The sequence below is a fragment of the Enterobacter cloacae complex sp. P27C genome, assembly GCF_014895705.1.
GTDB lineage: Bacteria > Pseudomonadota > Gammaproteobacteria > Enterobacterales > Enterobacteriaceae > Enterobacter > Enterobacter bugandensis.
In genome coordinates this window covers 230687-287061 of sequence record NZ_JADBQB010000002.1, presented here as the reverse complement: position 1 = coordinate 287061, position 56375 = coordinate 230687, and the positions used below count along the sequence as shown (strand labels likewise).

At 60.4% G+C, this 56375-nt stretch carries 54 protein-coding genes (1 of these 54 cut by a window edge); 26 read left to right on the top strand and 28 right to left on the bottom strand.

Annotated features, from left to right (window positions below; translation table 11 throughout):
• From IM291_RS04825 to IM291_RS04810, 4 genes are all read right to left on the bottom strand, one after another.
• Positions 1-130, bottom strand: the start of a protein-coding gene (locus tag IM291_RS04825) for an ABC transporter ATP-binding protein (protein ID WP_192971438.1). It extends 707 nt beyond the left edge of the window; the window shows 130 of its 837 coding nt (coding positions 1-130); it begins with the start codon at positions 128-130; its stop codon lies beyond the left edge, outside the window.
• Positions 123-956, bottom strand: a complete 834-nt coding sequence (locus IM291_RS04820) for an ABC transporter permease (protein WP_048998938.1) — start codon at positions 954-956, stop codon at positions 123-125. Before IM291_RS04820 ends, IM291_RS04825 begins: the two co-directional genes overlap by 8 nt.
• Positions 956-1969: an ABC transporter permease gene (locus IM291_RS04815; protein WP_048998937.1), complete on the bottom strand. Its 1014-nt coding sequence runs from the start codon at positions 1967-1969 to the stop codon at positions 956-958. Before IM291_RS04815 ends, IM291_RS04820 begins: the two co-directional genes overlap by 1 nt.
• A gap of 97 nt (positions 1970-2066) precedes the next feature.
• Positions 2067-3635: an ABC transporter substrate-binding protein gene (locus IM291_RS04810; protein ID WP_048961394.1), complete on the bottom strand. Its 1569-nt coding sequence runs from the start codon at positions 3633-3635 to the stop codon at positions 2067-2069.
• 200 nt (positions 3636-3835) lie between these two features.
• Between IM291_RS04810 and IM291_RS04805 the strand changes: the two genes are divergently transcribed.
• Positions 3836-4534: a GNAT family N-acetyltransferase gene (locus IM291_RS04805; protein WP_048998934.1), complete on the top strand. Its 699-nt coding sequence runs from the start codon at positions 3836-3838 to the stop codon at positions 4532-4534.
• Between the two features lie 32 nt (positions 4535-4566).
• Here the strand turns inward: IM291_RS04805 and IM291_RS04800 are convergent, their stop codons facing one another.
• From IM291_RS04800 to betI, 8 genes are all read right to left on the bottom strand, one after another.
• Positions 4567-6261 carry a thiamine pyrophosphate-binding protein gene (locus IM291_RS04800; protein ID WP_192971437.1) on the bottom strand — a complete coding sequence of 565 codons (1695 nt, stop codon included), beginning with the start codon at positions 6259-6261 and terminating at the stop codon, positions 4567-4569.
• 33 nt (positions 6262-6294) lie between these two features.
• Positions 6295-7035: an SDR family oxidoreductase gene (locus IM291_RS04795; RefSeq protein ID WP_028012273.1), complete on the bottom strand. Its 741-nt coding sequence runs from the start codon at positions 7033-7035 to the stop codon at positions 6295-6297.
• A 273-nt stretch (positions 7036-7308) separates the two neighbouring features.
• Positions 7309-7956 carry an anti-sigma factor domain-containing protein gene (locus IM291_RS04790; protein ID WP_028012274.1) on the bottom strand — a complete coding sequence of 216 codons (648 nt, stop codon included), beginning with the start codon at positions 7954-7956 and terminating at the stop codon, positions 7309-7311.
• Positions 7953-8507 (bottom strand): RNA polymerase sigma factor, encoded by a 555-nt coding sequence (locus tag IM291_RS04785; RefSeq protein ID WP_192971436.1) that lies wholly within the window; start codon positions 8505-8507, stop codon positions 7953-7955. The genes IM291_RS04790 and IM291_RS04785 overlap by 4 nt, the downstream gene beginning before the upstream one ends.
• A gap of 43 nt (positions 8508-8550) precedes the next feature.
• A complete protein-coding gene (locus tag IM291_RS04780; protein WP_049138747.1) occupies positions 8551-9114 on the bottom strand; it encodes a fasciclin domain-containing protein in 564 nt (187 codons plus the stop codon).
• Positions 9115-9262: 148 nt separating this feature from the next.
• Positions 9263-10927 carry a choline dehydrogenase gene (gene betA, locus IM291_RS04775; RefSeq protein ID WP_192971435.1) on the bottom strand — a complete coding sequence of 555 codons (1665 nt, stop codon included), beginning with the start codon at positions 10925-10927 and terminating at the stop codon, positions 9263-9265.
• Positions 10928-10940: 13 nt separating this feature from the next.
• Positions 10941-12413: a betaine-aldehyde dehydrogenase gene (gene betB, locus IM291_RS04770; protein ID WP_192971434.1), complete on the bottom strand. Its 1473-nt coding sequence runs from the start codon at positions 12411-12413 to the stop codon at positions 10941-10943.
• Positions 12414-12426: 13 nt separating this feature from the next.
• Positions 12427-13014 (bottom strand): transcriptional regulator BetI, encoded by a 588-nt coding sequence (gene betI, locus IM291_RS04765; protein WP_023334836.1) that lies wholly within the window; start codon positions 13012-13014, stop codon positions 12427-12429.
• 128 nt (positions 13015-13142) lie between these two features.
• Here betI and betT point away from each other — a divergent pair, with 128 nt between their 5' ends.
• From betT to IM291_RS04730, 7 genes are all read left to right on the top strand, one after another.
• Positions 13143-15176 (top strand): choline BCCT transporter BetT, encoded by a 2034-nt coding sequence (betT, locus tag IM291_RS04760; protein WP_049138743.1) that lies wholly within the window; start codon positions 13143-13145, stop codon positions 15174-15176.
• 138 nt (positions 15177-15314) lie between these two features.
• Entirely contained in the window at positions 15315-15701 is a 387-nt protein-coding gene (locus IM291_RS04755) for a type II toxin-antitoxin system RelE/ParE family toxin (protein WP_041912044.1), read from the top strand.
• Positions 15702-15703: 2 nt separating this feature from the next.
• The gene (nadS, locus tag IM291_RS04750) at positions 15704-15988 is read left to right on the top strand and encodes a NadS family protein (protein WP_041910964.1); all 285 of its coding nucleotides are present in this window, start codon (positions 15704-15706) and stop codon (positions 15986-15988) included.
• A 203-nt stretch (positions 15989-16191) separates the two neighbouring features.
• On the top strand, positions 16192-17103 hold the full coding sequence (locus IM291_RS04745; RefSeq protein ID WP_047362700.1) for a metal ABC transporter substrate-binding protein: 912 nt from the start codon (positions 16192-16194) through the stop codon (positions 17101-17103).
• 2 nt (positions 17104-17105) lie between these two features.
• Entirely contained in the window at positions 17106-17912 is an 807-nt protein-coding gene (gene sitB, locus IM291_RS04740) for an iron/manganese ABC transporter ATP-binding protein SitB (protein ID WP_192971433.1), read from the top strand.
• Complete coding sequence (gene sitC, locus IM291_RS04735; protein WP_048998924.1) at positions 17909-18757, top strand: iron/manganese ABC transporter permease subunit SitC; 849 nt, start codon at positions 17909-17911, stop codon at positions 18755-18757. The genes sitB and sitC overlap by 4 nt, the downstream gene beginning before the upstream one ends.
• Complete coding sequence (locus tag IM291_RS04730; RefSeq protein ID WP_192971432.1) at positions 18754-19593, top strand: metal ABC transporter permease; 840 nt, start codon at positions 18754-18756, stop codon at positions 19591-19593. Before sitC ends, IM291_RS04730 begins: the two co-directional genes overlap by 4 nt.
• On the opposite strand, the gene entD is transcribed toward IM291_RS04730, so the two are convergent.
• Together entD and IM291_RS04720 are read right to left on the bottom strand one after the other, a co-directional pair.
• On the bottom strand, positions 19529-20218 hold the full coding sequence (gene entD, locus IM291_RS04725) for an enterobactin synthase subunit EntD (protein ID WP_192971431.1): 690 nt from the start codon (positions 20216-20218) through the stop codon (positions 19529-19531). The two genes, IM291_RS04730 and entD, sit on opposite strands and share 65 nt — an antisense overlap.
• Positions 20219-20299: 81 nt before the next feature.
• Entirely contained in the window at positions 20300-22540 is a 2241-nt protein-coding gene (locus IM291_RS04720; protein WP_060573696.1) for a TonB-dependent siderophore receptor, read from the bottom strand.
• Positions 22541-22685: 145 nt separating this feature from the next.
• Between IM291_RS04720 and fes the strand changes: the two genes are divergently transcribed.
• From fes to entF, 3 genes are read left to right on the top strand one after another with little or no spacing between them, the layout of a single operon-like run.
• The gene (fes, locus tag IM291_RS04715; protein ID WP_192971430.1) at positions 22686-23885 is read left to right on the top strand and encodes an enterochelin esterase; all 1200 of its coding nucleotides are present in this window, start codon (positions 22686-22688) and stop codon (positions 23883-23885) included.
• A gap of 10 nt (positions 23886-23895) precedes the next feature.
• Positions 23896-24108 carry an MbtH family NRPS accessory protein gene (locus IM291_RS04710; RefSeq protein ID WP_192971429.1) on the top strand — a complete coding sequence of 71 codons (213 nt, stop codon included), beginning with the start codon at positions 23896-23898 and terminating at the stop codon, positions 24106-24108.
• Positions 24105-27962, top strand: coding sequence for an enterobactin non-ribosomal peptide synthetase EntF (gene entF, locus IM291_RS04705; RefSeq protein ID WP_192971428.1), 3858 nt, complete (start codon positions 24105-24107; stop codon positions 27960-27962). Before IM291_RS04710 ends, entF begins: the two co-directional genes overlap by 4 nt.
• Before the next feature lie 82 nt (positions 27963-28044).
• Here the strand turns inward: entF and fepC are convergent, their stop codons facing one another.
• The 3 genes from fepC to fepD are packed head-to-tail and all read right to left on the bottom strand — an operon-like array spanning position 28045 to position 30829.
• Complete coding sequence (fepC, locus tag IM291_RS04700) at positions 28045-28839, bottom strand: iron-enterobactin ABC transporter ATP-binding protein (protein WP_059357479.1); 795 nt, start codon at positions 28837-28839, stop codon at positions 28045-28047.
• Positions 28836-29825, bottom strand: a complete 990-nt coding sequence (fepG, locus tag IM291_RS04695; RefSeq protein ID WP_192986379.1) for an iron-enterobactin ABC transporter permease — start codon at positions 29823-29825, stop codon at positions 28836-28838. The genes fepC and fepG overlap by 4 nt, the downstream gene beginning before the upstream one ends.
• A complete protein-coding gene (gene fepD, locus IM291_RS04690; RefSeq protein WP_063866037.1) occupies positions 29825-30829 on the bottom strand; it encodes a Fe(3+)-siderophore ABC transporter permease in 1005 nt (334 codons plus the stop codon). The genes fepG and fepD overlap by 1 nt, the downstream gene beginning before the upstream one ends.
• Before the next feature lie 108 nt (positions 30830-30937).
• Between fepD and entS the strand changes: the two genes are divergently transcribed.
• Entirely contained in the window at positions 30938-32185 is a 1248-nt protein-coding gene (gene entS, locus IM291_RS04685; RefSeq protein WP_192986256.1) for an enterobactin transporter EntS, read from the top strand.
• A 46-nt stretch (positions 32186-32231) separates the two neighbouring features.
• Here the strand turns inward: entS and fepB are convergent, their stop codons facing one another.
• Complete coding sequence (gene fepB, locus IM291_RS04680; RefSeq protein WP_192986254.1) at positions 32232-33188, bottom strand: Fe2+-enterobactin ABC transporter substrate-binding protein; 957 nt, start codon at positions 33186-33188, stop codon at positions 32232-32234.
• Positions 33189-33376: 188 nt separating this feature from the next.
• On the opposite strand from fepB, the gene entC reads away from it, so the two are divergent.
• The 7 genes from entC to IM291_RS04645 all read left to right on the top strand — a co-directional run bounded on the left by entC (position 33377) and on the right by IM291_RS04645 (position 40717).
• The gene (gene entC, locus IM291_RS04675) at positions 33377-34552 is read left to right on the top strand and encodes an isochorismate synthase EntC (protein WP_192986252.1); all 1176 of its coding nucleotides are present in this window, start codon (positions 33377-33379) and stop codon (positions 34550-34552) included.
• A 9-nt stretch (positions 34553-34561) separates the two neighbouring features.
• Positions 34562-36172 (top strand): (2,3-dihydroxybenzoyl)adenylate synthase EntE, encoded by a 1611-nt coding sequence (entE, locus tag IM291_RS04670; RefSeq protein ID WP_192986250.1) that lies wholly within the window; start codon positions 34562-34564, stop codon positions 36170-36172.
• A gap of 10 nt (positions 36173-36182) precedes the next feature.
• Entirely contained in the window at positions 36183-37037 is an 855-nt protein-coding gene (locus tag IM291_RS04665; protein WP_192971424.1) for an isochorismatase, read from the top strand.
• Positions 37037-37792, top strand: a complete 756-nt coding sequence (entA, locus tag IM291_RS04660; RefSeq protein WP_045261040.1) for a 2,3-dihydro-2,3-dihydroxybenzoate dehydrogenase EntA — start codon at positions 37037-37039, stop codon at positions 37790-37792. The genes IM291_RS04665 and entA overlap by 1 nt, the downstream gene beginning before the upstream one ends.
• Positions 37792-38205: a proofreading thioesterase EntH gene (entH, locus tag IM291_RS04655; RefSeq protein ID WP_192986248.1), complete on the top strand. Its 414-nt coding sequence runs from the start codon at positions 37792-37794 to the stop codon at positions 38203-38205. The genes entA and entH overlap by 1 nt, the downstream gene beginning before the upstream one ends.
• A 149-nt stretch (positions 38206-38354) precedes the next feature.
• Positions 38355-40460, top strand: coding sequence for a pyruvate/proton symporter CstA (cstA, locus tag IM291_RS04650; RefSeq protein WP_017694336.1), 2106 nt, complete (start codon positions 38355-38357; stop codon positions 40458-40460).
• 59 nt (positions 40461-40519) lie between these two features.
• A complete protein-coding gene (locus IM291_RS04645; protein ID WP_006809671.1) occupies positions 40520-40717 on the top strand; it encodes a YbdD/YjiX family protein in 198 nt (65 codons plus the stop codon).
• Here IM291_RS04645 and IM291_RS04640 read toward each other — a convergent pair.
• The 4 genes from IM291_RS04640 to IM291_RS04625 form a co-directional block, all read right to left on the bottom strand.
• The gene (locus IM291_RS04640) at positions 40714-41118 is read right to left on the bottom strand and encodes a helix-turn-helix transcriptional regulator (RefSeq protein ID WP_048999879.1); all 405 of its coding nucleotides are present in this window, start codon (positions 41116-41118) and stop codon (positions 40714-40716) included. The two genes, IM291_RS04645 and IM291_RS04640, sit on opposite strands and share 4 nt — an antisense overlap.
• Positions 41093-41395, bottom strand: coding sequence for a type II toxin-antitoxin system RelE/ParE family toxin (locus tag IM291_RS04635; protein ID WP_017899060.1), 303 nt, complete (start codon positions 41393-41395; stop codon positions 41093-41095). The genes IM291_RS04640 and IM291_RS04635 overlap by 26 nt, the downstream gene beginning before the upstream one ends.
• A gap of 183 nt (positions 41396-41578) precedes the next feature.
• Positions 41579-42322, bottom strand: a complete 744-nt coding sequence (locus tag IM291_RS04630) for an SDR family NAD(P)-dependent oxidoreductase (RefSeq protein ID WP_028012303.1) — start codon at positions 42320-42322, stop codon at positions 41579-41581.
• Positions 42323-42379: 57 nt separating this feature from the next.
• On the bottom strand, positions 42380-43468 hold the full coding sequence (locus IM291_RS04625; RefSeq protein ID WP_192986247.1) for an oxidoreductase: 1089 nt from the start codon (positions 43466-43468) through the stop codon (positions 42380-42382).
• 159 nt (positions 43469-43627) lie between these two features.
• Here IM291_RS04625 and IM291_RS04620 point away from each other — a divergent pair, with 159 nt between their 5' ends.
• From IM291_RS04620 to IM291_RS04605, 4 genes are read left to right on the top strand one after another with little or no spacing between them, the layout of a single operon-like run.
• Entirely contained in the window at positions 43628-45130 is a 1503-nt protein-coding gene (locus tag IM291_RS04620; protein WP_192986245.1) for a sugar ABC transporter ATP-binding protein, read from the top strand.
• Positions 45127-46122, top strand: a complete 996-nt coding sequence (locus tag IM291_RS04615) for an ABC transporter permease (protein ID WP_045261034.1) — start codon at positions 45127-45129, stop codon at positions 46120-46122. Before IM291_RS04620 ends, IM291_RS04615 begins: the two co-directional genes overlap by 4 nt.
• Positions 46123-46141: 19 nt before the next feature.
• Complete coding sequence (locus IM291_RS04610) at positions 46142-47206, top strand: sugar ABC transporter substrate-binding protein (protein ID WP_045261033.1); 1065 nt, start codon at positions 46142-46144, stop codon at positions 47204-47206.
• Complete coding sequence (locus IM291_RS04605; RefSeq protein WP_192986243.1) at positions 47203-48444, top strand: LVIVD repeat-containing protein; 1242 nt, start codon at positions 47203-47205, stop codon at positions 48442-48444. The genes IM291_RS04610 and IM291_RS04605 overlap by 4 nt, the downstream gene beginning before the upstream one ends.
• Positions 48445-48484: 40 nt before the next feature.
• On the opposite strand, the gene mtnK is transcribed toward IM291_RS04605, so the two are convergent.
• Entirely contained in the window at positions 48485-49684 is a 1200-nt protein-coding gene (gene mtnK, locus IM291_RS04600) for an S-methyl-5-thioribose kinase (protein WP_192986228.1), read from the bottom strand.
• Between the two features lie 104 nt (positions 49685-49788).
• Between mtnK and mtnA the strand changes: the two genes are divergently transcribed.
• Positions 49789-50805, top strand: a complete 1017-nt coding sequence (mtnA, locus tag IM291_RS04595; protein ID WP_192971418.1) for an S-methyl-5-thioribose-1-phosphate isomerase — start codon at positions 49789-49791, stop codon at positions 50803-50805.
• A 42-nt stretch (positions 50806-50847) separates the two neighbouring features.
• Positions 50848-51318, top strand: a complete 471-nt coding sequence (locus tag IM291_RS04590; protein WP_059357933.1) for an SRPBCC family protein — start codon at positions 50848-50850, stop codon at positions 51316-51318.
• 53 nt (positions 51319-51371) lie between these two features.
• On the opposite strand, the gene IM291_RS04585 is transcribed toward IM291_RS04590, so the two are convergent.
• From IM291_RS04585 to IM291_RS04575, 3 genes are read right to left on the bottom strand one after another with little or no spacing between them, the layout of a single operon-like run.
• Positions 51372-51914 (bottom strand): acireductone dioxygenase, encoded by a 543-nt coding sequence (locus IM291_RS04585; protein ID WP_010428475.1) that lies wholly within the window; start codon positions 51912-51914, stop codon positions 51372-51374.
• Entirely contained in the window at positions 51911-52600 is a 690-nt protein-coding gene (gene mtnC, locus IM291_RS04580) for an acireductone synthase (protein WP_192986226.1), read from the bottom strand. Before mtnC ends, IM291_RS04585 begins: the two co-directional genes overlap by 4 nt.
• The gene (locus IM291_RS04575; RefSeq protein WP_048961266.1) at positions 52597-53211 is read right to left on the bottom strand and encodes a methylthioribulose 1-phosphate dehydratase; all 615 of its coding nucleotides are present in this window, start codon (positions 53209-53211) and stop codon (positions 52597-52599) included. The genes mtnC and IM291_RS04575 overlap by 4 nt, the downstream gene beginning before the upstream one ends.
• A 121-nt stretch (positions 53212-53332) precedes the next feature.
• On the opposite strand from IM291_RS04575, the gene IM291_RS04570 reads away from it, so the two are divergent.
• Positions 53333-54493 (top strand): pyridoxal phosphate-dependent aminotransferase, encoded by a 1161-nt coding sequence (locus IM291_RS04570; protein ID WP_126300360.1) that lies wholly within the window; start codon positions 53333-53335, stop codon positions 54491-54493.
• On the opposite strand, the gene IM291_RS04565 is transcribed toward IM291_RS04570, so the two are convergent.
• Both IM291_RS04565 and IM291_RS04560 read right to left on the bottom strand, forming a co-directional pair.
• Positions 54494-55120 carry a ParB/RepB/Spo0J family partition protein gene (locus IM291_RS04565; RefSeq protein ID WP_028012316.1) on the bottom strand — a complete coding sequence of 209 codons (627 nt, stop codon included), beginning with the start codon at positions 55118-55120 and terminating at the stop codon, positions 54494-54496. It abuts the gene before it with no gap.
• Entirely contained in the window at positions 55105-56328 is a 1224-nt protein-coding gene (locus IM291_RS04560; protein WP_047367717.1) for a phosphoadenosine phosphosulfate reductase, read from the bottom strand. Before IM291_RS04560 ends, IM291_RS04565 begins: the two co-directional genes overlap by 16 nt.
• Positions 56329-56375 lie beyond the last annotated feature (47 nt).

Below are 56375 nucleotides of genomic sequence, written 5' to 3'. Positions count from 1 at the left end.
ACTTACCGGAGCCGGATTCTCCCACCAGCGCCAGCCGCTCGTTGCCAAGCCGAAAGCTCAGGTTGTTGACCACGCGCGCGGCCGGGTAGTCGATATTCAGCGCATCGACGATAACGCGGTGTTCAGTCATGCTGTGGCTCCAGTACGTCGCGCAGGCCATCGCCCAGCAGGTTAAACGCCAGGCTGGCAAACAGGATGGCGCCGCCCGGAATGGCGGCAATCCACCACTGGTCGAAAATCACCTGCATGCCGTCGGCAATCATCGCCCCCCATTCGGCCATGGGCGGACGCGCGCCAAGGCCGAGGAAGCCGAGACCGGCGGCGGCCAGAATAATCCCCGCCAGATCCAGCGCCAGCCGCACAATCGCGGACGGCAGGCACAGGGGCAGAATATGGCCGACCAGCAGGCGCAGGCCGCGGATCCCCATCATCTCCGCGGCGGCCAGATAATCGCTGTGGCGCAGACGCTGAATCTCGCTCCGCGCCTGACGCGCGTAGGCGGGCCAGGTGGTTAAGGCCAGCGCCAGCGCGCCGTTGACCAGCCCCGGGCCAAGCATCGCCACAAACGCGAATGCGAGGATCAGGCGCGGCATCGACATCACCACATCGGTAAAGCGCATCAGGATACGCTCCACCCAGCCGCCGTAGTAGCCGGACAAAATGCCCACCAGCAGCCCGGCGGGCAGGGTAATGACCGTCACCAGGGCCACCAGCCCGAGCGCCGGACGGGTGCCGTAAATCAGGCGCGAGAGCAGATCGCGCCCGTAGCTGTCGGTGCCCAGCCAGTGCTGGGCGCCAGGTGCCTCCAGGCGCGCGGCAGCGTCCTGCCAGTTCGGATCTACCGGCGCCAGCCAGGGCGCGAACAGGGCAATAAACACCAGCAGCGCGAGGCCAATCAGTCCGCAAACGGCGGCAGGGGAGCGGCGCAGGCGGCGTAAGAAGAGATAAAACGGCATCAGCGCACCCTGGGATCGGTCGCCCGCACAAGCAGGTCGGTAAGGTTATTGATCAGTACAAAGCAGACGCCAATCAGCAGCGTACCGCCCATAACCGCGGTCGTGTCTCCGGCGAACAGGGCGGTGGTGAGATAGCGTCCGATGCCCGGCCACGAGAACACGGTTTCGGTTAATACCGCACCTTCCAGCATGCTGGTATAGGCCAGGGCGATCACCGTCAGCAGGGTGCTGCGAATGTTCGGCAGCACGTGGCGCAGCAGAATGGCCATCTCCCCGGCACCCTTGGCGCGGGCAAGCAGGATGTACTCCTTGTTCATTTCGCTGAGGCAGGCCGAGCGGGTCAGGCGGGTAATGCTTGCCAGCGAGTAATAGGCCAGCAGCAGCACCGGCAGCACCAGGTGGCTGATGGCGTTGCGGAATGCCTCGCGATCGCCGGAAAGCCAGGTGTCTATCAGCGCAAAGCCGGTGCGCGGCTCGACGGTGAACTGCCAGATATCGTCCAGCCTGCCGGGGCCCACGCTCCACTGCAGCTTCGCGTAGAACAGGGCCAGCATCAGCAGGCCAAGCCAGAAAATCGGCACCGAGTTGCCGAGCAGGGTAAGCGTTCTGATCGCGACATCGAGCGGCGAACCGGCGTAGCGGGCGCACAGCACCCCGGCCGTCACGCCGAGCACGGACCCAATGATTAACGCCAGCGTCGCCAGCTCCAGCGTAGCGGGGAAGGCGTGCAGCAGATCCTGCAGCACCGGCTGCCCGGTAGCGCTGGCGGTGCCTAAATCACCGTGGGCGAGATTTTGCAGATAGTGCCAGAACTGCACGGGCAGGGGACGATCCAGCCCGAGCTGGTGGCGAACCTGATCGTACGTTGACTGGCTGGCGTGATCCCCGACGATCTGCAGCACGCGATTGACCGGGGAAAACGCCGAAAGCGCAAACGTGACGAGCAGCAGCCCGAAGAGCGTCAGCAGCAGGGTCAGCAGACCCTGAAGCACGCGGGTGGAAAGATGTGGCATGGGAAATCTCTTCATGCCGGGTGCGGCTTCGCCTTACCCGGCCTACAAAAACCGAGAACACAGGCCGGGTAAGCGCAACGCCACCCGGCAACAAGGGCTACTTCGTGACGCGATCGTACCAGACCATATCCGCGTTCAGCCCCTGCTGATACCCCTTCACGTTATCGCGCACCGCGATCTGGGTTTTGCCCTGATCGACGAACACGTACGGCGAGCTCTGCTGCAGCTGTTCCTGCATCTTCTTGTACAGATCCAGACGCTTCGCCGGATCCGGTTCGGCAACCGCCGCCAGCGTGGCCTTGTTCAGCTCCGGGATTTTCCAGCCGTTCAGACCGGCCACGGTGCTGGACTTCCCGTCGTTCCACGCGAAGGCGCTGGCGTTTGAGTGCGCATCGAAGTAGTCCGGGATCCACAGACGAATCGCCGCCTGATGCTGCTTAGCGCGCACGCGGGCATAGACCTGGCTCCCGGCGGCAGGCAGCAGATCCACCTTCACGCCACCCTGAGCAAAGCTCGCCTGCATCGACTGGGCAATAGTGATAAACGGCGGCTTGTTCTCCACGTCCAGCGTGAAGTGCGCGTCCTTAATGCCCGCTTTGGCGAGGATTGCCTTCGCTTTTGCCGGATCAAATTTAAACGGATTGTCTTCCAGCGCGCCCGGCAGGCCGACCGGCAGGAAGCTCTGGTGAACAAAATACTGGCCTTTCAGCAGGTTTTTAGTGATGCCGTCATAGTCGACCAGCCAGCGCGACGCTTCCCAGAACGCCGGGTTGTTCAGCAGCGGATTGGCGCTGTTGCCGGTGTTAAACACCAGGTAATTCTGCTCGGCGGACGGAATGCTCAGCACCTTCACGCCCGGCTTGCCGTCCAGGGCGCTAATCTGGTCTGCACCCAGATCGCGCGCCACGTCCGCATCCCCCTGCTGGATCAGCAGGCGGCGTGAAGCCGGATCGGGAACGTTCTTAATGATGATGCTTTTCAGCTTCGGCGCGCCGCCGGGGGCGGAATCGTTGGCTTCCAGCACGATGGCCTGATGCGGCTGATAGACGCGCATTTTGAACGCGCCGCTGCCCGCCGAGTGCATTTTCAGCCAGGCGTTGCCGAAATCGTTATCCTTGACGTTTGCGGCGACCTGCTTTTCATCGACGATGGAGGCTATCGGCGTGGAGAGGATATTCAGCGCCACCGAGGGGCTAACGTCCGCCGTCCAGTGAAGCTGGAGGGTATGATCGTCCACCTTTTTCAGCTGGCTGGCGATGTTGCTCGCGTCCCAGCCCAGCACGTTGAGGATAAAGGCCGGGGATTTGTTCAGCGTCACGGCGCGGGTATAAGAGAAAATCACGTCTTCCGGACGCAGCGGGTTGCCGGAGGCGAATTTTGCATCGGGTTTAAGCTTGATGGTCAGGGTTTTTGCTGCCGCATCCGCGTCCCAGCTTTCTGCCAGAACCGGCGTGATTTTTTCCGGATTATCGCGGTCCGGCTGCACCAGACGCTGGTACAGGCTCGGCACGGTCTGGATGCTGGAGAGCTCGTTGGCTTCGGCCGGGTCGAGGCTCACGATGTCATCAAGACCCTGAGCAACCACCAGCGTCGTCGGCGGCGTAGCGGCGTGGGTAGCGCCTGAGAGCGCAGCCAGCATCAGTAACGGCAACAGTTTTTTTGTCATAGCGATCCCTGAGAAGAATATATTGTGATTGTTTTATGCTCCGCTACGTTAGGTCGACTCCACATTTCTTCAAAGTCGAAATTCTGCTTTGCTTATGCCATGCGGATATATCGCATGCGGCCTGGTTATTAAACGCCTCTCTTTTCGCCGCCCTTTTAACCTGCTATAACAAAATCCTTACCTTTCAGGGAGTCACCCCCGTGCCCGAAATCAATCAATATGGTCAAACCGTTAACGATCTCGTCCCGGACTGGAAGTGCGCGCAGGTATTAACCCGCACGGCGCTGACCGGCCAGTATTGCCGTCTTGAGCCGCTGGACGCCGGGCGTCACGCGGCGGATCTCTTTGAGGCCTACGCGCTGGGCGACGACAGCGACTGGACGTGGCTTGCCAGCACCCGGCCTGAAAGCGTGGAAGCCACCGCACACTGGGTGTCCGGAAAGGTGATGGATGATGATCTGGTGCCCTTCGCCGTGATGGATTTACGCACTGAAAAGGCGGTCGGGCTGGTGAGCTATATGGCGATCGAGCGCTTTCAGGGCTCGGTGGAGATCGGCCACGTCACCTGGTCGCGCAGGATGAAAGGCACCCGCATCGGCACCGAGGCGGTGTGGCTGCTGCTGAAAAACGCCTTTGACCACAAATACCGACGGCTGGAGTGGAAGTGCGACTCGATGAATACCGCATCGCGCAGCGCCGCGGAGCGGCTTGGATTCGTCTGGGAAGGGCGCTTACGCCAGCGGCTGGTGCGGAAAGGCCGCAACCGCGACAGCGATATGCTTTCTATTATTGATGGCGAATGGCCGCAAAGAGACGCGGAGCTGCGCGCCTGGCTGGCGGCGGCGAATTTTGACGAGGAAGGACGGCAGATAAAGCGTCTTGAGGCGTTTCGGTTATAAGTTTTTATGTAGGGTACAGCCCAACCACGCGGCTAATCCGCGGAAATCGCGATTTCAATCAGGTTGGTTTTTCCGGACTGCAGGCCGCGCGTTACCGCTTCGGCGATATCCGCCGCCTCGGTCACCCGGCAGCAGTGGACGCCCATGGCGGTGGCCAGCGACTGAAAATCAATATGCGGGTTCACGAGATCCATCCCGATAAAACGGCCCAACTGCGTGGAGCTGTAGTCGGCCTGGCTCTTCATAAAGTTTTTCAGGATGTTGTACTCCCTGTTATTCATGACGATAAAGGTGACCGGCAGATTTTCGTGTGCTGCCGTCCAGAGCGCCTGCGGCGAGTACAGGGAGGCCCCGTCGCCGATCAGGCAGACCACCGGCTCCCGCCCGCGTCCCAGCGAATGCCCCACGGAGGCAGGCATCCCCCAGCCCAGTCCGCCGCCGCGCATAAAGTAGTAGCGCTGATGCTGCTGGTCAGAGATGAACCGGCGGACATGCCTGGCGGTCGCTATCGCCTCATCAACGATGGTGGTACCCGCCGGAATGGCTTTAATGACTTCAAAGGCTGCGACCATCGGCGAAATATGCGGGCGCAGCCGCTCTGCCGACAGACGTTCTTCCTGCTGCTGCCACTCTTTTTCACGTTCGCTGAGTGCCGTTTTAAGCAACTGCTGATGGATCAGTTTGCCTGCCACCAGACGTTGCTCAAGCAGCGGTAAGAGCGCCTTCAGGGAAAGTTTGATATCCCCCATCACCGAGAGCCGGGTGGCATAGGTGCGACCCAGCTCGTTCATGTCGGCGGAGAGCTGGTAGACAGCGCACGAGCCCGGAATCGCGTCCCCTTCGCTGTAGAGAATGGTGATCAGGCTTCTGCCGCCGATGATAAATACGGCATCGTAGGCATTGATGACGCTGGCGATTTCGCTGGCGGTGGTGGGCATATTGCCCCGCCAGAGCGCGTGCTGGGTGGGAAATGGCAAATTCAGCGGCCAGGAGGAGCCGTAGACGTGGGCGCCGAGCGCTTCCGCCAGCTGGACAATTTCCTGCGTCGAGCCGCTGGAGTGTACCTCATCGCCCGCCACAATCATGATCCTGCCCGGCGCGATCTCGCTGAGCGCCTCCGCCAGCTCGTCCAGCGAGCCCGCAACGGTGTGGTAGTTTACTCTCGACGCCGTCTGTATCCCGGCGTCGCTCAGCTCTTCCATCAAGTTCATCGGCAGGGAGAGCAGCACCGGGCCGCCAGGAGGATAGCTGGCAGCGTGAAACGCGCGGCGCACCAGCACCGGGAGCTGGTCGGCGCTGGTGACCTCCTGCGCCCACTTCATGACCGGAGAGCCGATGGAAACAATATCATCATACAGAAGCGGGTCGCGGACGTAGTGTCGCGTATCCTGCTGTCCAACGGTCACCACCAGCGGGGTTTTCATAATCCGCGAATTAATGAGATTCCCCATGCCGTGCCCCAGGCCGCTGGCGGTATGCAAATTGATAAAGCCCGTTTTGCCGGAGGCTTTCGCATAGCCGTCGGCAATCGCCACCACGGTGCTCTCCTGAAGCGCCAGAATATAGTGAATATTTTCATGGCGAAGCAGGGCATCAATGAGCGGAAGTTCGGTGGTGCCGGGGTTGCCAAAAATATATTCCACGCCTTCACTCTCCAGCACTTCAAGAAGAATATCGGCACCCGTTCGCATATTGAGATCTGATAAGGACGTTAATGATTTAATCATAATGACACCTCATTCAGCATTATTTAACGCAGGCTAAAATTCTTCCTGCGTTGGACGCACAACAATTTCATTAATATCAACGTCGCCAGGCTGTTCTATGGCAAATAAAACCGCGCGGGCAATTGCGTCAGCCGGAATAGCCTGCTTATAAAACTCATGGAGAAATTTTTTACTCTCTTCGTCAGAACTGCCGAATTGCAGTTCGCTTTCGACGGCACCGGGCGAAATTAGCGTCGTGCGGATAGTTTTACCTGCCTCCTGACGTAAGCCTTCGCTCAGCGCGCGGACGGCGAATTTCGTGGCGCTATACACCACGCCGCCAGGGGCCAGCACCTTGATGCCCGCAACGGAGGCAACGTTAATAAAATGCCCGCTGCCCTGACGCTGGAACACCGGGAGCGCGGCAGCGATGCCGTACAGCACGCCCTTCAGATTGGTATCAATCATCTTGTCCCATTCGTCGGTTTTCAGCTCGCTGAGGGGGGCGATAGCCATAAAGCCCGCGTTATTGATCACCACATCCACGCGCTGGTATGCGGCAACGGCAGCGTCAATCGCGCGCTGCACCTCTTCCTGACGGGTCACGTCAGCCTTTACGGCAATCGCCTTGCCGCCCTGTTGAATAATCTGATCCACCAGGGCATTAATTCTGTCCAGACGGCGCGCCACCAGCACCAGCGAAAACGCGTTATTCGCTAAATGGAGGGCAATGGCCTGACCAATACCGCTGCTGGCACCGGTGATGACAACCACCTTGTTTGCACTAATATTCATGATCTTATCTCGCTATTGAGTGATGCAAAAAATAAAAGGCAGAGAAGCGTTAATGAATAATGACAAATTCATTAATGCGGTTTTTGATATATTCTGTATCGGGAATAAAATGATGTTCGTTTAAAACTTAATGGAGTACGGAAGCGTCTGTCAATGTCGTTTTTTAATAATTAAATTAATTGCAGGCCTAATATTTAATTCTTATAGGTAACCGAGAATATTATATAAATAAAAGGGGGAAACGATAGCGGCCCTGCAAACAGGGCCTGAGGATTACAGTTTGCCACTGTAAAGCACCGGACCTGTGGGGAGGCCGGTAGGCGATCCGCCCTCTGGTTCAAGGCTTATGGCTATCGTGGCGTCAGCAGGGAGTGTTGCGTTCCTGAGGGTGACGCGTGTGGGGATGTCGTTATGCAGCAGCCCCATGGATACCGGCGCCTGCCCGCCTGGGATCAGCCAAAGCTGCAGGCTGTGTTGCGCGGCGACAGCTGTCGGTCGAAGCGGGGCAATGCTCAGGTGCTGGCGGCTGGCGTCCGCGCTGACGACCCACTGCCCGTGCTGTTGGGCATCGTTGAGTACCATCAGCGGAGCGAGTTCCGGGGCTCGGGTGGCATACCAGGCAACGACCGTCAGGGCGGCGAGTGAGGCCGCAACCATCCAGCCGAGATAAGGCCGACTTTGGCGTAAAGGCTTTTTGGGCGGCAGGTCGAGGGCGATTCTTTTCCACACCGTCTCGGGTGGAGGGACGGGCACAAGATGACTATCCAGCGTGCTGAACATGTCCTGCCAGTACGCCACGCGGGCGGCCAGAGCCGGTTCACGGAGGACCCTTTTCTGGAACTGAAGCCGCGCTCCTCCCCGCAGCGTGCCGAGGGCATACTCTGCTGCCAGCATGTCGTCGCGTTTTTCTGCGTCATTCATAACCCCACGCACTCCCGAAGATGATCCATTGCCCGACGTATCCAGCTTTTCACCGAGCCTACAGGCTGCTGGAGCCAGTCGGCAATGTCTCTGTGAGACATTCCCTGATAGTAGGCGAGCGTAATGCTCTGGCGCTGCTCGCTGCTCAAATGTTCGAGACAATGCCTGAGCCGCTCTGCCTGCGCATCGTCGTGCCAGTTATTCTGCTCATCGTTTTCGCCGGGCAAAAGCGCTTCGTTATACGGCGACTCGCGGTCGGCAGCGCGGGTTTGCCCGCTGCGCAGCCAGTCAATACAGCGATTGCGAACAATATGCGTAAGCCAGGTCATCGGGGAGCTCAGTGCAGCGTTGTAGGTTTCGGCTTTACTCCAGACGGTGATAAAACAGTCGTGAAGGATCTCTTCTGCCCACGCGCGGTCGCGCAGCATGCGCAGCGCGACGGCAAACAGGTGTGGCGATGTGAGTCGATAGAGTTGTTCAAATGCGCGGCGATCGCCGTTTGCGACCGCCTGCATTAATTTCTGCTGCTGTTCTGCCAGCGCGTTATCCATGTTTTTCCCGGAAGGTAACGTCACACTTCCGAAGTATAGACAACTACTTAGGCATCAGGACGGTATCAATCACATCGATCACGCCGTTTTTTTGATGAACGTCATAGGTGCTAATGTTCGCCACATTGCCTTTACCGTCCTTAAGCTGAATGTTGTGCGGGCCGTTGCTCATGATCCACAGCGGCTGACCGTTAACGGTCTTCAGCTCCGCGTGTCCGCCGCCCTGTTTAATTTTCTGCTCCAGCGCCTTCATATCGTAATTACCGGCGACCACGTGATAGGTGAGGATGCTGGTGAGCGTGGCTTTGTTTTCGGGTTTGACCAGGTTCTCGACCGTGCCGGCAGGCAATTTCGCAAACGCCGCATTGGTCGGCGCAAATACGGTGAAGGGCCCTTTGCTCTGAAGCGTATCCACCAGTCCAGCCGCTTTGACGGCGGCCACCAGCGTGGTGTGATCTTTCGAGTTCACGGCGTTTTCAACGATATTTTTGCTCGGGAACATTTCCGCTCCGCCTACCATCACGGAGCCTGACGTCATGGCGGCTGATGTGCCTGCACAGAAGAGTAAAGCGCTGGTGACGAGTGCAACACGGGTTAGCTTTTTCATCATCTTTCCTCGGTTTAGGGAGCAAAGGGATTGCTCACATATGCATATACGAGGGGAGGGGATGAACTGGATGCAGGAAAATAAAAATAAATTTTGGGTGGGAAGCCCTCTCCCGTATGGAAGAGGGCCAGGGGGAGGGGAAATATCCTCAGCGTCTGACCGGCGCCCCGTTGGCCACATAATACGCGGCCGTACTTTTTGCCAGCGGCTCGCGCCCGCGAATCGCATCAGCAATTTTCTCACCGATCATAATCGTGGTGGCGTTCAGGTTGCCGGTAATAATCTGCGGCATGATCGACGCATCCACCACGCGTAATCCTTCCAGCCCGTGAACGCGGCCTTCACCGTCAACCACCGCCATCTCGTCATAGCCCATTTTGCAGGTGCCGCACGGATGGAACGCGGTTTCGGCGTGGTTACGCACAAACTCGTCCAGCTGTTCGTCGGTCTGGCATTCGACGCCCGGGCTGATTTCACGACCGCGGTATTTGTCCAGCGCGGGCTGGTGCATGATCTCGCGGGTGATGCGGATCGCGTCGCGGAACTCCTGCCAGTCCTGCTCGTGGGACATATAGTTGAACAGGATCGCCGGATGCTGGTGCGGATCGCGCGACTGAATGCGCACGTGTCCACGGCTCGGGGAGCGCATGGAGCCGACGTGGCACTGGAAGCCGTGTTCCTTCACCGCGTTTGAGCCGTTGTAGTTAATCGCTACCGGCAGGAAGTGGTACTGAATGTTCGGCCACTCGAACTCCTCGCGGCTGCGGATAAATCCGCCTGCTTCGAAGTGGTTGCTCGCACCCACGCCGGTGCCGCCAAACAGCCACTCCGCGCCAATCTTCGGCTGGTTCCACCACTGCAGGGCAGGGTAGAGGGAAACCGGCTCTTTACATTCATACTGGAGGTACATCTCCAGATGATCCTGCAGGTTTTCTCCCACGCCGGGTAAATCATGCACCAGCGGGATATCGAACTGCTTCAGCAGCTCAGCATTGCCCACGCCGGAACGCTGGAGGATCTGCGGTGACGCAATGGCGCCTGCGCACAGGAGGACTTCTTTATTCGCTGTTGCTTTTGACGGAATGGTGCTTTCGCCTTCCAGCCAGTCAACGCCTACCGCGCGCTTGCCCTCAAAGAGGATTCGATCGGTCATGGCGTGGGTGCGGATAGTCAGGTTTGGGCGCGGTTTCGCCTGATCCAGATAGCCGCGCGCGGTGCTGGCGCGTCGGCCCTGCGGCGTGACCGTGCGGTCCATCGGGCCGAAGCCTTCCTGCTGGTAGCCGTTGAGATCGTCGGTGCGCGGATAGCCCGCCTGCACGCCTGCTTCCACCATTGCTTCAAACAGCGGGTTTACGCCCGGCTTAGAGGTGGTGACGCTCACCGGACCGTCGCCGCCGTGGTAGTCGTTCGGCCCCACGTCGCGGGTCTCTGCCTTGCGGTAGTAGGGCAGGCAGTTGAGGTAGCTCCAGTGCTCCAGGCCAGGCTCTTTCGCCCAGTGGTCGAGGTCCATCGCGTTACCGCGGATGTAGCACATGCCGTTGATCAATGACGAGCCGCCCAGCCCTTTGCCGCGTCCGCACTCCATGCGGCGGTTGTTCATGAAGGGTTCTGGCTCGGTTTCATACGCCCAGTTGTAGCGCTTGCCCTGGAGCGGGAAGGCCAGCGCGGCGGGCATCTGGGTGCGGAAGTCAAAGCGGTAGTCCGGCCCGCCCGCCTCAAGCAGCAGGACGGTGGTGTTCGGATCTTCAGTCAGTCGTGTAGCCAGTACGTTGCCGGCAGAGCCGGCCCCGATAATAATGTAGTCAAATTGCAAATAAACCTCCCGGTTAAAATATGGACTGGAATTTACCCATCTCAACCTGGATGGACTTCACCTGGGTGTAGCTCTGAAGCGTCATCACGCCGTTCTCGCGGCCAATGCCGGAGTGCTTGTAGCCGCCGACCGGCATCTCTGCGGCGGATTCACCCCAGGTGTTGATCCAGCAGATGCCCGCTTCAAGCTGATGAATGGCGCTGTGGGCGCGGTTCAGATCGGCGGTGACGATGCCCGCCGCCAGACCGTAGTCGGTGTCGTTGGCGCGGCGAATGGCTTCTTCATCGCTTTCATAGGTGAGGATGGACATCACCGGGCCGAAGATCTCTTCGCGCACGATGGTCATCTCGTCGGTGCAGTCGGTGAACACGGTCGGGGCCACCCACGCGCCGTTATCAAACCCGTCGCCCTTCAGCACGTCGCCCCCGCACAGCACGCGCGCGCCTTCTTCTTTGCCTTTGGCGATGTAGCGCATCACGCTGTCGCGATGCGGGAAGCTGACCATCGGGCCAAAGTTGGTGCTTTCATCGAACAGATCGCCTGCGCGGATTCGGCCCACGCGCTCAACGATTTTCTGCTCAAACGCGGCCTTAGATTTTGCAGGCACGAACACGCGGGTGCCGTTGGTGCACACCTGCCCGGAGCTGAAGAAGTTGGCCATCATGGCGATGTCTGCGGCGAGATCCAGATCCGCATCGTCAAACACAATCAGCGGAGATTTGCCGCCCAGCTCCATCGTCACTTCCTTCAGGGACGAGGCTGCGGCGTTAGCCATCACCTTTTTGCCGCTGGTGACGCCGCCGGTGAAGGAGACTTTGGCAATGCCCGGATGCTCGGTCAGGTACTGGCCGGTTTCCGCGCCCACGCCCGGCAGGACGTTAAACACGCCGTCCGGCAGGCCCGCCTCGGTGTAGATTTCCGCCAGCTTCAGGGCGGTGAGCGGGGTCACTTCGCTCGGCTTGAAGATCATCGCGTTGCCCGCCGCCAGCGCCGGGGCGGATTTCCACAGGGCGATCTGGATCGGGTAGTTCCACGCGCCGATGCCCGCCACCACGCCCAGCGGCTCGCGGCGCGTGTAGACGAATGAGGTGTCGCGCAGCGGGATCTGGCTGCCTTCCAGCGCCGGGATCAGCCCCGCGTAGTACTCCAGCACGTCCGCGCCGGTGACGATGTCGACGGTCGAGGTTTCAGAAAACGCCTTACCGGTGTCGAGGGTCTCCAGCTTCGCCAGCGCGTCGTTGCGCTCGCGCAGGATGTCGACGGCGCGACGCAGGATGCGCGAGCGCTCCATGGCGGTCATCGCCGCCCAGATTTTTTGCCCGCGCTTTGCGCTCTCTACGGCGCGGTCCACGTCTTCGCGCCCGGCGGCCTGCACGCTCGCCAGAACTTCACCGTTGGCCGGGTTGATGGTCTCGAAGGTGCGACCGCTGGTGGCGGATGTATAACCACCATTGATATAAAGCTGCTGTTCTGCCATTCGGGACATGCTTCCTCCTCGGTTATTCGGTCGGTAAATGCTGGCTGATAAAGTGGCTGGTGAGCGATTGTGCGAGGGTTTTGTCCAGCGGTTTGCCGCTGAGTGCGGCGCGCAGCCACAGCCCGTCAATCAGCGCGGCGAGCCCGTAGCCTGCCTCTTCAGCCTGTTCACGCGGCAGCTCGCGGCGGAACTCGTACACCAGATTTGAGAGCAACCGGCGGCTGCTGACCTGCTGCAAACGGTAGAGCATCGGTTGATGCATGCTGCTCGCCCAGAAGGCCAGCCAGGCCTTCATCGCCGCGCCGCTGACCTGGGTTTCATCAAAATTGCCGCCGACAATCGCCTGCAAACGCTGCTCCGCGCTGCCGTTCGGCAGGGCGCGTAAGCGGCTTAACACCGCATCGCGCAGCTGGCCGGTGATGTCGCGCATAGTCGCTTCCAGCAGGCCGTTTTTATCTTTGAAATAGTGGCTGATGATCCCCGTGGACACGCCCGCCCGACGGGCGATCTGCGCAATGGTTGCGTCATGCATGCCCACTTCATTAATTGCTTCCAGCGTGGCGTCGATAAGCTGCCTGCGCCGGATCGGCTGCATCCCCACTTTGGGCATTTTTGCCACTCCATTCATCAGCGTTGGTAATCTATTAAAGCGGTTTTTGATTGGACGTTCAATATAAAATGTGTCTTAATTGTTGCGATTTTGGATTTCAATAGTTACAAAAACAGTGGGGATACTGGATGACAGACCTTTCACAAGACAGAGAAAAAGACAAAATCAACCCGGTCGTTTTTTATACGTCCGCCGGGCTGATTTTGTTGTTTTCCCTGACGACCATTTTCTTTAACGATTTTTCTGCCGAGTGGATTGGCCGCACCCTGAACTGGGTGTCGAAGACCTTCGGCTGGTACTACCTGCTGGCGGCGACGCTCTATATCGTCTTCGTGGTCTGCATTGCCTGCTCGCGCTTCGGCTCGGTGAAGCTCGGGCCAGAGCAGTCCAAGCCCGAGTTCAGCCTGCTGAGCTGGGCGGCGATGCTGTTTGCCGCGGGCATCGGCATCGATCTGATGTTCTTCTCGGTAGCCGAGCCGGTCACGCAGTATATGCAGCCGCCGGAAGGGGCAGGGCAGACGATGGAGGCCGCGCGTCAGGCGATGGTCTGGACGCTGTTCCACTACGGCCTGACGGGCTGGTCGATGTATGCCCTGATGGGGATGGCGCTCGGATACTTTAGCTATCGTTATAATTTGCCCCTCACCATCCGCTCCGCGCTCTACCCGATTTTCGGGAAAAGAATTAACGGCCCGATTGGCCACAGCGTCGATATCGCGGCGGTAATTGGCACCATCTTCGGCATCGCGACGACGCTCGGCATTGGCGTGGTCCAGCTCAACTACGGGCTGAGCGTGCTGTTTGATATCCCGGATTCGATGGCGGCGAAAGCGGCGCTGATTGCGCTCTCGGTGATTATCGCCACCATTTCGGTGACCTCCGGCGTGGATAAGGGCATCCGCGTGCTCTCTGAGCTGAACGTGGCGCTGGCGCTGGGCCTGATCCTGTTCGTGCTGTTTATGGGCGACACGTCGTTCCTGCTCAACGCCCTGGTGCTGAACGTGGGCGACTACGTGAACCGCTTCATGGGCATGACGCTGAACAGCTTCGCCTTTGACCGCCCGGTGGAGTGGATGAACAACTGGACCCTGTTCTTCTGGGCGTGGTGGGTCGCATGGTCGCCATTTGTTGGCCTGTTCCTGGCGCGTATTTCGCGCGGGCGCACTATTCGTCAGTTTGTGATGGGCACCCTGATCATCCCGTTCACCTTTACCCTGCTGTGGCTGTCGATTTTCGGCAACAGCGCGCTGCACGAGATCATCCACGGCAACGCAACCTTTGCCCAGGAAGCGATGGCGCACCCGGAGCGCGGATTCTACAGCCTGCTGGCGCAGTATCCGGCGTTTACCTTTAGCGCCTCCGTGGCGACCATCACCGGCCTGCTGTTTTACGTCACCTCGGCGGATTCCGGCGCGCTGGTGCTGGGGAACTTCACCTCGAAGCTGAAGGACATCAACAGCGATGCGCCGAACTGGCTGCGCATCTTCTGGTCGGTCGCCATCGGCCTGCTGACGCTCGGCATGCTGATGACCAACGGCATTTCGGCGTTGCAGAACACCACGGTGATTATGGGGCTGCCGTTCAGCTTTGTGATCTTCTTCGTGATGGCCGGGCTGTATAAATCGCTCAAGGTGGAAGACTATCGACGCGTCAGCGCCAGCCGCGACACCGCGCCGCGTCCAATGGGGGCCCAGGACAGGCTGAGCTGGAAGAAACGCCTGTCGCGCCTGATGAACTACCCGGGCACGCGCTACACCAAACAGATGATGGAGACGGTCTGCTTCCCGGCGATGGAAGAGGTGGCGCAGGAGCTGAAGCTGCGCGGTGCGTACGTGGAGCTGAAAAACCTGCCGCCGGAGGAGGGCGAAACCCTGGGGCACCTGGATCTGCTGGTGCACATGGGCGACGAGCAGAACTTTGTCTATCAGATCTGGCCGCAGCAGTACTCGGTGCCCGGCTTTACCTACCGGGCGCGCAGCGGGAAATCAACCTACTACCGGCTGGAAACCTTCTTACTGGAAGGTAGCCAGGGGAATGACCTGATGGATTACAGCAAGGAGCAGGTGATTACGGACATTCTGGACCAGTATGAACGGCACCTGAACTTTATCCATCTGCACAGGGAAGCGCCGGGGAATAGCGTGATGTTTCCGGATGTCTAAACGGATTCTTAAAATACCTTTGGGCTGTATATAAATACAGTTATTTGGCGCAGCATTACTCAAGGAAGAGTAACCATGCAGCATGAGCCTGGTGTTGAAGCATTCGGGCTTTTGCTGCGTTTAGGGAAGGAACTATGGATGAGTCATGCGATAGAGTTTATCGAAACATCACTCTTTACCCGACAGATTAAAAGCATTGCTACGGATGATGAATTAAAGGATCTGCAAAAGGAACTTATTGCGTGGCCTGATAAAGGTGACCTGATCCAGCAGACGGGTGGTTTACGTAAAATAAGGATGGCGGCAGCCTCAAAGGGAAAGAGAGGGGGTATCAGAGTGATTTACTTTCTGGCCACGGAGGAGGTGATCTATTTCATTATGGCCTATCCAAAATGCATAAAGGACAGCCTGACAGAGGCAGAGAAAGCAGAACTTAAAAAGCTGACTTCCATTCTGAAAAATACTGCTTCCAGTGCCGTAAATGAGAGGTGTACTATGTACCCCAATCAGGCAGGTGGAGGCTGATAATGAGTATTTTTAATGAATTAAAATCTTCGCTTGAAGAGGCCGTTGAGATCCATAACGGAAGAAAAGCCGCTTCCCGAGTAACCCGCTATGAAGTTGCTGATGTGCGTGCCATCAGAGAGCAGCTCAATATCACGCAAAGCGAAATGGCGAAGGCGCTTGGCACGAGCGTCGATACGATAAAGAGCTGGGAGTCCAAACGCCGCAATCCAACCGGGCTGGCGGCGAAGGTACTTAATGTGATTAGGGAGAATCCTGCATTTTACAAGGCACTTGCCGGGCTGTGAGTCGCCCTTATGCCGGGTGGCGCTGCGCTTACCCGGCCTTCAAAACTGCTTTTCCGTAGACCTGATAAGCGAAGCGCCGTCAGGCCCGCCCTTCATTGACATAACTTTAATGATAACCATTTTCATTTAAATATAGCCTGTGCTATACCTTATAGCACGGGCTAATTTTGCTTTGAATTTCACCACCTCAGGAGACTTCTGCGATGCACCCACTGCAAGGATTAAAGCGTCTGTTGCTCGGCGCGCTGCTCACGGCTACGACCAGCACGGGCGCGCTGGCGGCTGAAAAGTTCCAGGTCATCACCACCTTTACCGTCATCGCGGATATGGCGAAAAACGTGGCGGGGGATGCCGCGGAAGTCACCTCCATCACCAAACCGGGCGCTGAAATCCACGAGTACCAGCCCACGCCGGGGGATATCAAGCGCGCGCAAAAGGCGCAGCTGATCCTGGCGAACGGCATGAACCTGGAGCTGTGGTTCCAGCGTTTTTATCAGCACCTGAACGGCGTGCCGGAGGTGATTGTCACCCAGGGCATCACCCCGATGGGCATCAGCGAGGGGCCGTACGATGGCAAGCCTAACCCGCACGCGTGGATGTCGCCGGACAACGCGCTGATTTACGTTGATAACATCCGCGACGCGCTGGTGAAGTACGACCCGGCCAACGCGCAGGTCTACCAACGCAACGCTGAGGCCTACAAGCAGAAGATCGTCGCGACCCTCGAACCGCTGCGCAAGCAGGTGGCGGAGATCCCGGAAGACAAACGCTGGATGGTGACCAGCGAGGGCGCCTTCTCCTATCTTGCGCGGGATCTGGGCATGAAGGAACTTTACCTGTGGCCGATCAACGCCGATCGGCAGGGCACGCCGCAGCAGGTGCGCAAGGTGATCGATCTGGTGAAGAAACATCGCATCCCGGCGGTATTCAGCGAAAGCACGGTCTCCGATAAGCCGGCGCGTCAGGTGGCGCGGGAAACCGGCGCCCACTACGGCGGTGTGCTGTATGTTGACTCCCTGAGTGCGGAAAACGGCCCCGTGCCGACCTATATCGACCTGCTGAACGTCACCACCCGCACGCTGGTGCAGGGCATTCGCGACGGCATGAAGGAGTGACCATGCAGAAGGGGATTGTCGTCACGGACGTGACCGTGACCTACCGCAACGGCCACACGGCGCTACGCAATGCGTCGTTCAGCGTGCCCGGCGGATCGATTGCCGCGCTGGTGGGGGTGAACGGCTCCGGCAAGTCCACGCTGTTTAAGGCGGTGATGGGCTTTGTGCGGGCGGCGAGCGGCACTATCACCCTCAATGGGCTGCCGCCTCATCGGGCGCTGCGCCAGAACCTGGTCGCCTACGTGCCGCAGTCGGAAGAGGTCGACTGGTCGTTTCCGGTGCTGGTCGAGGACGTGGTGATGATGGGGCGCTACGGGCATATGGGATTTCTGCGGCGGCCTAAAGTGCAAGATCGGCAGATCGTGACCGACGCCCTGATGCGCGTGGATATGCTCGAGCTGCGCCACCGGCAGATTGGCGAGCTCTCCGGCGGACAAAAGAAGCGCGTCTTTCTGGCGCGGGCGATTGCCCAGCAGGGCGAGGTGATCCTGCTCGACGAGCCGTTTACCGGCGTGGACGTTAAAACCGAAGCCAGAATCATCAGCCTGCTGCGCGAGTTGCGCGACGAGGGCAAAACCATGCTGGTCTCGACCCACAATTTAGGCTCGGTCACGGAGTTTTGCGATTACACGGTGATGGTCAAAGGCACCGTGCTGGCGAGCGGCCCGACGGAAACCACCTTCACCGCCGAAAACCTTGAGCGCGCCTTCAGCGGCGTGCTGCGCCACGTGGTGCTCAGCGGTTCTGAAGAGCGCATTATCACCGACGACGAGCGACCCTTCGTGACGCACCGGCAGGAGGCAAAATGAACGCGCTTCTCGAACCCTTCAGCTATGAGTACATGCTTAACGCGATGTGGGTCTCGGCGATGGTGGGTGGGCTCTGCGCGTTTCTCTCCTGCTACCTGATGCTCAAAGGCTGGTCGCTGATCGGCGATGCGCTCTCTCACTCCATCGTGCCGGGCGTGGCGGGGGCTTACATGCTCGGGCTGCCTTTCTCGCTGGGGGCGTTTTTATCGGGCGGGCTGGCGGCGGGTAGTATGCTGTTTCTCAACCAGCGCAGCCGCCTGAAGGAGGACGCCATTATCGGGCTGATCTTCTCCTCCTTTTTCGGGCTGGGGCTGTTTATGGTCTCGCTCAACCCGACCTCGGTAAATATTCAGACCATCGTGCTCGGCAATATTCTGGCTATCGCGCCGGAGGATATCGTCCAGCTGGCGATTATCGGCGTGGTGTCGATGGTTATCCTGCTGTTCAAATGGAAAGATCTGATGGTGACCTTTTTTGATGAGAACCACGCCCGCGCCATCGGCCTGCGCCCTGAGCGCCTGAAGATCCTGTTCTTCACGCTGCTGGCGGTCTCTACCGTGGCGGCGCTGCAAACCGTCGGCGCGTTTCTGGTGATTTGCCTGGTGGTTACGCCCGGCGCAACCGCGTGGCTGCTGACCGACCGCTTCCCGCGTCTGCTGATGATTGCCGTCGCCATTGGCAGCCTCACCAGCTTCCTCGGCGCGTGGGCCAGCTATTACCTGGACGGCGCCACCGGCGGCATTATTGTGGTCGCCCAGACGCTGCTGTTCCTGCTGGCGTTCGTCTTTGCGCCGAAGCACGGGCTGCTCGCCAGCCGTCGTCGCGCGAAGGAGGCACACCCATGATGGCGCTGCTCCTTGAACCCTTCCAGTTTGCGTTCATGAACAACGCGCTGCTGATTTCACTTCTGGTAGCCGTGCCCTGCGCGCTGCTGTCGGTTTTTTTGGTGCTGAAAGGCTGGGCGCTGATGGGCGACGCCATGAGCCACGCGGTGTTTCCCGGCGTGGTGCTGGCGTGGGTGATGGGCCTGCCGCTGGCGCTGGGCGCGTTCGTTGCCGGTCTGTTTTGCGCGGTCGCCACCGGCTACCTCAAGGACAACAGCCGGATCAAGCAGGATACGGTGATGGGGATTGTCTTTTCCGGGATGTTCGGCGCGGGGCTGATCCTTTATATCGCCGTTAAACCTGAGGTGCATCTCGACCACATTCTGTTCGGCGATATGCTGGGCATTAACGGGATGGACATTCTGCAAAGCGGTTTCGTCGCGGGGCTGATTGCGCTGGTGATTGGCCTGAAATGGCGTGATTTCCTGCTGTTCTGCTTTGACTATCAGCAGGCGCAGGCGAGCGGCCTGCGCGCCCGCTGGCTGCACTATGGCTTACTGTGCATGGTGTCGCTGACCATCGTGGCGACGCTGAAGGCGGTGGGGATTATTTTGTCGATTTCGCTGCTGATTGCCCCCGGCGCGGTGGCGGTGCTGATCGCCCGACGCTTTCACATGGCGCTGCTGGTGGCTGTGGCGGTATCAGTACTGGTGTCGGTCATCGGCGTGTATGCCTCGTTTTATCTCGACAGCGCGCCCGCGCCGACCATAGTGGTCCTGTTCGCGGTGGTGTTTATCGTGACGTTTGTGGTGACCAGCGTGAAGGCGCGTCGGCAGGAACGTGTGACAGCAGGGTGATCGCCTGCTCGCCGCGCAGTTGCCAGTGCAGGGTGAAGGCGGTGCCTTCGTTAAAGCCTGACAGTTGACGGGTCAATGCCAGCGTAAGCGTGTTATCGTCGAGCAGGGTGACGCGCGCGCTGTCAAACCCCATGTAAGCCTGCACCTGCGGAAAGAGAGCCTTAAACAGGCTCTCTTTGGCGCTGAAAACCAGCGTCAGGGCGAGGGCGAACGGGTAACCCGAGCGGGAAAGCACACGCTCTTCATGGGCATCTATAATGCCATCTTTGATTTCCCTTGCTTCATTTTCGGCGAGGATCGCTTCACTATCGATACCGATAAGCGCAGGGTAAGGCGCGACGACAGCCATCGCCTCCGTGCCGCTGTGGGTGATGCTGCCGTAAATTCCGTTCGGCCAGAGCGGTTCCCCGCTGGGGCCGATGGCGGGAACGGTGTGGTCAGGCAAGGCGTGCGCGGCGGCGATGCGTCCTGCCAGATGGTCGGCCTTGCGTTTACGTCCGGCGTCAGCGAGCTGGGCGTGATGGGGGAGCCAGAGGAGATCGGCGTCGGTGAAGGTGGTGGGGTCGAAGATGATGCGGTGGAGGGTGAGGCCGGCGAGAGAAAATGTGCTGTGGGTGGTGTGCATGGTTTTTCCCTCTGAATTGTGCGGACTGATGCCCTCACCCCAACCCTCTCCCACAGGGAGAGGGGGAAGTCACTGCCTTTATCAGAATCTTGTGTTTACGCTCATGTACCAGGTGCGACCCGGTTCATTATACGTATACGCACCCGCACCGTACATATACGCGCCGGTTGTCGCGTTCCCCGTGGTCTGGGCATTACCCGCGCGCCACTGGCGCTTGTCGAAGACGTTGTCCACGCCGCCGGTCAGGCTGACGTTTTTCGTCACGTCCCAGGTGGCGCTCAGGCCAACGATGCTGTACGGGCTGACCTCGTCTTTTTCAGACCCGGTCACCGGCTGACCTTTGTAGTTGTACTTCTTCGGCTGCTGCTTGCCGTACCAGGTGAAGGTCGACTGCAATGACACATCCTGGTGCACCTGCCAGCTCAGGGTTGAGTTCAGCGTGTACTCAGGAATGATCGACAGACGGTCGCCGGTCTCCTTGTTCTTGCTCTGGAGCATATAGGTAATGTTGTTGGTCCAGTTGATGGTGTCGCTGACCGGCACGTTCAGGGAGCCTTCCAGACCTTCCACCACTGCCTTCGGCACGTTTTCCCACTGGTAGATATCGGTGGTGACTTTACCGGTGGAGGTCTGGCCAATCGGCGCGTAGCCCGCTTCAATCTTGTTGCGGTAATCGTTGCGGAACCAGGTCACGCCCGCCAGCCAGCCGTCGCGTTTCCACTCGAGGCCAATCTCTTTGTTGATGCTGGTTTCCGCTTTCAGATCGTCGTTACCCATCATATAGCAGCCCACGCCGTCGGAACTGGCGTAGCAGCCCTGGCCTTTACTGTACAACAGGTAGTTCGGATTAGTCTGGTACAGGCTTGGCGCTTTGTAGGCGCGCGCGATCCCCATTTTCAGGGTGAAGTCATCCCCCAGACCTTGCGACAGGTTCAGGGACGGGCTCCAGTTATTGCCCACGATGGTGTGGTGGTCGAAGCGCAGGGCAGGGGTCAGCATGGTGCTGTCGGTCAGCTCCATGTTGTTCTCAGCGAACAGGGAGAAGATCTCCGCTGACGTGTACGGGCTACGGTCTTCGCTCATGCCCGGGATGGTGCCACCCTGCTGGGTTTGCGAGAAGGAGGTCGAATCCTTCATCCGCTGCTGGTTCCACTCGGTGCCGAGCGTCAGGTTCTGGTTCACAATGAAATCAATCGGCAGGTTAATTTCGCTGTGCAGCATCACGTCGGCCAGATCGGTGTCGGTGAATTTATTGCTGTTGAACAGACCTTCCAGACCGCCCGCCAGCCCTTCGCCCAGACGGGAGTTGCGGGTGTGTTCGTACTGCGCCCAGTTGCTGGTGGTAATGCCGTTGTCCCAGCCGCCGTTCCAGGTCACGGCGAAGTTCTGGCGATAAATACGGTTCGTCTCTTTGCCGTAGTTCTTCTTCACCAACGCGTTGTCGTTGTTGGTGTTTTGCGTGTCACCCGCATAGAGGTTGTTCTGGCGGCTGTAGCCCGCTTCAAACTCCAGCGACTGCATCGGCGCGAAGTCCCAGCGCACCACGCCGTTGATGTCTTTGTTCTCTACACCCTCGCGGCCCGCGGGCAGGGTGTTGGCGTAGGCTCCGGTACGCTCAGACTGGTGGCCCTGGTTGATGTCCCACGCGTCGGCCTGAGTCTTATCCAGGTTACCAAACATGCGGAAGCTGAAGTCGCCGCCCAGCGGGCCGCTCAGGCTGAAGTTGGTGCGCTTGGTAGAACCTTCATCCTTGTGTTCAGGCGCGTTCAGGTAGGTGTTCCAGGAGCCGTGCCACTGGTCGTCGAACTTTTTGGTGATGATATTCACCACGCCGCCCGCCGCGCCGTTGCCGTAGCGCGCGGCGGCCGGGCCTCGAATGACCTCGATGCGCTCGATCATCTCCGGCGGTACCCAGCCGGTATCGCCGCGGGTGTCACGCTCGCCGCGCCAGCCCAGGCGGATGGAGTTGCGGCTGGTGACGGGTTTGCCGTCGATCAGGATCAGGGTGTTTTCCGGGCCCATGCCGCGAATGTCGATCTGACGGTTGTTCCCGCGCTGGCCGCTGGTGGAATTCCCGGTCAGGTTAACGCCCGGCATGGTGCGGATGATTTCCGCCACGTCCCGCGCGGGCGGGTTTTTGCGGATCTCATCGGCGGTGATGGTCGACACGCCAGGCGCCTGCAAATTCTGCTCGGCGGCGGTGATCACCATGGTGTCTTCGTGCTGCGCAGAGGCGGCGTTGTCGTCTGCCATGGCGGGCAGCGCGACGCCATAAATCCCTAAATTGACCAGCAAGGCCAGAGAGTGAATCTTCTTATTCATTGTACGTCCCGCTTTTATGGTTATTTATGAACGCGCTTCCCACAGCGCGGGCAATACGCTATTGCAAATGCAAATAGTTATCAATAATATTATCAATAAAATTTGCTCTGAAACAAAAAATATTGCTAAACATGGGGTTATAAGGGTGACGGCGTTAACAACCGGAAGTGAAGCGTGGTGGCAGTCGAAAAACGGGCCGGAATGGCAACGTCATGAGGAAAACTATCGCGTCACGTTCTGGTGGCGTGACCCGGCAGGAACGCAAGCAACGTCACCGATCAAACGCGTCTGGCTCTACGTCACCGGCGTGACCGATCACCATCAAAATGCCCGCCCGCAGTCCCTCGAACGCATTCCCGATACCGACGTCTGGCAGTGGCAGGGCGAGTTCAGCCCCGAGTGGCGCGGCAGTTACTGTTTTATCCCTTCCGTGAATGAAAACGATTTTGCCAGCGTCGTGTTTGAAGGCGAGCAGCCGGAACGCATGGCGCTGCGTGAAGGCTGGCGCAAGCTGCTGCCTCACGCGGTTTCAGACCCGCTGAATCCGCAGAGCTGGCGCGGCGGGCGCGGCCATGCCGTCTCCGCGCTGGAGATGCCGGAAGCGCCGGTTCAGCCGGGCTGGAATCATCCCGATACGCCCTTCAACGCGCCCATTTGCATTGAGTGGGAAAGCGCGCGCCTGAAAAATCGCCGTCGCGTCTGGATTTTCACCACCGGCGGGGACGACCGGGAACGCCCGCTGGCGGTGCTGCTCGACGGGCAGTTCTGGGCCGAAAGCATGCCCGTCTGGCCTGCGCTGGCGTCGCTCACCGCCGGGCGCAACCTGCCGCCTGCGGTCTACGTCTTAATCGATGTTATCGATATGGAGCATCGCAACCGCGAGCTGCCGTGCAATCCCGACTTCTGGCTGGCGATGCAGGAAGAACTTCTCCCCCTTGTCCAGCAACGCGCGCCGTTTAGCGACCGCGCCGACCGTACGGTGGTCGCAGGGCAAAGCTTTGGCGGTCTCTCCTCCCTTTATGCCGCACTGCACTGGCCGCAGCGTTTTGGCTGCGTGCTCAGCCAGTCCGGATCCTACTGGTGGCCGCACCGCGGCGGGCAGAAGGACGGGCTGTTAATCGAACAACTTAAAACCGGCGAAATATCCCCTCGCGGGCTACGCATCCTTCTTGAAGCCGGGCGCAACGAGCCGCTTATCTTGCGCGCAAACCAGGCGATCCTCGCCGAACTACACACTCAGCAACCGGTTATCTGGCGTCAGGTTGACGGCGGACACGATGCGCTTTGCTGGCGCGGTGGGCTGACGCAGGGGCTGATGACCCTCTGGCAGCCGCTCATTCAATAACGGAGTCTGTATGGAATTCAGCAATCCTTTCGATAATCCGCAGGGACAGTTCGCCATTTTGCAAAATGACCAGGGGCAGTACAGCCTGTGGCCGCAGCAGTGCGAGTTGCCCGCGGGCTGGCGCGTGGTGTGCGAACCGCACTTTCAGGAGGCGTGCCAGCAGTGGCTGGCGCAACGCTGGCAGACGCTTGAGCCGTACTCTTTTGCGGGGGAGCGCGCATGAACCGTCTTCCTCTCGTCGCCGCCCAGCCGGGTATCTGGATGGCAGAGCAGCTTTCCTCGCTGCCAAACGCCTGGAGCGTGGCGCACTACACCGAGCTGAAAGGAAATATCGACGCGCCGCTGTTGGCTAAAGCCATCGCTGAGGGCATGATGCAGGCCGATACTCTGCGCACGCGTTTCGCTGAAGATAACGGCGAGGTCTGGCAGTGGGTCGATGAGGCTCTGATCCTGCCGGGGCCGTCCATCGTTCGCGTTGATTCTCACGACGCCGCCGTGGCGCTGATGGAAGCCGATCTCAGCCAGGATCTGCGCGTGGACAGCGGTCAGCCGCTCGCTTTTCATCAGCTGATTCAGGTCGGTGACAACCGCTGGTACTGGTATCAGCGCTATCACCATCTGGTGGTGGATGGCTTCAGTTTCCCGGCAATTACCCGCCAGATCGCCGCGATTTACGCCGCCTGGAAGAAAGGTGAACCTACCCCAGCCTCACCGTTTACCCCGTTCGCTGATGTCGTTGACGAGTATCAGCGCTACCGAGACAGCGAGGCGTATCAGCGCGACGGTGCCTTCTGGGAGGAGCAGCGCAAACAGCTTCCTCCTCCGGTCTCGCTCTCCTCCGCGCCGCTACCGGGACGCGCCGCCACTACCGACATTCTGCGTCTGAAAATGGCAATGGACGCTCGCGCCTTTAGCCAGCTGGCGCAGGCAGCCGGGCAGGCACAGCGTACCGATCTGGCGCTTGCGCTGGTGGCGCTGTGGCTGGGCCGCCTCACCGGACGGCTGGACTACGCCGCCGGGTTTATCTTTATGCGCCGCATGGGGTCCGCCGCGCTGACCGCAACCGGCCCGGTGCTTAACGTCCTGCCGCTGGCGGTGAATATTAATCCGCTTGAGAGCCTGCCGGAGCTGGCGCTGCGCCTGGCGAACCAGCTGAAAAAGATGCGCCGACATCAGCGCTACGACGCCGAGCAGATCGTGCGCGACAGCGGGAGGGCCGCAGGGGACGAACCCTTGTTTGGGCCGGTGCTGAACGTGAAGGTATTTGATTATCAGCTGGATATTGACGGCGTGGAGGCCATCACCCACACGCTGGCGACCGGCCCGGTGAACGATCTGGAGCTGGCGCTGTTCCCGGACGAGCAGGGCGGATTAAGCATTGAGATCCTCGCCAACAGGCAGCGTTACGACGACGCGACGCTGAAGCGCCACGTTTCGCGCCTGAACGCGATGCTGGCGCAGTTTGCCGCGAACCCGGACCTGCGCTGTGGCGACGTGGAAACCGTATCAGAGCAGGAATACGCCCGTCTGGCGCGCATCAACGATACCGGTCTGGCGCTGCCCTCCACCACGCTGGCGGATCTGGTGGCGGAGCAGGCGAGCAAAACGCCGGACGCTCCCGCGCTGGCGGATGCCCATATTGAGCTGAACTACCGCCAGATGCGCGAGCAGGTGGTCGCGCTGGCAAACCTGCTGCGCGCGCGCGGCGTGAAGCCGGGCGACAGCGTGGCGGTGGCGCTTCCGCGTTCGGTGTTCCTGACCCTGGCGCTGCACGGGATTGTTGAAGCCGGCGCCGCCTGGCTGCCGCTGGATACCGGCTACCCGGACGATCGTCTGCGGATGATGCTGGAGGACGCGAAACCGTCGCTCCTCATTACCACCGACGCGCAGCTTCCGCGCTTTAACGATCTGCCGATACCTTCGCTTAGTTACAACATGCTATTGCCGACCGCAGGCGCTGAACCTCTGCGTCTGGCGAAGCCGGAGCAGACCGCGTACATCATCTTTACCTCAGGTTCAACGGGACGCCCGAAAGGGGTGATGGTGGGGCATACCGCCATCGTTAACCGCCTGAAGTGGATGCAGGATCATTATCCACTTCAGGCGCATGACGTCGTGGCGCAGAAAACGCCGTGCAGCTTTGACGTGTCGGTGTGGGAGTTCTGGTGGCCGTTTATCGCCGGGGCAAAGCTGGTGATGGCCGAGCCGGACGCGCACCGCGATCCGCAGGCGATGCAGAGCTTCTTCGCAGAATATGGCGTAACCACCACCCACTTCGTGCCCTCAATGCTTGCGGCATTTGTTGCCTCGCTGACGCCGGAAAACGTCGACTGTTGCAGGACGCTGAAGCAGGTGTTCTGTAGCGGCGAGGCGCTGCCAACGGCGCTGTGCCGCGAATGGGAGCAGCTCACTCATGTACCGCTGCATAACCTCTACGGCCCAACCGAAGCGGCGGTGGACGTGAGCTGGTATCCGGCGTACGGCCCGGAGCTGGCGGCAGTGGAGGGCAACAGCGTGCCGATCGGCTTCCCGGTGTGGAATACGGCGCTGCGCATTCTGGACGCGATGATGCGCCCGGTGCCGTTCGGCGTGGCGGGCGATCTGTATCTCACCGGCATTCAGCTGGCACAGGGGTATCTGGGACGGCCCGACCTCACCGCCAGCCGCTTTATTGCCGATCCGTTTGCCCCAGGCGAGCGGATGTATCGCACCGGAGACGTCGCCCGCTGGCTGGACAACGGGGCGGTGGAATATCTGGGCCGCAGCGATGACCAGCTGAAAATCCGCGGTCAGCGCATTGAGCTGGGCGAAATCGACCGGGCGATGCTGTCATTGCCTGACGTGGCCCAGGCCGTGGCGCATGCGTGCGTGTTTAATCAGGCTGCGGCAACGGGCGGCGATGCCCGCCAGCTGGTGGGGTATGTGGTCTCGGAATCCGGTTTACCGCTGGATCGCGACGCGCTGCTGGACTCGCTCAGGGCACAGCTGCCGCCGCATATGGTGCCGGTGGTGCTGCTGCAAATCAGCGCGCTGCCGCTGAGCGCCAACGGCAAGCTGGATCGCAAGGCGCTGCCGCTGCCGGAGCTGACCAGCAAAACCTCCGGTCGCGCACCCGAGACGCAAACCGAAGCCGCCGTGGCGCAGGCGTTTTCTGCGCTGCTGGGCTGCGAAGTGAACGATATCGATGCCGACTTCTTTGCCCTTGGCGGCCACTCGCTGCTGGCGATGCGCCTCGCGGCTCAGCTCGGCCGTGCGTTCAGCCGCAAGGTCACGCCGGGGCAGATTATGGTCGCCTCGACGGTCGGCAAGCTCAGCGCGCTGCTGGACTCGCAACTGAGCGACGAACAGGCGCAGCGTCTGGGGTATGAAACCCTTTTGCCGCTGCGTGAAAGCAACGGCCCGACGCTGTTCTGCTTCCATCCGGCGTCCGGCTTTGCCTGGCAGTTTAGCGTCCTGGCGCGCTACCTCAGCCCGCGCTGGTCCATCGTCGGCATTCAGTCGCCGCGGCCAAACGGCCCGATGCAGCAGTGCGCGGATCTCGATGGGGTGATCGAACATCACCTGAAAACGTTGCGTAAGCAGCAGCCGCACGGGCCTTATTACCTGTTCGGTTATTCCCTCGGCGGCACGCTGGCGCAGGGCATTGCGGCCCGCCTGCGCGAGCAGGGTGAAGCGGTGGCGTTCCTCGGCCTGCTGGATACCTGGCCGCCGGAAACCCAGAACTGGGCGGAGAAAGAGGCAAACGGCCTTGACCCGGAAGTGCTGGCGGAGATCGAGCGCGAGCGTCAGGCGTTTATCGCCGCTCAGCAGGGCCAGGGCTCCAGCGAATTGTTTAACACCATTGAAGGCAACTACGCGGACGCGGTGCGGTTGCTCACCACCGCGCACAGTTCACGCTTTGACGGTAAAGCGACGCTGTTTGTTGCCGAACGCACGCGAACGATGGATCCGCATACGGCCTGGGCGTCGTGGGTGGGCGAGCTGGAGGTCTACAGCCAGGACTGCGCCCACGTGGATATCATTTCACCGCAGGCGTTTGAAAAGATTGGGCCGGTACTGAAGGAAATTTTAGGATAGTGCAAATGCCCGGTGGCGCTGTGCTTACCGGGCCTACGGGAGCTGAATGTAGGCCGGGTAAGGCGTAGCCGCCACCCGGCAATTACCGCCGACCTAACGGCACCACCAGCGGCGTACCCGCCACCGGATCGTCAATAATCATGCAGCGCATGCCGTAGATCCGCGCGATCAGCTCTGGCGTCACAATCTCCTTCGGCGCGCCCTGCGCCACAATCTCACCGTCGCGCAGCGCAATCAGATGCGTCGCGTAGCGGCAGGCCTGATTTAAATCATGCAGCACCGCCGCCAGGGTATATCCCTGCGTGCGGTTCAGCTCGCTCAGCAGCTCCAGCAGGTCAATCTGATGGCTGATGTCGAGCCAGGTCGTCGGCTCGTCCAGCAGCATAATGGCGGTTTCCTGCGCCAGCACCATCGCGATCCACGCCCGCTGTCGCTGTCCGCCAGATAGGGTATCCACGCTTTGCTGAGCCAGATCGGTGATGCCCGTTGCCTGCATCGCGCGCTTCACGGCCTCGTCGTCCTCTTTGCGCCAGCGGGTAAACAGCGGCTGGTGTGGGTAGCGTCCGCGCGAGACCAGCTCCTGCACTGTGATGTCTCCCGGCGTGGTGGCGTTTTGCGCCAGCAGCCCGATGCGCCTGGCCACCTCTTTGCTGGCGAAGCGCTGGATCTGCTCCCCGTCGAGGAATACGCTGCCCTCTGTCGGCGACATCAGGCGGCTCAGGGTGCGCAGCAGGGTTGATTTGCCGCAGCCGTTCGGACCGATAATCGCGGTGAAGTGGCCGTCCGGAATGGCGACGGTTAAATCACGGGCAATGATTTTTTTGCCATAGCCGAGGGTCAAGTTTTCGCCGCGCAAGCGGGTTGTTGAATCTGTCATTTCTTGCGTGACTCCTGAACGAGCAAGACGATGAGGTAAATCCCGCCGAGGCTGACGGTCACTACGCCCACCGGAAGTTGATAAGGCATAAACAGCCGCTGGGCGCAGAGATCGGCGGCCAGCAGCAGTATCGCACCGCACAGGGCAGCCTGGGTCAAGCCCCAGCGCGCGGTGCCGCTAAGACGCCGCGCGATATGCGGCGCGACAAGGGCAATAAACGAGATCGGCCCGGCAATCGCGGTGGACGCAGCGGTCAGCAGTACCGCCACCAGCATCAGCATCAGGCGCGAGCGCTCAACGCTCACGCCCAGCGCGCAGGCGCTGTCGTCGCCCATCTCCAGCAGGCGCATCCGGCGTACCAGCAGCAGGGCGCCGATAAACATCAGCAAAATTAGCGGCGCGGCGGGCCAGGTTTTGCCCCACGTCAGGCCGTTGAGGGAGCCGGCGTACCACAGCCCGGCGGAGAGCGCGGTTTCCAGAGACGCCTGCAACAAAAGCCAGGTGTTAAAGGCCATCAGCATCGCGCGGATGCCTATCCCGATAATGATCAGCCGGAAGGTGTCGATGCCGTTGCGCCAGGCCAGGGCCCAGATAAGCAGCGAGGTCAGAATGCCGCCCGCCATCGCCGTAAAGGTAATGGCCGTCAGATGTTGCCCGAACAGCACCATCGCCACCAGCACGCCGCTCCACGCGCCGGTATTCAGGCCCATCACGTCCGGGCTGCCGAGGGGGTTACGCATCAGCGACTGGAAAATCGCGCCGCTGACGCCAAGCGCCGCGCCCACCAGGATCGCCATCGCCACGCGCGGCAGTCGCCATTCGGTGACCACCATGGTGATGTTACGCGGCGCGCTGCCGGTGAGGGCGTGAAAGACCTGCGCGAAATCAAGCGTTACGGCACCGCTTTGCAGGCTCCAGACCGCCAGCAGAGTAATGGCGATAGCCAGCAGGAAGACGCTGGTGAGTAAACGACGGGAAGGAGCCATCATGCGCCACCTCCGCGTCTGCGACGTACCAGGAAGATCAGCACCGGCGCGCCGATAAACGCGCTCACCACCGAGACGCGCAGCTCGCCGGGCACCAGCAGGCGGCCCAGCACGTCGGCAAACAGCAGCAGGGCAGGGGTCGCCAGCAGCGTGACCGGCAGCGACCAGCGGTGGTCCGACCCCACCAGCCAGCGCGCCATGTGCGGCATCATCAGGCCGATAAAGGCGATCGGACCGACCACGGCGGTTGCGCTGCCGCTCAGCACGGTGATAGCGAGCAGGCCAGTCAGCTGCGTGCGCGCCACGCGGTTGCCGAGGGCGGTTGCGGTGTCGCTGCCGAGGCTCAGGCTGTTCAGCGACCGGCTTAAACACAGCGCCACGACGGCGGCGATAATGACCGGGATTGCCACCACGTTTAAAGTTTCAAGGGTGCGGATATCCAGCGAGCCGGCCTGCCAGAAGCGCAGCTGGTCGTAGACGTCCGGGTTGAGCAGGGCGATACCGCTGGACAAGCCTTCCAGCACCGCCGCGAGCGCTACGCCCGCAAGCGTCAGGCGAACCGGGCTCAGTTGCCCGCCGCCCTGACTTCCGGTAAACGCGACCACCAGCGAGGCGGCCAGCGCGCCGCAGAAGGCCATCACCAGCTGTTCAGAGGGTGACGTCAACCCGAACAGCGCTGCGCCGAGCACGATGGCAAAGCTGGCCCCGGAGTTGACGCCAAGAATGCCGGGGTCCGCCAGCGGGTTACGGGTAAGGGTTTGCATCAGGGCACCCGCAAGGCCGAGCGCGCCACCGGCCAGCAGTCCGGCAAGAGTGCGGGGCAGGCGGGCGTCGAGCACGATGGTGCAGTCGGCGCTCTGACAGGTTCCGGAGAGCGCATCAACGATAACGGACGCGGGCAGCGGTTTAGCGCCGACCAGCAGGCTGAGTGCAATCGCAAGGATTAGCAGTAGCAATAATACGGGCACGGCAATGGCGCGCACCGCAGAAGAGGAAAACGACATAGCAACATCCATGATTTGATAATGATAGTGATTATCGTTATCTATCTTATTTGGCTATGTTAGCATGTGCGCCCATGGAATGGGTAGAAATAGACTCAAGGCTTTGTCATGAATCAAAAATCCTGGCTGCTTAACCTCAGCCTGTTGAAAACGCACCCGGCGTATCGCGCCGTTTTTATCGCTCGCTTTATCTCCATTTTGTCCCTCGGCCTGCTCGGCGTCGCCGTGCCCGTCCAGATCCAGACTATGACGCACTCCAGCTGGCTGGTGGGGCTATCCGTCACCTTAACCGGCGGGGCGATGTTTATCGGGCTGATGGTCGGCGGCGTGCTGGCGGATCGCTACGAGCGTAAGAAGCTGATCCTGCTGGCGCGCGGCACCTGCGGGGTGGGCTTTATCGGGCTGTGTCTGAACGCCATGCTGCCGGAGCCGTCGCTGGTGGCGATTTATGCCCTTGGCCTGTGGGACGGTTTTTTCGCCTCGCTCGGCGTAACGGCGCTGCTGGCGGCGACACCCGCGCTGGTGGGGCGCGAGAACCTGATGCAGGCGGGGGCGATCACCATGCTCACGGTACGCCTCGGCTCGGTGGTTTCGCCGATGGTCGGCGGCCTGCTGCTGGCCACCGGCAACGTGGCGTGGAACTACGGCCTTGCCGCGGCGGGCACCTTTATCACCACCCTGACGTTACTGCGTCTGCCGCTCCTGCCTCCGCCGCCGCAGCCGCGCGAGCATCCGCTGAAGTCCCTGATGGCCGCGATTCGTTTTCTGTTCAGCAACCCGCTGATTGGCGGCATTGCACTGCTCGGCGGCCTGCTGACGATGGCGAGCGCCGTGCGCGTGCTTTACCCGGCGCTGGCGGGCGAGTGGCAGATGAGCGCCTCAGAGATTGGCGTGCTGTACGCCGCCATTCCGCTCGGTGCGGCCTGCGGGGCGCTGACCAGTGGTAACCTGGCCCAAAGCTCGCGTCCGGGCCTGATTATGCTGGTGGCGACGCTGGCCTCGTTTATCGCCATCGGCTTCTTCAGCCTGATGCCGGTCTGGGCGCTGGGGGTGATGTGTCTGGTGATTTTCGGCTGGCTGAGTGCGGTCAGCTCACTTTTACAGTACACCCTGATCCAGACCCAGACGCCGGAAGGAATGCTGGGGCGTATCAACGGCCTGTGGACCGCGCAGAACGTGACGGGCGATGCAATTGGCGCGGCGATCCTCGGCGGGCTGGGGGCGATAATGACCCCGGTGGCGTCGGCGAGCAGCAGCGGGTTTGTGTTAGCGATGGTTGGCGCGATCTTACTGGTGGTGCTGGTGGAATTGCGGCGGTTCAGGCAGGAGGTCGTGTTGAACGACGGTGCGGCCTGATGCCCTCACCCCGGCCCTCTCCCACGGGGAGAGGGAGGGAAAATGCCTACTTAAACAACGCATTCAATCTGTCTAACACCAGCATTGCGCTGTAATAATCCAGGCGGAACGTCTCCGTTCCCAGCGCCCAGACGCGTTTGTTTTTCACCGACGGTAAATGCGCCAGCAGCGGGTTGGCGTAAATCGCATTCACGTCTTTCTCGTCGCCGGCAAACACGAACAGCCCTTCGCCGTTCAGCCCCGTCGCCAGGTTTTCTCCACCCAGCTGAATAATGTCGTGACGCTTGCCCTGGCTTGTTGAGGTCTGCAACCCGGCAGGCAGGTCCGCCAGCGTAAAGCCCAGCTGGTGTAACAGCTTGCCCTGCGCCGATTCTGTCGTCCACAGGTTTGCCGTGTGCGCGGCGGCGGTGTAGACGATGGCATTCACCGGCTGCGGCGGCAGTTTCATCTGCTGTTTCACCTGCGCGAGCTGTTTATCGAACGCGGCGATGCGTTCAGCGGCCTGTTTCTCGTGCCCGGTCATCGTGCCCAGCTGGGTCAGCAGTTCCTGCCAGCTTTTGTCGTCGTAATTGATGATAAGCGTCGGGGCGATGGCGGAGAGCTGATCGTACAGCGCCAGCGCGGAATCCCCGCCGGTGGCGCTGATTAGAATCAGGTCCGGCATCTGGGCGGCCACCGCTTCGGCGCTCGGCTCGCCGATGTACAGCCGTGCAACCTTACGCTGTTTTGCAATATCCCCCCACTGGCGCAGGAAACCCTGCGCGTCCGCCACGCGGTTGTTCGGCGTGGTTGCGCCGCTGGCAATGACCGGCGCGTCAATCGCCAGCAGGGAGCCGGTTAAGGTCACGCTGGTGGAGACAATGCGCGTCGGTTTGCTCTCAAGCGTATGCACGCCGCGGCTGTCGTTGACCTGGCGCGGCCAGTCGGCGGCGGCTGAGGTTAGTCCTAAAACAAAAAGTCCTGTCAGAAGAAGGGCATTGCGGCAAACGGCAGCGATTTTCACAGAGCGGCATCCTGTTTTTATTGAAGATAATGCTTCTCATTTTCATGGTTGCCGGGAAGGGATGCAAGCGTTTGTCGCAGAAGTTAATGGCCCGACGGTTGACAGCGGCGCGCTGTGGGATTAGGTTAGCCGACGAAAATATAAATGATAATCATTATTGCTTCTTTTATCATTTTGAGGAGGATGATATGGACACGTCCCTGGCTGAGGAAGTTCAGCACACCGCGACCACGCTGCAATCAGACAGCTTTTTCTTTATGTCGCCTTACCGCAGTTTTACCACCTCAGGCTGTTTTGCCCGATTCTCTGAACCTGCCGTCGGCGGCGACGATCCGGCGGGGCAGTTCCAGCAGAAATTAGCCCAGGCTTTCCGGGATGCGAAAGCCAGCGGCATCGCCCATCCCGTCATGGTAGGGGCCATCCCGTTCGATACCCGCAAGCCGTCTTCGCTGTTTATTCCGCAACGCTGGGAAACGTTTTCCCGTCCCGCGCGTCAGCAGTCCGCTCGCTATTTCTCCGGCGCGCAGGCGCTGAAGGTGGAACAGCGCACTGAGATCCCCGCTCAGCCCGTTTATGAAGAGATGGTCGCGCGCGCCGCGTCGCTCACCGCCACGCCGCAGGTGAATAAGGTAGTGCTGTCGCGCCTGATTGATATCGCCACCGACAAAAAAATGGACAGCGGCGCGCTGATGGAGCGTCTGATCGCCCAGAACCCGGCGAGTTTTAACTTCCACGTGCCGCTGGAAGACGGCGGCGTGCTGCTCGGCGCCAGCCCGGAACTGCTGCTGCGCAAAGAGGGCAGGCACTTTAGCTCGCTGCCGCTTGCAGGCTCCGCGCGCCGCCAGCCGGACGACGTGCTGGATCGCGAGGCGGGCAATAAGCTGCTGGCCTCCGAAAAGGACCGCCACGAACACGACCTGGTGACCCAGGCGATGAAGGCCATTCTGGAACCGCGCAGCCATCACCTGAGCATGCCGTCTTCCCCGCAGCTCATCACCACGCCGACGCTGTGGCATCTGGCGACGCCGGTTGAAGGTGACGCGCGCGAGAACGAAAACGCCCTGACGCTGGCCTGCCTGCTGCACCCGACCCCGGCCCTGAGCGGCTTCCCGCATCAGGCGGCTAAAGAACTGATTGCCGAGCTGGAGCCGTTCGACCGCGAGCTGTTCGGCGGCATCGTCGGCTGGTGCGACAGTGAAGGCAACGGCGAGTGGGTGGTGACCATCCGCTGCGCGCGTCTTCACGAAAATACCGTTCGCCTGTTTGCCGGCGCGGGCATTGTGCCTGCCTCCTCCCCGGTGGGCGAGTGGCGTGAGACGGGCGTGAAGCTCTCCACCATGCTTAACGTGTTTGGCCTGCACTAAGGAACGTTTATGACTATTCCCTTTACCCGCTGGCCGGAGGAATTTGCCCGCCGCTACCGTGAAAAAGGCTACTGGCAGGATCTGCCGCTGACCCACATCCTGACGGACCATGCGCAAAGCGATGCGGTCGCGATTATCGACGGCGAACGGCACATCACCTACCGCGCGTTTCATCTGGCGGTGAATAACCTCGCGTCTGCCCTTCAGGCGCAGGGGCTGCACCGCGGCGAGACCGCGCTGGTGCAGCTCGGCAACGTGGCCGAGTTTTACATCACCTTTTTCGCGCTGCTGCAGATCGGCGTCGCGCCGGTTAACGCGCTCTTTAGCCATCAGCGCAGCGAGCTAAACGCCTACGCCGCCCAGATCAAACCCGCCGTACTTATCGCCGATCGCGAACATGCCCTGTTCGCGGGGGATGATTTTCTCAATACCTTTGTGGATGAACACCGCTCGGTTCGCGCCGTGCTGCTGCGCGGCGATAAGGGTGAACATGCGCTGGAAGCGGCGATTGCGCGCCCGGCGGACAACTTCATCCCCAACCCGACGCCCGCAGACGAGGTGGCGTTCTTCCAGCTCTCCGGCGGCAGCACAGGCACGCCGAAGCTGATCCCGCGTACGCACAACGACTACGACTACAGCATCCGCCGCAGCAATGAAATCTGCGGCATCACTGCGCAGACCTGCTATCTGAACGCGCTTCCCGCGGCACATAACTACGCCATGAGCTCGCCGGGATCGTTAGGCGTGTTCACGGCGGGCGGCTGCGTGGTGCTGGCGAACGATCCGAGCGCCACGCTCTGCTTCCCGCTGATTGAGCAGCATCAGATCAACGTGACGTCGCTGGTCCCTCCGGCGGTGAGCCTCTGGCTGCAGGCGATTGCCGACGGCGCGGGGAACGCGCAGCTGAAAACCCTCAAGCTGCTCCAGGTGGGCGGCGCACGCCTCTCCGCCACGCTCGCGGCGCGTATTCCGGCGGAAATCGGCTGCCAGCTGCAGCAGGTGTTCGGCATGGCGGAAGGGCTGGTGAACTACACCGCCCTCGACGACGCACCGGAACGCATCATCAACACCCAGGGCCGCCCAATGTGTCCGGACGACGAGGTGTGGGTGGCGGACGAGGACGGCAACCCGCTCCCGCGCGGGGAAGTCGGACGTTTGATGACGCGCGGCCCGTACACCTTCCGCGGCTATTTCAACAGCCCGGAGCACAACGCCAGCGCCTTTGATGCCAACGGTTTCTACTGCTCCGGCGATCTGATCGCCATCGATGAGCAGGGCTACATCACCGTGCAGGGGCGCGAGAAAGATCAGATCAACCGCGGTGGCGAAAAGATTGCCGCCGAAGAGATCGAAAACCTGCTGCTGCGCCACGAGGCGGTGATCCACGCCGCGCTGGTGAGCATGGAGGACAGTCTGCTGGGCGAAAAAAGCTGTGCGTATCTGGTGGTGAAACAGCCCCTGCGTGCGGTTGAGGTGCGTCGCTTCCTGCGCGAGCAGGGCGTTGCCGAATTTAAGCTGCCGGACCGCGTGGAGAGCGTGGATGCACTTCCGCTCACGCCGGTCGGCAAAGTTGATAAGAAACAGTTGCGCCTGTGGCTTGCTGAACGCGCCCGGGGCTGAGGAACAGAGAATGGCCATTCCAAAATTAACCGCTTACGCGCTGCCAACCGCTGCAGAGCTGCCGACCAACAAGGTGAACTGGGCGTTTGAGCCGGAGCGCGCCGCGCTGCTGATCCACGATATGCAGGAGTATTTCCTGAACTTCTGGGGCGAAAATAGCGACATGATGCAGCAGGTGGTGGCGAACATCGTTAAACTTCGCGCTTACTGCAAAGAACACAATATCCCGGTGTACTACACCGCGCAGCCGAAAGAGCAGAGCGATGAAGACCGTGCCCTGCTGAACGACATGTGGGGGCCGGGCCTGACCCGCTCGCCGGAGCAGCAGCGTATCGTGGCTGAACTGACGCCGGACGAAGCGGACACCGTGCTGGTGAAGTGGCGCTACAGCGCGTTTCACCGCTCACCGCTGGAGCAGATGCTGAAAGAGACCGGCCGCAACCAGCTGCTGATTACCGGCGTTTATGCCCACATCGGCTGCATGACCACCGCCACCGACGCCTTTATGCGCGACATCAAGCCGTTCTTTATCGCCGACGCGCTGGCGGACTTCACCCGCGACGAGCACCTGATGTCGCTGAAATACGTGGCAGGACGTTCTGGCCGCGTGGTGATGACCGACGAGCTGCTGCCGTCCGTTCCGGCAACGAAAGCCGCGCTGCGCGCGCTGATCCTGCCGCTGCTGGACGAGTCCGACGAGCCGATGGATGACGAAAACCTGATCGACTTCGGTCTGGACTCGGTGCGCATGATGGCGCTGGCCGCCCGCTGGCGGAAGGTGCACGGCGACATCGACTTCGTGATGCTGGCGAAAAATCCGACCCTTGACGCCTGGTGGGCGCTGCTCTCCCGTGAGGTGAAGTGATGGCGGGGTTTGATTTTACCGGTAAAACGGTTTGGGTAACGGGCGCGGGTAAAGGTATCGGCTATGCGACCGCGCTGGCCTTTGTGGAGGCGGGCGCGCGGGTGACCGGGTTCGATCTGGCCTTCCCGCAGGACGATTATCCCTTTTCTACCGAAACGCTGGACGTGGCGGACGCGGCGCAGGTGGGCGACGTCTGCGGGCGCTTACTTGGCACCCTTGAGCGCCTCGACGTGCTGGTTAACGCGGCGGGCATTCTGCGCATGGGCGCGACGGACGAGCTTTCGCAGGAGGACTGGCAGCAGACCTTTGCGGTTAACGTCGGCGGCGCGTTTAACCTGTTTCAGCAGACGATGGGCCAGTTCCGCCGTCAGCAGGGCGGGGCGATAGTGACCGTGGCCTCCGACGCGGCGCACACCCCGCGCATCGGCATGAGCGCCTACGGCGCGTCGAAGGCGGCGCTGAAAAGCCTGGCGCTGACCGTCGGGCTGGAGCTGGCGGGCAGCGGCGTGCGCTGTAACCTGGTGTCGCCCGGCTCTACGGACACCGACATGCAGCGCACCCTGTGGAAAAGCGACGATGCGGAGCAGCAGCGCATTCGCGGCTTTGGCGAGCAGTTCAAGCTCGGCATTCCGCTCGGCAAAATCGCCCGCCCGCGGGAAATTGCCGCCACCGTGCTGTTCCTTGCGTCCGATGCCGCCAGCCATATTACCTTGCAGGATATCGTGGTGGACGGCGGCTCCACGCTGGGGGCGTAATGATCTGGAAACGTCATTTATCGCTTGAAGAACTGAACGCCACCAGCGTGAACACCCTGGTGGCGCACCTGGGCATTGTCTATACCCGCCTCGGAGACGACACGCTGGAAGCGGAGATGCCGGTGGATGCCCGTACCCATCAGCCGCTTGGCCTGCTGCACGGCGGGGCGTCGGCGGCGCTGGCGGAAACGCTGGGCTCAATGGCCGGTTTTCTGATGACCCGCGACGGGCAGAACGTGGTGGGCACAGAGCTGAACGCCACGCACCACCGCGCTGTGTCGCAGGGCAAGGTGCGCGGCGTGTGTCAGCCGCTGCATCTGGGGCGTTCCAGCCAGAGCTGGGAGATCGTGGTATTCGACGAGCAGGGGCGGCGGTGCTGCACCTGTCGGTTGAGCACGATGGTGCTGGGGTAAGTCATTCAGCTGAAAGTGATCGGCTTAACACTGTAGTGTAAATCTCTGGTTTGACCACGCATTATTGCGTTTCAAAGTTGTTAAATTTTATCCGTTGTTCTAGAAACAAAATGTAACATCTCACTGTTTCACAACAACGGATAACAGCTATGAACAACTCAGGGAAATACCTTACGTGGGCGGTGCTCTCCGTTGTGGGAGCCTTTGCCCTGGGCTATATCGCCCTCAACCGGGGGGAGCAGATCAATGCGCTCTGGATCGTCGTCGCCTCCGTCTGCATTTATCTCATTGCGTACCGTTTTTATGGCCGCTATATCGCAAAGACGGTACTGGGCGTAGACGGCACGCGCATGACGCCTGCCGTGCGCCACAACGACGGGCTGGACTACGTGCCGACTGATAAAAAAGTGCTGTTCGGTCACCATTTCGCGGCGATTGCCGGTGCAGGCCCGCTGGTGGGGCCGGTGCTGGCGGCGCAGATGGGCTACCTGCCGGGGATGATCTGGATCCTCGCGGGGGTGGTGCTGGCAGGCGCGGTGCAGGACTTTATGGTGCTGTTCGTCTCCACCCGTCGCGACGGCCGTTCTCTGGGTGAGCTGGTGAAAGAGGAGATGGGGGCAACCGCCGGGGTGATTGCGCTGGTGGCGACCTTTATGATCATGGTGATCATCCTCGCGGTGCTGGCGATGATCGTGGTGAAAGCGCTGACCCACAGCCCGTGGGGAACCTACACGGTCGCCTTTACCATTCCGCTGGCGCTGTTTATGGGGATTTACATTCGCTACCTGCGCCCCGGGCGCATTGGTGAAGTCTCTGTCATTGGCCTGGTGTTCCTGGTATTTGCGATTATCTCCGGCGGCTGGGTGGCGGAAAGCCCGACCTGGGCACCATTCTTCGACTTTACCGGCGTGCAGCTGACCTGGATGCTGGTGGGCTACGGCTTTGTGGCGGCGGTGCTGCCGGTGTGGCTGCTGCTGGCCCCGCGCGATTATCTCTCAACCTTCCTGAAAATCGGCACCATCGTCGGGCTGGCCATCGGCATTCTGATTATGCGCCCGACCCTGACCATGCCTGCGCTGACCAAATTCATCGACGGTACCGGCCCGGTCTGGACTGGTAACCTGTTCCCGTTCCTGTTTATTACCATCGCCTGCGGTGCGGTGTCGGGCTTCCACGCGCTGATTGCCTCCGGGACCACGCCGAAGATGCTGGCCAACGAGAATCAGGCCTGCCTGATTGGCTACGGCGGCATGCTGATGGAGTCCTTCGTGGCGATTATGGCGCTGGTCTCCGCCTGCATTATCGATCCGGGCGTTTACTTTGCGATGAACAGCCCGATGGCGGTACTGGCCCCGGCCGGCACCGTTGACGTGGTAGCGTCCGCCGCGCAGGTGGTGAGCGGCTGGGGCTTTGCCATTACCCCGGAAACGCTGACGCATATCGCTAATGAGGTGGGCGAGCAGTCAATTATCTCCCGCGCGGGCGGGGCACCGACGCTGGCGGTGGGCATGGCCTACATCCTGCACGGCGCGCTGGGCGGGCTGATGGACGTCTCGTTCTGGTATCACTTCGCCATTCTGTTCGAGGCGCTGTTTATTTTGACGGCGGTGGATGCGGGAACCCGTGCGGCGCGCTTTATGCTCCAGGATCTGCTGGGGGTGATCTCCCCGAACCTGAAGCGGACCGATTCGCTCCCGGCTAACCTGCTGGCGACGGCGCTGTGCGTGCTGGCGTGGGGCTACTTCCTGCATCAGGGCGTGGTCGATCCGCTGGGTGGGATCAACACCCTGTGGCCGCTGTTCGGTATCGCCAACCAGATGCTGGCGGGCATGGCGCTGATGCTCTGCGCGGTGGTGCTGTTCAAGATGAAGCGCCAGCGTTACGCGTGGGTGGCGCTGGTGCCAACCGCCTGGCTGCTAATCTGTACCCTGACGGCGGGCTGGCAAAAAGCCTTCAGCCCGGACAATAAGGTGGGCTTCCTGGCGATCGCCAACAAGTTCCAGGCGATGATCGACAGCGGCAAGATCCCGGCGCAGTACACCGAGTCACAGCTGTCGCAGCTGGTGTTCAACAACCGTCTGGATGCCGGGCTGACCATCTTCTTTATGGTGGTAGTTGTGGTGCTGGCGTTGTATTCTCTGAAAACCGCGCTGGCGGCGCTGAAGGTCGACACGCCGACGGCGAAAGAGACGCCGTACGAGCCGATGCCTGAAAACCTGGACGAGATTGTGACCCAGGCGAAAGGGGCGCATTAACCTGTGTGCCGGGTGGCGCTAGCGCTTACCCGGCCTACATTTCCAGTGAGACCAGAATGATGTTCGACACCCTCTCTAAAGCAGGTAAGTACCTGGGCCAGGCCGCCAAAATGATGATTGGCGTGCCGGATTACGATAACTACGTCGAGCATATGCGCGTCAACCACCCGGACCAGACGCCGATGACCTACGAAGAGTTTTTCCGCGACCGCCAGGACGCCCGCTACGGCGGAAAGGGCGGGGCGAAGTGCTGTTAACCCTCTTTCGGTAAATAGAGGCTGATTTGCTCCTGCTTGCAGCCATAAATTGCCGCCAGCTTTTCGCGGGTGCGCTTTTGCGGACGGGAGTCCAGCGCTTCCAGCTGTGATACGGCGGACTGGCTGATGCCGAGTTTTTCCGCCACCTCCTGCTGGGATAGCCCGCGCAGGATACGCCACGCGGCCTGCAGGCTGACGTTCTCGCTATGCATGATGTCGCACACTTCACCCGGTAAACCTACGTTATCGTAGATATCTGATTCGTAAGGGATGTCTTCCCAGTCGTTTTCATCATCGTCATCATACTCAAGTATGGCTAAACGCATGCGAAAATATTCATCGTAGGGAATGACAACATACTGTTTTTTTCCTTCTTCATCCTTGATGAACTGAATAGTCATATTCCGTATGCTCCTCATGAAGGTAGGTGGTGGTTGTCCGGCGTTTTACCGCCACTACGTAACAGGTATCACCCGGCGGGTCTCCGAAGGTGTAAATGACCCTGTAATCACCTAATCGCAACCTGTAGTGGTTTTCGGGAGAAGATAATTTCTTGATATCCGCGACAGGTGATGTTTTATCATCCATCTTCTCCAGCCTGAATTTAATGCGGTTCTGATATCGCGTATCGATTTTAGAAAATTGCTTCTCTGCTGTTTTTGACCACACGATCTTCATCCGTACCTCCACTGTACGCCCACACAAATTATAAGGAAATAATAAGACTATTAGATAAATTCCGAATTTCTTATGGGGTACTGTAGAGCGGAAAAAAAGCGCAGGTAAGAGGCAAAACGCAAACCGTCGAGGCGGCTCGACAAGGCCTCTGCCGGGCGACAGAGGCTTGCAGGAATATTGCGATCAGGCGTTCAAACCGCCGTCCACGTCCAGACCGGTGCCTGAGATCTGCCCGGCTGCCGGGCTGGCAAGGAAGGTGACCGCCGCCGCGACGTCTTCCGGCTGGCCGTAATGGCCCAGGGCAATAAGCTGACGCTGTGAGTCAGCCTGTTCACCGTCCTCCGGGTTCATATCGCTGTTGGTCGGGCCGGGGTGCACCAGGTTAACGGTAATGCCGCGCGGGCCAAGATCGCGGGCCAGACCGCGGGTGAGGGAGTTCAGTGCAGATTTGGTCATTGAGTAGACGGCAATCCCCGGTTGTGCCACGCGGTTCGCCAGACAACTGCCGATGTTAATGATGCGCCCGCCGTCAGACATATGCACCAGCGCTTCCTGAATAGCGATCACCACGCCGCGGATGTTGACGTTGATGAGGGCGTCGATGTCCGCCAGCGTCATGGACTCCAGCGGGCCGCCGCGCGCGATACCGGCGTTATTGACCAGGATGTCCAGTCCGCCGAGAGAGCGTGCCGCATGGGTGACGGCATCCTGAATCGCCTGCGCGCTGGCGCTGTCCGCCTGAATGGCCTCGCCGTGCCGCCCCAGCGCCTTAATTTCATCGGCGACCGCCTGGGCTTTATCGGCGGATTTTTCATAGGTGATGACCACATCGGCACCGGCGCGCGCCAGCGACAGGGCAATCGCACGACCCAGCCCGCGGCTGGCGCCGGTAACCAGCGCCTTTTTACCTGTTAAATCGATCTGCATGATGACCTCGTTACGAGAGTGGTGAGAACCATCATTAGGTATAGCCCGTCGGCGCAATTAACGGCGGAAGGATTCCACTTTCTCAAACGCGGCGCGCAGAACCTCAGACGTTAACGTCACCGGCAGATAGTGAATCGACTCCACCGGGCGCAGCGTGTGGGCGATGACCTTGTCGAGATCGTCGCGGTTATTGATGTCGACGTCCAGCTCGCGAAGCGTGGTCGGCAGGTTAAAGCGCCGGTATGCCGCCACCAGCTGCGCCAGCACGTCGTCCTGGCCGAGCAGGGCGCTCTGCACCAGAATGCCGTAGGCCACCTTGGTGCCGTGCAGGTATTTTTCCGTCTGCGGCAGCACGGTTAAGCCGTTATGCACCGCGTGCGCCGCCGCCACGCGGGTATAGCGCTCCCCCAAACCGCCAACCATACCGCCGCCGGCAATAATGGCATCCACAACGTCCCGGAACGCCAGCGTTTGTTCGCCGCGCTGCTGGTCTTCTAGCGCCTCTTCGCTGCGCTCCAGCAGCACGTCGCGGATTGCCAGCGCGCCGTTAAGGCCAAGGCGCACGGTCAGCGGCAGGTTTTCCGGCTGTGGGGCGAGCACCGCCGCTTCGTACCACTTCGCCAGCGTATCGCCGATGCCCGCCAGCAGATACTCCGCCGGGGCATTAAGGACGATCTGCGGCTCCACCAGCACCAGGAAGTTGGCGTCGTCGAAGATCTCAAACTGCAGCGCCTGCCCGGCATCGTTGTACCAGACGGAGAGCGGGGTCCACGCCGCGCAGGTGGCGGCGATGGTGGGAATGCCCACGAACGGAACGCCTAAGCGGCGCGCCACGGCCTTGACGGTGTCCATCACCGCGCCGCCGCCCACGCCAATCACCACGCTGGCGTCGCTGCCGGATTCGTTCACCAGCCGGGTGACGTCGCGCTCGCTGCAATGGCCCTTAAACAGCAGGTGCTTCGCCCCCGGCGCGTTAAAGCTCTCCGGCAGGAACGGGCGCGCGCCCTCTATTGCGCGCTCGCCGTAAATCCACACCGCGCGGGAAAGCTGTTCCGGGGTAAAGAAGTCATTCAGATGCGCAAGGCTTCCGGAATGGGAGAAGTAGTTCGCCGGGCCGGGTACGACGCGGATGTCGGTGTTGCTCATGGTGTTGTCCTTTTTTCGCAAGCGCTAACCCGATGTTATGTCTGGACATCCGGATGGCTAATAATATTTCGCTTTATCTTATGCCTTTTCCGTCGTTGTCAGTCAACCGGAGCTGTGAAAAATTCGATAAATCAGAAGAGTTATGAAGGATTTACGCGGATGGTTTCCAGTCGTCTTGAAATGCGCGGTATCAGCCTGGCCTTTTCCGGCTTTCAGGCACTGACGCGCGTGGACTTCACGCTGAACGGCGGGTCGGTGCATGCGCTGACGGGTGCCAACGGTGCGGGGAAATCAACGCTGATGGCGGTGCTGTGCGGGACGCACGACCACTATGAAGGCGAAATCAGCATTAACAACCAGCCGGTAAACATTCGCGAGCCGCTGGACGCCAAACGGCTGGGCATCCACCTCGTGCAGCAGGAGGTGGACGTGGCGCTGATCCCCGGGCTGAGCATTGCGGAGAACATCATGCTCGACCAGCTGGCGCAGCCGGGGCACCGCTACCGCTGGCGCACCGTTCGTCAGCAGGCGCGGCAGGCGCTGGCGCAGCTCGACGTTACGCTGGACGTTCGCCGCTCCATCGACGGCTGTTCGCTGGCCGAAAAGCAGCAGATTTTGCTGGCACGCGCTTTGTCCCACCACTGCCGTTTTTTGATTCTTGACGAGCCCACCGCGCCGCTGGACGCGCACGAGAGCGAGCGTCTGTTTGCGGTGGTAAGACGTCTGCAACAGCAGGGCATCGGCGTGGTGTTTATCTCCCACCGCATTCACGAGCTGAAGGCCATCTGCGACACCCTGACGGTGCTGCGCGACGGCAAGCTGATTGAGTCCGGCCCGATGGCCGATCTCAGCGGTGAAGAGATTGTTGAGAAGATGCTCGGCCACGTGCTGAGCGATATCTACCCGCCCGCGCGACCGCCGCACGGCGACGAAACGCTGCTGCGAGTGGAAGGACTGCACGACGACGCGCTGCTGAAGGATATCTCCCTGCACCTGCGCAAAGGCGAAATCCTCGGCATTGCCGGGCTGGCGGGGGCGGGGAAAACCGAACTCTGTAAGGCGCTGTTTGGCGCCAGCAAAAGCCGCGTGGCGCGCGGTGAGCTGAATCATCAATCCTGGCAGCCGCGCGATCCGGCAGACTCGGTGCTGCGCGGCCTGGCGCTGGTGCCGGAGGAGCGGCGCAAGGAGGGCATTTTTATCGACGAGCCGGTAAGCATGAACCTTGCCGTGTGCGCCGATAACAGCTTTTCGCGCTGGAGCCTGTTTGGTCATCGTCAGGCGTGGCGCTGGGCGGAAGAGGTCATTGCCCGCGTCGGCGTTCGCGCCCGCGGTCCCGGACAGGTTTTGCGACGTCTCTCCGGCGGCAACCAGCAGAAGGTGGCCATCGGCAAGTGGCTGCGTAACGATGCGAGCGTGCTGATTTTCGACGAGCCGACCAAAGGCGTGGACGTGAAGGCCAAAACCGATCTGTTCCATCTGATTGACGGCCTGGCGCGCGAGGGCAAAGGGGTGATTTACGCCTCCGGCGAGTTCGCCGAGCTGGTGGGACTGTGCGACCGCATCTGCGTCCTGTGGGACGGGCGCATCGTGGCAGAAATCGCCGGGGAAGAGGCCCGTGAAGAGACACTACTTTATTATTCAACCGGAGGAACGGCGTCGTGAGCAAGGCCCTTTCAGTGACCGCGGCGGCGTCTGGCCGTCAGCAACTTTTTGATTTTCTCTACAAGTGGGGCATGTTGCTGACCGTCGTCGCGCTGGTGGCCGTCTTTGGCCTGGCGTCGGACAGCTTCCTCGACCCGAACAACATCATCAATATTCTGCGCTCGATTGCCATCGTGACGGTGATTGCCGTTGGCGTGTCGATTTCATTGACCGTCGGCGGGTTCGATCTCTCCGTGGGCTCCACGGCGTCGCTGGCGAACGCGCTGGTCATTTCGCTTTTCGTCTGGCACGGCTTCGGCACCACCGAGTCGATTGTAATCACTCTCGCGCTCTGCACGCTGGTCGGCCTGTTTAACGCTTTCCTGATCGTCATCCTGCGTATTCCGGACATGCTCGCCACCCTCGCCAGCCTGTTTGTCATCCAGGGCGTGGCGATGACCTACAGCTACGGCGGGTCGATTACCGAGAACATGGTGCTGCCGAGCGGCGACATGGCGGAAGGGACCATTCCGGCGGCGTTCAGCCTGCTGGGGCAGGTGCCGACCATCGTCATCATCATGCTGGCGGTGACCCTTCTGGCGCAGCTGGGGCTGTCGCTGACCACTCACGGACGCCGGATGTATGCCATTGGCGGCAACCCTGAAGCGGCGCGCCTCTCGGGCATTCGCACCACGCGCTACAAGGTGGCGGCCTACGTGATTGCCTCGCTGCTGGCGGGGCTGGGCGGCATTCTGCTGGCCTCCCGCATCGGATCGTCGCAGGTCAATGCGGGCGGCGGCTATCTGATGGATGCGGTGGCCGCGGCGTGGATTGGCTTCTCGCTGGCCGGGTCCGGCAAGCCGAACGCGCTTGGCACGCTGGTGGGGGCGGTGATCCTCGGCGTGCTGTCGAACGGGCTGGTGATGCTCTCCGTGCCGTATTACGCCATGGACATAATAAAAGGGCTGGTGCTCGCGGTGGCACTGGCGATTACCTACATACAAAAACGCTGACAACACAACGGGATAAAAAATGAAAAAGATTGCGCTCTCTTTGGTGGCACTGGGGTTACTCACTTCTCTGCCGGGATTCGCGGCCACGCCCGCGCCGGTTCCGGCCGCCATTGCGAACCACGACGGACCGATTCGCATCGCGGTGATCCGTAACCTCGGCTCGGACGACAACACCACGCAGTTTGTTGCCGGGGCCATTCAGGAAGGGAAAAAGCTCGGCTTTAAGGTCAGTACCTTTTTGAGCAACGGGGATGACGCTAAATTCCAGGACTTCGTTAACCAGGCCATCAGCCAGAAATATGACGGGATCATCCTGTCGCAGGGCCGCGATCCGTACTCCACCGCGCTGGTGAAGAAGGCGGTGGATGCCGGGATCAAGGTCGCCGTATTTGATACCGCCGTAAACGGCGAGATCCCGGGCGTGACCGTCACCCAGCAGGACGACGCCTCCCTGACGAATCTCTCCTTCGGCCAACTGGCGAAAGATTTCAACGGCAAGGCCAACATCGTCAAGCTGTGGGTGGCGGGCTTCCCGCCGATGGAGCGCCGTCAGGCAGCCTATAAAGAATTGCAAAAGCAGTACCCGGAGATTAAAGAGCTGGAGTCCATCGGCGCGGTCTCTTCTGACGTGCAGGGCGACACCGCCAACAAGGTGGGCGCGATCCTGGCGAAATACCCGAAAGGCAAAATCGACGCCATCTGGGGCACCTGGGATGCCTTCAGCCAGGGCGCGTATAAAGCGCTGAAGGAGAACGGCCGTACCGAGATTAAACTCTACAGCATCGACATCTCCAACCAGGATCTGCAGCTGATGCGCGAGCCGGGCAGCCCGTGGAAGGTGAGCGTGGCGGTGGATCCGAAGCTGATTGGTGCGACTAACGTGCGCCTGATCGCCAACAAGATTGCCGGGGAAGCCACGCCTGCCACTTACGACTTCAAAGCCGCTGCGATCCCGCAGGCGCTGCTGACCGCGCAGCCGGGGGCGGTGAACGTAGCGTCGCTGGGTAAAATCATTCCGGGCTGGGGCCAGACGGAAGATTTTATCGCGCCGTGGTTTGCGACGCTGGAAGCGAAAAATAAATGAGCATCCTCCCCACGCCAGAATACAACCGCAATATGCGGCTGATCGGCCATAGCGACCAGGGCGGTCGCCCGGACGGCGTGCAGCTGATGGTGCACCGCGGTTTCGCCTATATCGGCCATATGGTATCGCAGGGCTTTTCGATAGTAGACGTGCGCGACCCGAAAAACCCGAAACCCGCGGGCTATGTGCCTGCGCCGCCGGGCACCTGGAACGTGCACCTCCAGGCGCATGACGACCTGCTGCTGGTGATCAACGCCCGGGATCTGTTTGCCGATGCCCGCTTCGCCGACGAGAAGGTCTACTACACCCGTCAGGTAGGAGAGACCGTCAGCGACGTGCAGGACAGGGGCTGGAGCGCCGGGCTTCGCGTTTTTGATATCTCCACCCCGGACGCGCCGTGCGAAATCGGCTTTCTGTCGCTGAGCGGGATTGGCATTCACCGCATCTGGTACGTCGGTGGCCGCTGGGCGTACGTGTCGGCGCTGATCGACGGTTTTACCGACTACATCTTTCTGACGATCGACCTGGCGGACCCGCGTAAGCCTGAGGTGGCAGGGCGCTGGTGGCTGCCGGGCATGAACCAGGCCGAAGGTGAACAGCCGAACTGGCCGGAAGGGAAACGCTACGCGCTCCACCATGCGATTATTGCCGGCGATACGGCGTACGGCAGCTGGCGCGACGGCGGCCTGACGCTGCTGGACGTGAAGGATCGTACCCAGCCTAAGCTGATTAGCCACCGTAACTGGAGTCCGCTGTTTGGCGGCGGCACGCACACCGCGCTGCCGCTGCCGGACCGGGATCTGCTGGTGGTGCTGGACGAAGCGGTGCTGGATAACCAGGAAGACGGCGAGAAGCTGATCTGGCTGTTTGATATTCGCGAGCCGTCGAACCCGGTGAGCATCTCGACCTTCCCGCAGCCGAATGAAACCGACTACGTGGCAAAAGGGGCGCATTTCGGCCCGCACAACCTGCACGAGAACCGGCCGGGGAGCTTTGTCAGCTCAACGCTGATTTTCGCGACGTATCAGAACGCGGGCGTGCGCGCATATGACATTTCTAATCCGTATCGCCCGGTGGAAACGGGCGCGCTGGTGCCCGCGGCACCGGAGAGGATGATGGACACGCGGCCGAATCGCCCGCAGGTGATCCAGTCGTGTGACGTGTTTGTGGATGCGCAGGGAATTATCTACAGCACGGACTATAACGGCGGGCTGTCGGTGATTGAGTATCTGGGGTAAGTGCGGTTTGATGCCCTCTCCGACAGGGAGAGGGAGAAAATCAACTGTATTGCCGCACCCGCGCCACCAGATCTTCCGCGCTGTCGATGCGGTCGGCAATCAGAATCAGCGCTTTGCCGAGCGCGATCGCGTGGCGCAGACACTCGTGGCGCATGGCCTCGTCCTGGATGGTGTCGATATCCGCGACGTGGGAAAGCCCGACGCTGCGGCGAATTAATTCGGTGCCGCAGAACCCGATGGCATCATGCCAGACTTTTTTCAGGAACGCGGAGGCATAGCCTGGCGCGCTGAGCGCGGCGTCGCGGGCTTTCTCGTTTGCCAGCGCCTGGAAGCGTTCCGCGAAGGTGTTCCACAGCTCCTGAATATCGGTCAGGCGCTGCTCGCGCGCGGCGGCGGCATCGCGAATGCCCAGATGCCCCGGCAGGCCGCAGAAGTTCAGCAGCAGGTTGCCGATGGCGGTGCCGACGTCAAAGCCTATCGGGCCAAAGTAGCCGAACTCGGCGTCGATGGCCTTCAGGCTGCCGTCGGCCACAAAAATCGAGCCGCTGTGAATATCCCCGTGCAGCAGCGCTTCGGCATGCGAGAAGAAGCGGTGCTTCAGGGCGGCCACGGCAATTTTTAGCGGGGCGTCGTCGCGCAGGGCGGCGACGACATTTTCCAGCTCGGCAGGGTAGTTATTGCGCTCATGAACCTGGTACGGATCGTTGAAGAACAGATCTTCGGTGATCTCACACATCTCCGGGTTGATGAATTTCGCCACCTGCGCTTTTTTCTCGTGCGGGTGCAGGTAGAAATCGCTGGTGTGAAACAGCGCGTGCGCGAGGTATTCGCCCAGCTGGCGCGCCGCCTGCGGGTAGTAAATGTTGTTGATCAGCTCGCCGCGCCAGATGCGATGGCTGGAGAGATCTTCCATCACCATCACCGCCAGTTCCGGGTCAAAGTGGTGGATTTTCACGGTGTGCTGCGGGCTGTGCTGGTAATGCTCGACCAGGGTTTGCGCCTCGAGGCGAGCGCGATCCAGCGTCAGCGGCCATGACTCGCCGACGCAGCGCACGTAGGGCAGTGCCTGTTTGACGATAATGCGGCTGACGCCCGCGCTGTCGTAAATTTTAAAAACCAGATTGAGGTTGCCGTCGCCCACTTCCTGCGCCTCTACCAGCGATGACGGATCGTCAAGCCCACCAAACTGCCTGGCATACTCCACGGCGTCCTGAGCGGTAAAGGTACGGTATTGCGACATGGCCTGTTCCTCATGAGTTAACTAATTAAGACATGTAGACGTCTATACATCTGGATTTCATCCTGACACAATGTGCTACAACAACGCAACAGGGAATTAACGACATGCAGACATTACAGACGACCAGCCTGCGGGTGGCGGATAATCAGCTCTTTATTCTCGACCAGCAGGCGCTTCCGCAGGAGAAACGCTGGCTGGATGCCTCAACGGTGGAGGCGCTGGTGGGGCATATCCACGCTCTGCGCGTGCGTGGCGCGCCGTTGATTGGTCTCTCTGCAAGCCTGCTGCTGGCGCTGCTGGCGGAAAACGGCAAAAGCCGCGATGAGCTGGCGGTGGCGCTGGAAACGCTTCGCGCATCCCGCCCGACGGCGGTAAACCTGATGAACAACCTCGACCGCATGAAGCTTGCGCTGGGGGAAGAGGATTTCGTTCCGGCGCTGGTGGCGGAGGCGCTGCGCCTGATTGACGAAGACAAACGGCTTTGCGACGCGATTGCAAAAGCGGGCAGCGCGCTGGTGAAGCCCGGCAGCCGTCTGCTGACCCACTGCAACACCGGCGGGCTGGCAACCGCGGGCGTCGGTACGGCGCTGGGCGTGATTGCCCGCGCGCATCAGGAGGGTAACGTCAGCAGCGTCTGGGTGGATGAAACCCGTCCGCTGTTGCAGGGCGGCAGGCTGACCGCATGGGAGCTGGGCGAGCTGGGGGTGCCGTATCAGCTGATTACCGACTCCATGGCCGCCAGCCTGATGGCGAAAGGGCAGGTGGACGCCGTGTGGGTGGGGGCCGATCGCATCGCCGCTAACGGTGATGTGGCGAACAAGATCGGCACTTATTCGCTGGCGGTGCTGGCGAAATTCCACGGTATTCCATTTTACGTCGCCGCCCCACAAACGACGCTCGACCCGGCCTGCCCGAACGGGGATGCGATCCCCATCGAGCAGCGCGACGCCAGAGAGGTGACGGGCGTTGCCGGAAGCTTTGGCGCGGTGCAGTGGGCGCCGAAAGACGCGCAGGTCTATAACCCGGCGTTTGACGTCACGCCTGCCTCGCTGATTAGCGGCTGGGTGCTGGATACGGGTGTGGTCACGCCGGATGAGGTGGCGGAAGGGAAATTTGCCTGAGTCCGGCTATCCTTTAAGGGGGTTCCCTGAGAGGACAACATTGTGACGCTCGATCCTGAAACAGACTTAAAACTGGAGCGCGTGGTGGACGCACCGCGCGACCTGCTCTGGCTCTGCTGGACCACGCCGGACCACATCAAAAACTTCTTCATTCCTGCTCCGCACAAGGTGACCGAATGCGACCTCGACCTGCGCGTGGGCGGGCGGTTCAACACCGTGTTTGAGGTGGACGGGCAGCGGATGGATAACCGGGGTGTCTTCCTGGAAATCGACCCGGGGAAAAAGCTGGTGTTTACCGACGGCTATACCGAAGGCTGGAAACCGGCCGAGAAGCCGTTTATGACGGCAATTTTGTTGCTGGAAGACGTCGGGGAGGGGAAAACCCGCTATACGGCGATTGCGCGCCATCCGACGAAGGAAATCCGCGAGCAGCATGAACAGATGGGCTTCCACGAAGGGTGGGGGATAGTGCTGGATCAGCTGGTGAAGTATGTGAAAGGGCTTAACGCTTAGTGCGCGCTGGTGCCCTCACCCCGACCCTCTCCCACAGGGAGAGGGAGAAAAGATCAGGCCAGGCGTGGATAGGCATCCGCGATTGCATCGCCCGTAAACTGCGCCACCCAGCCTTCCGGATTGTCGAAAATACGAATGGCCGTAAAGTTCGGCTCTGAACCCATATCAAACCAGTGCGGCGTGCCCGCCGGCACGGAAATCAGGTCGTTTTTCTCGCATAGCACCTGATAAACCTCATCGCCAATGTGCAGGCAGAACAGCCCGGCACCTTCCACGAAAAAGCGTACTTCGTCCTCGCCGTGGGTGTGTTCGTTCAGGAACTTCGCGCGCAGCGCCTCTTTCTGCGGATTGTCGGCGCGCAGGCTGATGACATCCCAGCTCTGATAGCCTTTCTCTGCCACCAGCTTGTCGATCGCGTGTTGATACGCTTCGATCACGGCTTCGGGCGCAGGATCCTGCCCTAAATCACGGTCTGCCGCCCAGCGCTCAAAGCGCACGCCTTTAGCGTTCAGCTGTTGAGCGATCTCGGCTGCGTCGGTGCTGTGCCACTGGTGCTGGCTGGCGTCTTTATCGGAATAAATGGTCAATGCGCTCATGAAGGGATCTGCTCCGGATTAATCTCGTCAAACTGGTGGATTTGATGGTGATGGCTCGCGCCGTCATCTTCACCGCGAATCAGTTGCAGGGTGCGAAAACCCGCCTGTTCAGCCGCGTCCAGCTCCTGATGAATATCCGACAGGAACAGGATCTGCGACGGGGCGATGCCCGTGTGTGCCGCAATGTTCTGGTAAGACTGCACCTCGCGCTTGGCGCCGATGTGGGTGTCAAAATAGCCGCTGAACAGATGAGTAATATCACCTTCGTCGCTGTAGCCAAATAACAGTTTCTGCGCAGCAACGGAGCCAGAGGAATAAACATAGAGATCAATCCCTTGCGCCTTCCATTTTTCCAGCGTGGGCAGAACGTCAGGGTACAGATGGCCGGTAAAGTCACCGTTGATGTAACCCTCCTGCCAGATGATGCCTTGCAGGGCTTTGAGCGCCGTCGATTTGCGGTCTTCATCCATAAAGCTAAACAGCACGTTGATGAGATCGCCGACGCCGGCATGCGGATCGCTGATTTCATCGCGCAGGTTGTCCAGAATCGATTTGACCGGCTCGGCGTACTGCTGGGCGGTCACGAAGGCCGCCAGCCGCTCACGCGCGTAGGGGAACAAAACGTCATGGACAAAACGAATATCGCTGGTGGTTCCTTCAATATCCGTCACAATCGCGCGAATCATACTCTCTCCAGTTGTCGTAAACGCATTTCGCATTCAAATAAGAATTCTAAACCTTCCAGATGACGGCGGGCTTCGGCCACGTCGCGTCCCCAGCAGGTTAAGCCATGGCCGCGCAGAAGAAAACCATAATTAAGCGGACGCTCCTGCGCGTAATGGGCGATGCGCGAGGCGAGGGCGTCGATGTCCTGGTCGTTATCAAACACCGGGATGGCGACGGTATCCAGATGGGTAGTCTGCCCGGTAAGCGATTTCTGCATCTCGAAACCGCTGATATTCAGTTCGGCTTCTTTGACCAGACGCGACAGCACCGTGGCGTTAACGGTATGAACGTGCAGGACGGCGTTAGCCTCCGGGAACAGGCGATAGATAAGGGTGTGTAGCCCGGTCTCCGCCGACGGTTTTCGACCGGACGGCGCCCGGTTGGTGGCGATCTCAACCTGTAGAAAATCGTCGGTGGTCAGGCTGCCTTTGTCCTTGCCGGATTCGCTGAGCCAGCAGAGGTGCTCGTCCTGACGCACCGACATATTACCGCCGGTGGCGGGTGCCCAGCCTTTGGCGCCTATCCAGCGGCAGGCGTCGACCAGGTGTGTGAGCAGCAGGTTGTCTGTCATTTCCTTTTACCCCTCGGCCAGGAATATTGATATGGTTTAGACGTCTAAGCGTCTTGATTGCCAAAGACTAACATCGTGTTATAGTGGCAGCAACATAAGTATTACAAGCAGGCACGACAACATGAGCAATAACGTATTGATCCCGCAGAGTAAACTTCCTAATCTCGGTACCACCATCTTTACGCAGATGAGCGCCCTGGCGCAGCAGCACAATGCCATTAACCTCTCGCAGGGGTTCCCCGATTTCGATGGTCCGAAATATTTGCAGGAACGTCTGGCGCACCACGTGGCGCAGGGTGCGAATCAGTATGCGCCGATGACCGGCGTGCAGGCGCTGCGGGAAGCCATTGCAGACAAAACGGCGGCGCTGTATGGCTATCACCCCGATGCGAACAGCGATATCACGGTGACGGCAGGGGCGACCGAAGCGCTGTATGCGGCCATCACCGCGCTGGTGCGCGCGGGGGATGAAGTCATCTGCTTTGACCCAAGCTACGACAGCTATGCGCCTGCGGTTGAACTCTCCGGTGGCGTGGTGAAGCGCGTGGCGCTCCAGCCGCCGCATTTCCGCCCGGACTGGCAGGCGTTCGCCGCGCTGCTGAGCGATAAAACCCGTCTGGTGATCCTGAATACCCCGCACAACCCGTCGGCGACGGTGTGGCAAAAGGCCGATTTTGCCGCGCTGTGGCAGGCTATCGCCGAGCGGGAAATTTACGTCCTGAGCGATGAAGTCTACGAGCACATCTGCTTTGCGGAGGAAGGGCACGCCAGCGTGCTGGCCCATCCGCAGCTTCGCGAGCGCGCGGTAGCGGTGTCGTCATTTGGCAAGACCTACCATATGACCGGCTGGAAGGTAGGGTACTGCGTGGCCCCGGCGGCCATCAGCGCGGAGCTGCGCAAGGTGCACCAGTACCTGACCTTTGCGGTCAACACGCCTGCCCAGCTGGCGCTGGCGGACATGCTGCGCAGCGAACCGCAACACTATCGCGAGCTGCCGGATTTTTACCGCGCGCGTCGGGATCTGTTTGTAAATGCGCTGAGCAAAAGCCGTCTGGAAATTCTGCCGTGTGAAGGGACCTACTTCCTGCTGGCGGACTACAGCGCGATTTCCGATCTGGACGACGTCAGCTTTTGCCGATGGCTGACGACGGAGGTGGGCGTGGCGGCTATTCCGCTGTCGGTGTTCTGCGCCGATCCCTTCCCGCATAAGCTGATTCGCCTGTGCTTTGCGAAGCAGGAATCGACGCTGCTGGCGGCGGCGGAGCGTCTGGCGACGCTCTGACTATTTCACCGTCCAGGCTTCGGAATAGCGACGGTCTGCAAACAGTTCCAGCAGGCCGTTGATCTGCTTCAGGCGCAGCACCTCGTCGCTGTCCATCCCCAGTTCCTTACCAATTTTCTCATCGTTCCAGCCAAGCTGGGCCAGCTCGCGGACGATGTCGGACATGGCGTTGATCTGGTGGCGTCCCCGCGCACGGTTGTGGCGGATGGTGGCGGCCATCCGGTCAAGCTTTTGCTGGCGATCTTTGCGCAGGCAGGTGACGGGCAAATAGCCCCGAAGCTGGCGCTTCAGCGCGGCCCTGCTTTTACCGATTTCGTGACGATGGAAGCCGTCGACAATTTCGTAATGCGCTGGCTCGCTTTCCGTCACCACGATGGGCTGCGTAAACCCGTCGAGCTCGAGCGATTGACTCAGCAGACGCTTTTCCGGCGGCGCCACGTTATTCGGGTTGTAGTCGTTGGCAACGATAGCGTCCTGCTTTATCCACAGCACGCAGTCGACGGGCTGGTCGCTGAACGGGCTGAGATGATGCATGGCCTGGCGAAAAGCATTGATGGCATCTATACGTTGCTCGTCGGTGAGCGTCTGCAAATAGGTTTCCAGTTCGGTAATCAGTCGTTGCTGCATAAGATCCCCCACTCATTGCGTTTTGATTTCATCCGTTCGCTATAGCGCTGATAGTGCTTTGGTTTGTTCGGGCTAAAGGAGAGGGCCCGACACCAGTAATCGTTGTTGAGCAGAACCTTGCATATTCGCCGCCAGGACGGGATATCCTTTGAGCCGATGTCACCCTCCTGCGTATCGGGAAGATCGGACATCCCGCGCTTCTGATACCAGTGCAGGTACACCGCGACTTTATTGCGATAATGTTCAGCCGTCTGTTGCGGCATGCTGTCGAGGAGCAGCATGGCGTACTCTTGCCAGCTGAGGTGGTCGGGCTTGAGGATCTTTCTGTGACCGTAGAAGTGGTTGTCGTGCCCCGCGTAAATTCCGCCGCTGCGCACACCGCTAACGCGTGCGCACATGGCGGCCCAGCGTTCAGGTTCAACGACATGATAGAGCCATAAGCCCTGTCGCTGCTCCGGGCCAAAGGGTTCACAGATGCGCATGTAGCGCGGCGGCACGCCGGCCTGGTACATCAGATTGTAGAGGGGGTTATAGGCGCAGCCCGTTTTGGCAAACCAGGTCCAGATGTCGGCGGTTTTCCAGTCGTAGAGAGGATAGATATACCAGGCATGACCGCCGGGCGCGACGGTCGTCCAGGGTTTGTCGTCGGAAAAGCGCTGCTTGCGCGCGCAGGCGATTGCCAGGAAGCGGTTATAGGATTCGTCGGCGCGGATGCCCACCATCACTGCGGCGGGGCGCCTTCGCGCATACCATTCGGCAAAGTCCCTGACGAAGGCCTCGAAGGTCATCCCCTGCTGATAAAAATCAAAATAACACGTACTGGTGATGGCATCAGGCGGAGGCTGTCTGACCCAACTTATGCCGGGTTCCCAGCACTGCCATTCCGGCTGGTACTGAGAGAGGGCATTTTGCGTGGTGATCGGCAGCGCCACCCACCAGAACTGATTGATGACGTCACGATATTGGGTCCTCATGTTCTCAATATGCTCAATGGTGCAGGAGAACTGTGCTTCCCAGTCCAGAAAGAGGACATCTATTTTTCTGTTCAGCTGCCGCGCCCGCTGCGCAGCAAGATGAAGCATCACCGTTGAATCTTTTCCGCCAGAAAAAGAGACGCACACGCGGGTAAAATTTTGCAGCGTCCAGTTTATGCGTTCTGAAGCAGCCTCCAGAACGTTTTCCTGAAGAGGGTATTTATAGATAGACATGATGAGTCGCATCCTGCGTATGGAATATCGTTAATGCTATTAAACTG

Bases quoted from the DNA above. Each gene is read 5' to 3' on its own strand.
- IM291_RS04820 (WP_048998938.1), bottom strand. From the start codon at position 956: ATGCCGTTTTATCTCTTCTTACGCCGCCTGCGCCGCTCCCCTGCCGCC.
- IM291_RS04815 (WP_048998937.1), bottom strand. From the start codon at position 1,969: ATGCCACATCTTTCCACCCGCGTGCTTCAGGGTCTGCTGACCCTGCTG.
- IM291_RS04810 (WP_048961394.1), bottom strand. From the start codon at position 3,635: ATGACAAAAAAACTGTTGCCGTTACTGATGCTGGCTGCGCTCTCAGGC.
- IM291_RS04800 (WP_192971437.1), bottom strand. From the start codon at position 6,261: ATGATTAAATCATTAACGTCCTTATCAGATCTCAATATGCGAACGGGT.
- IM291_RS04795 (WP_028012273.1), bottom strand. From the start codon at position 7,035: ATGAATATTAGTGCAAACAAGGTGGTTGTCATCACCGGTGCCAGCAGC.
- IM291_RS04790 (WP_028012274.1), bottom strand. From the start codon at position 7,956: ATGAATGACGCAGAAAAACGCGACGACATGCTGGCAGCAGAGTATGCC.
- IM291_RS04785 (WP_192971436.1), bottom strand. From the start codon at position 8,507: ATGGATAACGCGCTGGCAGAACAGCAGCAGAAATTAATGCAGGCGGTC.
- IM291_RS04780 (WP_049138747.1), bottom strand. From the start codon at position 9,114: ATGAAAAAGCTAACCCGTGTTGCACTCGTCACCAGCGCTTTACTCTTC.
- betB (WP_192971434.1), bottom strand. From the start codon at position 12,413: ATGTCCCGAATGGCAGAACAGCAGCTTTATATCAATGGTGGTTATACA.
- betI (WP_023334836.1), bottom strand. From the start codon at position 13,014: ATGCCCAAAGTGGGGATGCAGCCGATCCGGCGCAGGCAGCTTATCGAC.
- betT (WP_049138743.1), top strand. From the start codon at position 13,143: ATGACAGACCTTTCACAAGACAGAGAAAAAGACAAAATCAACCCGGTC.
- IM291_RS04755 (WP_041912044.1), top strand. From the start codon at position 15,315: ATGAGTCATGCGATAGAGTTTATCGAAACATCACTCTTTACCCGACAG.
- nadS (WP_041910964.1), top strand. From the start codon at position 15,704: ATGAGTATTTTTAATGAATTAAAATCTTCGCTTGAAGAGGCCGTTGAG.
- IM291_RS04745 (WP_047362700.1), top strand. From the start codon at position 16,192: ATGCACCCACTGCAAGGATTAAAGCGTCTGTTGCTCGGCGCGCTGCTC.
- sitB (WP_192971433.1), top strand. From the start codon at position 17,106: ATGCAGAAGGGGATTGTCGTCACGGACGTGACCGTGACCTACCGCAAC.
- sitC (WP_048998924.1), top strand. From the start codon at position 17,909: ATGAACGCGCTTCTCGAACCCTTCAGCTATGAGTACATGCTTAACGCG.
- IM291_RS04730 (WP_192971432.1), top strand. From the start codon at position 18,754: ATGATGGCGCTGCTCCTTGAACCCTTCCAGTTTGCGTTCATGAACAAC.
- entD (WP_192971431.1), bottom strand. From the start codon at position 20,218: ATGCACACCACCCACAGCACATTTTCTCTCGCCGGCCTCACCCTCCAC.
- IM291_RS04720 (WP_060573696.1), bottom strand. From the start codon at position 22,540: ATGAATAAGAAGATTCACTCTCTGGCCTTGCTGGTCAATTTAGGGATT.
- IM291_RS04710 (WP_192971429.1), top strand. From the start codon at position 23,896: ATGGAATTCAGCAATCCTTTCGATAATCCGCAGGGACAGTTCGCCATT.
- entF (WP_192971428.1), top strand. From the start codon at position 24,105: ATGAACCGTCTTCCTCTCGTCGCCGCCCAGCCGGGTATCTGGATGGCA.
- fepC (WP_059357479.1), bottom strand. From the start codon at position 28,839: ATGACAGATTCAACAACCCGCTTGCGCGGCGAAAACTTGACCCTCGGC.
- fepG (WP_192986379.1), bottom strand. From the start codon at position 29,825: ATGGCTCCTTCCCGTCGTTTACTCACCAGCGTCTTCCTGCTGGCTATC.
- fepD (WP_063866037.1), bottom strand. From the start codon at position 30,829: ATGTCGTTTTCCTCTTCTGCGGTGCGCGCCATTGCCGTGCCCGTATTA.
- entS (WP_192986256.1), top strand. From the start codon at position 30,938: ATGAATCAAAAATCCTGGCTGCTTAACCTCAGCCTGTTGAAAACGCAC.
- entC (WP_192986252.1), top strand. From the start codon at position 33,377: ATGGACACGTCCCTGGCTGAGGAAGTTCAGCACACCGCGACCACGCTG.
- entE (WP_192986250.1), top strand. From the start codon at position 34,562: ATGACTATTCCCTTTACCCGCTGGCCGGAGGAATTTGCCCGCCGCTAC.
- IM291_RS04665 (WP_192971424.1), top strand. From the start codon at position 36,183: ATGGCCATTCCAAAATTAACCGCTTACGCGCTGCCAACCGCTGCAGAG.
- entA (WP_045261040.1), top strand. From the start codon at position 37,037: ATGGCGGGGTTTGATTTTACCGGTAAAACGGTTTGGGTAACGGGCGCG.
- entH (WP_192986248.1), top strand. From the start codon at position 37,792: ATGATCTGGAAACGTCATTTATCGCTTGAAGAACTGAACGCCACCAGC.
- cstA (WP_017694336.1), top strand. From the start codon at position 38,355: ATGAACAACTCAGGGAAATACCTTACGTGGGCGGTGCTCTCCGTTGTG.
- IM291_RS04645 (WP_006809671.1), top strand. From the start codon at position 40,520: ATGTTCGACACCCTCTCTAAAGCAGGTAAGTACCTGGGCCAGGCCGCC.
- IM291_RS04640 (WP_048999879.1), bottom strand. From the start codon at position 41,118: ATGACTATTCAGTTCATCAAGGATGAAGAAGGAAAAAAACAGTATGTT.
- IM291_RS04635 (WP_017899060.1), bottom strand. From the start codon at position 41,395: ATGAAGATCGTGTGGTCAAAAACAGCAGAGAAGCAATTTTCTAAAATC.
- IM291_RS04630 (WP_028012303.1), bottom strand. From the start codon at position 42,322: ATGCAGATCGATTTAACAGGTAAAAAGGCGCTGGTTACCGGCGCCAGC.
- IM291_RS04625 (WP_192986247.1), bottom strand. From the start codon at position 43,468: ATGAGCAACACCGACATCCGCGTCGTACCCGGCCCGGCGAACTACTTC.
- IM291_RS04620 (WP_192986245.1), top strand. From the start codon at position 43,628: ATGGTTTCCAGTCGTCTTGAAATGCGCGGTATCAGCCTGGCCTTTTCC.
- IM291_RS04610 (WP_045261033.1), top strand. From the start codon at position 46,142: ATGAAAAAGATTGCGCTCTCTTTGGTGGCACTGGGGTTACTCACTTCT.
- IM291_RS04605 (WP_192986243.1), top strand. From the start codon at position 47,203: ATGAGCATCCTCCCCACGCCAGAATACAACCGCAATATGCGGCTGATC.
- mtnK (WP_192986228.1), bottom strand. From the start codon at position 49,684: ATGTCGCAATACCGTACCTTTACCGCTCAGGACGCCGTGGAGTATGCC.
- mtnA (WP_192971418.1), top strand. From the start codon at position 49,789: ATGCAGACATTACAGACGACCAGCCTGCGGGTGGCGGATAATCAGCTC.
- IM291_RS04585 (WP_010428475.1), bottom strand. From the start codon at position 51,914: ATGAGCGCATTGACCATTTATTCCGATAAAGACGCCAGCCAGCACCAG.
- mtnC (WP_192986226.1), bottom strand. From the start codon at position 52,600: ATGATTCGCGCGATTGTGACGGATATTGAAGGAACCACCAGCGATATT.
- IM291_RS04575 (WP_048961266.1), bottom strand. From the start codon at position 53,211: ATGACAGACAACCTGCTGCTCACACACCTGGTCGACGCCTGCCGCTGG.
- IM291_RS04570 (WP_126300360.1), top strand. From the start codon at position 53,333: ATGAGCAATAACGTATTGATCCCGCAGAGTAAACTTCCTAATCTCGGT.
- IM291_RS04565 (WP_028012316.1), bottom strand. From the start codon at position 55,120: ATGCAGCAACGACTGATTACCGAACTGGAAACCTATTTGCAGACGCTC.
- IM291_RS04560 (WP_047367717.1), bottom strand. From the start codon at position 56,328: ATGTCTATCTATAAATACCCTCTTCAGGAAAACGTTCTGGAGGCTGCT.